This window comes from Arcobacter thermotolerans (assembly GCF_983172305.1).
Genome location: NZ_CFAFZJ010000003.1, coordinates 1 through 57,671, shown reverse-complemented (window position 1 = coordinate 57,671; position 57,671 = coordinate 1). Strand labels below are relative to the sequence as shown.

The window sequence follows — 57,671 nt, the reverse complement described above, 5'->3', positions numbered from 1 at the left end:
AGAGTCCTTCAATAATACAATCGGAAAAAGCACTTAAAGTTGCTTATGTTTATATTAGCCCCAAAAGTGATTTTTCTATACAACAATATAAAGATGATGCAAATAAACTTTTAAAAGATTTAAAACTTCCAGATGGTTACTATTTTGAGTGGTCAGGACAAAGTGAGTTTTTACAACAAGCAATGTCAAAATTAAGCTTTATTGTCCCAATAGTTTTAATGTTTATATTCATTTTAATTTATATGGCACTAAAGAATTTAAAATATACATTGATAATATTTTGTACACTTCCTTTTGCTTTAAGTGGTGGAGTATTTTATATAGAATATTTAGGATTTAATATCTCTATTGCTGTTATTGTTGGATTTATGGCACTTTTAGGAGTTGCTGCTGAAACTTCTATAGTTATGATGTTATATTTAGATGAAGCATATAAAAATATTAAAGAAAAAAGAGATTATGCACTAAAAGAGGCGATATATCATGGAGCTGTTTTAAGACTTCGACCAAAGCTGATGACACTTTTTGCAATACTTGGAGGACTTATCCCTATTATGTATATAAACTCTATTGGAAGTGAAGTTATGCAAAGAGTTGCTGCTCCTATGATTGGTGGGATGCTGAGTTCAACTATTTTAACTTTAATTATAATTCCTGCTATTTTTTATTTAGTAATATTAAAAAAAGATAAAATAATTGATTAATAATTGATTAATTATAGAAATATAGAATTAAACTGTTAATAAAAAATAAAGGAGATAGAATGAAAATATTATCAAAAGTTGCGAGTGCTATGATTTTATCAACAGGTTTACTAATGGCTTCTTCATATAGTGTAGATAATGCTCACTCAAATGTAGGATTTACAGTAAAACATATGATGGTTACAAATGTTCATGGTAAATTTACATCTTATGATGCAAAAGTTGAATTTGATGATGCTACTAAAACATTTAAAAAATTAGTTGCAAATATTGATACTAATTCAATTGATACAGGAATTGAAAAAAGAGATAATCACTTAAGAAGTGATGATTTTTTTGCTGTTGAAAAGTTTCCTAAAATGACATTTGAGATGACATCTTATAAAGCAGATGGTGATGATGGAAAAATGACAGGAAATTTAACTATTAGAGGAATTACAAAACCAGTAGTTTTAGAAGTTGAAGATATCTCTGTTTTAGGTGATAAAGTTGGTTTCGTTATTGAAGGAAAAATTAATCGTCAAGATTTCGATCTAAAATGGAACAAAGCTATAGAACTAGGTGGTGTAGCAGTTTCAGATGAAGTAAAAATAAAAGTTGATATTGAAGCTAAAAAACAATAAATAAATACAAAGTAGGATTAACCCTACTTTGTAATTTAATCTCTTGGATAGTTATCGATTATAAAATCTATATCCTTATCCCCTCTTCCACTAAGATTTACCAAAATTGATTTTCCGCTATTATCTTTTGCCCATTTCATAGCAAAAGAAACAGCATGAGAAGATTCAAGTGCTGGAATAATTCCTTCACATCTTGAAAGTGTATAAAATGCTTCAACAGCCTCTTCATCACTACAAAGTCCCACTTTAGTTCTTCCAATGCTATTTAAATATGCATGTTCAGGACCAACAGATGGATAATCTATCCCACTTGCTATTGAGTGAACAGGAGCAGGTTCTCCATTTTCATCAATTAACATAATAGAGTTAAATCCATGCATAACTCCCTCTTTTCCATAAGTTATACTTGAACTATGTTCACCTAATTTAGAGCCTTTTCCAGCTGGTTCAATAGCATATAAATCTACACTATCTTCAATAAAAGCACTAAATATTCCCATAGCATTACTTCCACCTCCAACACAAGCAGCTATTGCATCAGGGAGTTTTCCAGTCATCTCAAAAAATTGCTCTTTTGATTCAATACCAATAATACTTTGAAAATCTCTAACCATTTTTGGAAATGGATGAGGACCAACCACACTTCCTATTGCAAACATTTGAGTTTTTGTATCTTTTAAATAACTCTCAAAAGCACTATCAACTGCCTCTTTTAAAGTTTTTAATCCTTTTGTAACAGGTATTATTTTAGCACCTAAGATTTTCATTTTTACAACATTTGGATGCTCTTTTTTAATATCAACTTCACCCATATGTATTTCACACTCTAATCCAAAATAAGCAGCCGCAGTTGCTAACGCAACACCATGTTGCCCTGCTCCTGTTTCAGCTATAACTCTTTTTTTACCCAAATATTTTGCAAGTAAAACCTCTGCCATACAGTGATTTAGTTTATGAGCTCCTGTATGATTCAAATCCTCTCTTTTTAGATAGATTCTTGCACCCCCTACCAAATTTGATAAATTATTACAATATGTAATTGGAGTTGGTCTTCCTTGATAATATTTTCTAATTTTTTTTAGCTCATTTATAAATTCAAAATCATTTGATAATTTATTATAAGCTTCATTTATCTCATTAAATGGAAGTTCAAGTTGTGGTGGAATAAAAGATCCTCCAAATTTACCAAAATATCCATTTTCATCTGGGAAACTTTGCAAATAAGGCTTTTGTTTCTGCATTTAAGTACCTTTCAAATAAAATACAAAAATATTATCATATTTTAAATAATTTTAGGGGTACATATGAAGATAGTTTTTTTTGGTGTTGGCGCTGTTTGTAGTGTTATGGCAACTTTGTTGGATGAACTTTCTAATAAAAGTAAACAAAAAGATATAAATTTTGTATTTGTGGTAAGAAATATAAAAAAAGCTCAAGGTCATTTTTTCAAAAATAGTAATATTTTGAATAAATCAGATTTTTTGGAGATAAAACATTTTGAAGAAATTTTTGAATATAGTAAAAAATATGAAAAATATCTACAAAATAGTGATATTTTTATAAATAGTTCTACTCCATCTTTTAATCTACCTATTATGAATTTATCTTTGAAATACAATACAAATTATGCTGATTTGGCAAGTGATATTTATAAAGATGAGATATTATCGACACTTAAATTTGATCAACAAAATTTAGAAAATGAGTTTAAATATAAAAATTTATTTGCTTTAATAAATCTTGGGATTTCTCCTGGAATTACAAACTTTTTAATCGGTGAAAAAATACACTCTTTAAAAAACCTTCCTTATGAAGTTAAGATTAAAAAATTAGAGATTAACCTTTTAGAAGAGATTCAATCAAAAAAATTAATCTTTTCGTGGTCACCAAAAGTAGCTATTGATGAGCTTGCATTTCCTCCAGTTTTTTACAAAAAGAATAAACCAAAAACTATTGAACCATTTTCAAAATCAAAAGTATATAAATTCCCATATTTTAGAAATATTGTCGATATTTATCCAGTTTTTCAAGAGGAGTTAATATCACTAAAACAAAGTTTTCCTCAAATTGAAAATTTAAAACTCTTTGTTGGTGGAAGTGAAATTGAATTAATGAAAAATTTATACCAGCTAAATTTATTCTCAAATAAATATTGCTATGAAAACAGTGATTCAAAAATATCAATTAATACAATTATAAAAAATATAGTCCCAAAAATGAAAACTCCTGAAATTGTTGAAGATTATATAAAGAAAAAAACAATCAAATATGCTGAATTTTCAGCAGTTGCTGATATATATTTAGAAATTTTATATCCTCAAAATGATAAAAGAATAAGTACTATAGAATCAGTTGGTCTATCTTTTAACAAATATACTGAACTTGTAAAAACAGCATATTCAGGTTCAACTTATGTATCTTATCCAACAGGAGTTGCAGCTGGAATTTTAATTTACTACTCATTATTAAATAAAAAAAGGTTAAGCGGAGTAATTTTAAGTGAAAACCTTCCAGAACTTTTTGAACATACTGTAAATGATATTATAAAAAGAGAGTTAGGAAACTATAAAATAAATCTAATAAACCAAATTAAATAGTTCTAAAATATAAATAAGATAAAATTATGGTTTATATAAATATTATAAATAATTTTAAAAGAAGAGTTTTATGCAAAAAGATATTTTTAGACCATTTTTAAATGAAAATAGTGATAAACTTAATTTTCTTAGATATAACACAATAGGTAAAAACAAAGATAAATATTTTGATTTCACAGCCTCAGGTCTTGCTTTTAGACAAATTGAAAATAGAATCCACGAAGTTTTAGAAACTTATGCAAATACACACTCAAAAGAGAGTAGTAATGCAAAAATTACTACTAAATATTATGAGGATGCTAGACAAACTTTACAAAAAAGTTTAGAAATTGATGATAGTTTTGCTATTTTACCTTGTGGTTCTGGAGCAACTGGTGCTATAAAAAAACTACAAGAGATTTTAGGAGTTTATATTCCACCAAAAACAAAAGAGAGGCTAAAAGAAAAAGGTCTAAAAATGGATAAAAAGTCTATGCCTTTGGTAATTGTTGGACCCTATGAACATCACTCAAATGAGGTTAGTTTTAGAGAGAGTTTGGCACAAGTTAAAAGAGTGAAACTTAGAAAAGATGGTCTAATAGACCTTGAACACTTAGAAAATATATTAGAAAAAAATAAAAATCGTGAAATTATAGGCTCTTTTACAATAGCTTCAAATGTAAGTGGAATAATAACTTGCTACAAAAAAATATCAAATCTTTTGAGAAAATATAAGGCAACTGTCTGTTTTGATGCAGCTGCAAGTAGTTCGTACATGAATATTTCATCATCATATTATGATGCACTATTTTTATCTCCTCATAAACTTTTAGGAGGTGTTGGATCTTGTGGAATTTTGGTAGTTAAAAAATTTTTAGTAGATACATCTTTACCACCAAGTTTTGCAGGTGGTGGAACGGTAAAATATGTAAATAAAAGTTATCAAATATATGAAGAACAAATAGAAGTAAGAGAAGATGCTGGAACTCCAGCAATTACACAATTTATAAGAGCTGCTTTGGCATATAAATTAAGAAATGAAATAGGCTTTGAATTTATAGAAAGTAGAAAGAAAGAGTTATATTTATATCTATTAGAAGAGCTAAAGAGTATACAAAATTTACTTATTTATGGAAATAAAAAGAGCCATAATATTGGTATTGTATCTTTTAATATAAAAGATTTTAATCCTTACACATTGTGTGAAAAACTTTCAAATAGTGGTTTCCAAACTAGAGCTGGTTGTTCATGTGCTGGACCTTATGGACATGATTTACTGGGACTTAAAAAAGTATCTATGAAAAATCGACCAGGATGGCTTCGAGTTGGAGTTCACTATATTCAAACAAAAGATGAAATTAAAGCTTTGGTTGATGAGATTAAAAATAGTTTGATTTTATGACTATATTTTTAAATAAAAGTGATAGATACAAACTATTAATTATCTATTTAAAAACTATTAACTCTAAATATTTATAATTTCCTTATGAGTTTTATGATTTTCTTTTTAGTTTATTTTGTTGCATTTTTTCTTCAGACCTATACTATAAAAAAAAGATTTATAAATAAACTAAATTTTAGTCTTAAAACTAGGAAGTATCTTGGCTTTGCATTATATTTAACATTTTTTGGTGCTTTATTGTACCCAATGGCTAGATACTTTCCACTAGTGCCAAACTGGCTCTATTTTCTCCTTTCCCTACCAATTGGGGTGATTTTTTTAACATTTATAATAACAATTTTTCACGATATCACCTCAATTTTTTTCAAAAAAATTTTCAAAAAATCAAAAATATCATCACAAAGAAGAAATTTTTTCAAAAAAACTTTTGATATTGGTGCAACTTCACTAATTCTTGCAACAAATCTAAAAGCGATTGACAATGCAAGAGATATTGAACTTGAAGTTGTAGATGTAGAGATTAAAAATTTAAAAAAACCATATAAAATAATACAACTAAGTGATATCCATATTGGTGGATTAATAGATAAAAAATTTATAGAAGATTTAGTAAAAAAAGTAAATATTTTAAATGGTGACCTTGTTGTTATAACTGGTGACCTTGTGGATACTAAATTAGAATTTGCAAAACCAGCCTTAGATGAATTAAAAAATATAAATTCAAAATATGGAACATACTTTATAGTTGGAAATCACGAGTATTTTCACGGGGTTACTCCTATAATTGATTATATAAATAATCTTGGAATTAAAGTTTTAGAAAATGAATCTGTATATATTGGTGATGAAAATATTGGGTTTAATCTAGCTGGAGTTTATGATAACTTTGGTTTTAAATATGGGTCATATATTCCAGATATTAATAAAGCCTTGGAAAATTGTAAAAGCTCTCCAACAGTTCTTTTAGCTCATCAACCAAAATTTATTAACTCGATTTCCAATACATCAAATATTGATCTGATTTTATGTGGACACACTCATGGAGGACAGATTTTTCCATTTAATTTCTTAGTAAAACTTGATCAACCTTATGTAAAAGGTTTAAATATACACAATGAAACAACTCAAGTATATGTAAACAAGGGAACAGGATTTTGGGGACCACCAATGAGACTTGGTGCTAGTAGTGAGATAACTATTTTAAATCTAAAAGAGGCAAAAGCCTAAGCTTTTACCTCTTATTTAATCTCTATTGATTTTTTAGATACATCATCTTTAAGTTTAGGAATAACTATTTCTAAAACTCCATTATCACTTTTTGCTTCTATATTTTCAATATCTACATTATCTGGAAGTGTGAAACTTCTTGAAAATTTACCAAAATATGTCTCTATTTTATAGTAATCTTCTTGTTTTACCTCTTCTTTAGTTTTTCTTTCACCACTTATAGTTAAGATACCTTTGTTTAAATCAACTTTTATATCTTCTTTTTTTACACCTGGTAAATCGACATCAACATGATATGCAAACTCACCTTCTCTTGTATTTACAGTTGGTACAAAAGCTGTAACACCTTCATTATTTCCAACTTGTGTATATAAATTTTTCTCTATCTCTTTTAACTGTTTAAATGGGTCAAATTTTGTTAATAACATTGTGAACTCCTATTAAAATATTAAGCTTGATAGTACTTCTATCAAACTGCTGAAATTTTATCATAAATATTAGCACTTGTCAAGATAGAGTGCTAATTTAATCTACATCATACCACAACCACCCATCATTCCAGTTTTGAAAAATCTTGCAGTTACTGTATCCATACTTTTTATATGATTTATAAGCCAATTTATTACATCATATTCAATATAGTTTTTAAGTTTCAATATATCTTTGCTTTTCTCAAAATTATTCCAAACTGCTTTTATCTCCTCTATATTTGCATCATGTTCACCTTTATGAAATGGATATGCAAAAAAACCTCTTTTTACCATCTCCTCTTCTTCAGTTGCAAAATGGTTTACAGTATGTTCAATCCACTCTTTATATTTCATTTTTAGATTTTCAAAATTTTCTAAAGAACTATCTTGATTATAAAGTTCTATATTTTTATAAAGATCATTTATTAGATCAACATCCTCATAGTGAGTCTCATTCATAAAATCCATATCAACAATTGGTAAGTTATTTTTATCTATTAACATTTTAAATCCTAAAAAATTTTTGTGATAGTAACTATTTACATATTATTTTATGTTGATTATAGTCAATTATATTCCAGCTCCATCTTCAAAACTTCTTAATTTTCTTGTTCTAATTCCTACTATATCACCTTTTTTTATATTTTTATCACTAAATTCATAGTGTGCCAACTCAACTAAAACAACTCTTTTTTCATCATTTAAGTATGTAAGTTCAACTTTTACAAATGAACCAGCAAGTTGAATATATTTTACTTTTGCATGAATTATTGCTTCACTATCATTTATATCTACAATTTCTAACTCATGAGGACGAATAAGATACTTATTAGCTGTTATATCTTCTAAATTAGCTCCATCTTCAATCTCTCTTGCGTGAAATAGATTTACATTTCCTAAAAAGTTTATTACAAACTCATTTTTTGGATTATGAAATACATCTTCAGGAGTTCCTATTTGCTCAATTTTTCCTTTGTTTATTACAACAATTCTATTTGCAACTTCCAAAGCCTCTTCTTGGTCATGAGTTACCAAAATAGTTGTAATTCCAAGCTCCTCTTGAAGCTCTTTTAACCATCTTCTTAAATCAGTTCGCACCTTTGCATCAAGCGCACCAAAAGGTTCATCAAGTAATAATACTTTTGGTTCAACTGCCAAAGCTCTTGCCAAAGCGACTCTTTGTCTCTGACCACCTGAAAGTTGCCAAGGAAATCGTGAAGCAAATCCATCAAGTTGGATTAGTTTTAAAAGTTTTGTAACTTTCTCTTCTATCTCTTTGTTGCTAAGTCTTTGTTTTTTAGGTTTTACTCTAAGTCCAAAAGCTATATTTTCAAATACAGTCATATGTCTAAATAGAGCATAGTGTTGAAATACAAACCCTATATCTCTATCTTTAATATCTTTTTTAGCCACATCAATATTGTTAAATAATATCTCACCTTTATCTACGTTATCAACCGTTTCAAGTCCTGCAATCATTCTTAAAAGTGTTGTTTTCCCACTTCCTGATGGTCCTAAAAGTGCTAATAATTCACCTTCAACAATATCTAAATTGATATTTTCCAATGCTTTGAAATTTCCAAAATATTTTGTTAAATTTTTTACTTCTATTTTCATTTTTTATTTCCTACTTTATTCTTCATTATCTAATTTTTTAATTTTTCTCTGCACTTTCCACTCTAAAATATATTTTAAGACAAGAGTTAAAAGTGCCAATATTGCTAAAAGTGTTGAAACTGCAAAAGCTGCAACAAAGTTGTATTCGTTGTATAAAATCTCAACTTGAAGTGGCATTGTGTTTGTAACACCTTGAATATGTCCTGATACAACTGATACTGCTCCAAACTCTCCCATTGCTCTTGCATTACACAATATTACTCCATAAAGTAATCCCCATTTTATATTTGGTAAAGTAACTTTTAAAAATGTTTGAAATCCACTAGCGCCCAAAAGAAGTGCTGCTTGTTCTTCATCATTTCCCATCTCTTGCATTAAAGGAATTAGCTCACGTGCCACAAATGGAAATGTTACAAATATAGTTGCAAGTACAATTCCAGGAACTGCAAAAATTATTTGAATATCGTTTTCTATTAAATAGTGTCCAAACCATCCTTGTGCTCCAAAAAGTAAAACATATACAAACCCAGAAATAACAGGACTTACAGCAAAAGGCAAATCAATCAAAGTTATTAAAAAACTTTTACCAAAAAAAGAGTATTTTGCTATTGCCCAAGATGCACATATTCCAAAAATTACATTTAGTGGTACTGCAATGGCTGCAGTTATAAATGTAAGTTTTATTGCACTTAACACATACTCATCATTAAAACTTAAAAAATATGCTTCATAACCTTTTCTAAATGCTTCTACAAATATTGTAATCAAAGGAACTACAAGCATAATAAGCAAAAAAGCTACTGCTAAAAAAATTAATGAATATTTTACTAATCTTGATTCTGTTTGTGAACTTTGTGAATTACTTATAGTTTTCATATTGCCTCCATTCCTTTTCTTCTTGAACTCCATCTTTGTAAAATGTTAATTAAAAGCAACATCACAAAAGAGATTAAAAGCATCACAACTGCAATTGCTGTTGCACCTGCAAAATCATACTGTTCAAGCTTTGTAATAATCAAAAGTGTGCTAATCTCTGTTTTAAATGGCATATTCCCAGCTATAAAAACAACAGACCCATACTCACCTAAAGCTCTTGCAAATGAAAGTGCAAATCCAGTTAATACAGCTGGAAAAATTGTAGGAAGTATCACTTTATAAAAAGTTTGCCATCTGCTTGCTCCTAAACTTGCACTTGCTTCTTCTTGCTCAATTTGAATCTCCTCAAGAGCTGGTTGAACTGTTCTTACAACAAAAGGAAGCCCAATAAATATTAAAGCAATTGTAATCCCAATAGGTGTAAATACTATTTTAATTCCAAGTGGCTCTAGAATTTGCCCAAACCAACCAGAACTTGAATATAAAGTTGTAAGTGCAATACCTGAAACAGCTGTTGGAAGAGCAAAAGGTAAATCAACAATTGCATCAAAGACTCTTTTCCCAAAAAATGTATATCGCACCAAACACCAAGCAACAATAACTCCAAAAATTGTATTAATAAGCGCAGCTATTAGTGAAGTTACAAAAGTTAGTTTATAACTAGCTACCACTCTTGAATCTGTTGAGGCACTTATAAAAGCATCAAATCCCATACTAAAAGCTTCAGTAAAAAGTGCAATTAGTGGAATGATTACAATAATACTTAAATAAAATATCGTATATCCCATAGTCAAACCAAAACCTGGAATTGGTGAATTTGGTCTTTTTAATATTCCAAAATTTAATCTCATTTAAACCCTTTTTATATAACACACACTAAATTAGTGAATGTTAAAATTAAACAAAAAAATAGATGATTAAATTAATCATCTATAAAATTGGTGAATTATAACTATTTCTTTTTTATTTGTCAAGAATTATAGTCTTAACTCTTTAATATTTTTAGGCTCATCAAATAAATATCCCTGAAAATAATCAATCTCTAGCTCTTTACAAGTTTTAAAAATCTCTTTTGATGATATAAACTCAGCAACTGTTTTTATACCAACTTTTTTCGCAAAAAATACTATTGCTTCAACAACTGCTTTAGCAGAAAGAGATTTATTTATATCTTGAATAATAGAACCATCTAATTTTATAAAATCGGCTTGTAATTTAACCAAATATGAAAAATTTGAGTAACCAGTTCCAAAATCATCAATTGCAATTTTTACACCTAAATTTTTAACTATTTTTATAAAAGATACTAATTCTTCTATATTTTCAACACCTTCGCTCTCTGTTATTTCTATAGTTAAAAAGTAACCAACATCATGTTCACATATTTTTTGAATTAAAAAATCACAAATATCTTTTTCCAAAATATCACTAATCGATAAATTTATACTAAACTCTATATTTTTACCCTCAAAAAATTCAAATGATTTTTGAACTACTTTTTTTGTTATTTCACCATATAAGTTTATTTTTTTTGCTCTATCTATAAAAAAATAAGGAGATACTATCTCTCCTTTGGTATCTTTCATTCTTACTAATATTTCATATTTTTTATCATTTTGATTACTTATTGATTGTGCAAATATTTCAAATCTATCTTTTTTTATAGCTTGAATAATTTGTGCTTCCCAATATAAATCTTGCTCAATTGTTAAAGAGTTTGGATGACATACTTGATGTTGTTCACTATCAAAAATTACGAGATTGTGTTTTAAGACTCTTGTTTGTTTTAGCGCAAATTCTGCACAAAATAGAAGTTCTGGATAGTTTATAGCAACTCCAGCTCTTAAGGGAATATATACTTTATGCCCATCTAGTTCAATTGGTGAGTATCCAAAATGCCAAGTAGTTGCTTTTATAGTTTGAATAAATCTCTCTTTTGAAATATCTTCACTTGCAGTTGCAACAAAAATATCTCCACCTAAATAGTACATCTGACTATTTTCAAATCTCTCTTGAAGTCTTACAGAGATTATTTTTAATATCTTTTCTCCAAAATCATATCCATAGTAGTGATTTATATTTCCAAAACCACTTATATCAAATATTACAAGTTTATTAAAAAAGCCATTTTCTACATCTTTTAAAAAAGCTTTTCTATTGGGTAGTAAAATCTCATTATTTTTACTCTCTTTCTTTACCACATTTAGCTCCTTTTAAAATGAAAAGAGGTTTCTAATCTTGATTATCATTTATCCAAGATGTAATCCCACCTTTTAAACTATAAAGTTCTCCTTTATAACCAGCTTTTTTTAATTTTGAAATAGCCTCTTTACTTTTAAGTCCTATTGTACAAATCAATACAACTTTTTTTGTTTCATCTATCTCAGATACTCTATTTAACAAATCTTCAAATGGTATATTTTTTGAATTATAAATATTTCTAGCTTGAAAATCGGCGCTAATTCTAACATCAATTAACAAAATTTGCTCTTTGTTATGAATTAACTCTTTTAAATTTTCGCCACTTAACTCTTTAAACTCAATCTCTTGTAAACTATCTTTTAATCCACAAAACTCTTCATAATCTATAAGTTCTTTTATAGTTGCATTCTCTCCACAAACTTTACAATTCTCATCTTTTTTTATTTTATAATCTTTAAAATCCATTTTTAAAGCATTTAAAGTAAGTAATCTTCCCTTTAAGGTTTCCCCTATTTCTAAAACTGTTTTTATAGTTTCACTTGCTTGAATAGTCCCAATAATTCCAGGTAAAACTCCTAAAACTCCAGCTTCTGAGCAAGATGGAACAAGACCAGCTTTTGGTGGTTCAGGAAAAATACATCTATAGCAAGGACTATTTTTATCTGCATTAAAAACTGTTGATTGTCCTTCAAATCTAAAAATTGCTCCATAAACAAAAGGTTTATTTAAAAATACACAAGCATCATTTATCAAATATCTTGTTTGGAAATTATCTGTTCCATCTACTACGACATCAAAGTTTTTTATAATTTCTAAAGCATTTTTGCTTGTTAATTTATCATTATAAGCTATTACATCTATATTTGGATTTATTGAATTTATTCTACTTTTAGCTGAGTTTACTTTTGGATTTCCTATTTCATTTGTTGAGTGAATAATCTGTCTTTGCAAATTTGATTCATCAACTGTATCAAAATCAATTATTCCAATAGTTCCAATACCAGCTGCACTAAGATATAAAAGAACAGGAGAACCCAAAGCTCCTGTTCCAACAACTAAAACTTTTGAATTTTTTAATTTTAGTTGTCCTTTTAATCCAACTTCTGGAAGTATTAAATGCCTACTATATCTATTTATCTCTTCTTGTGAAAGTCTAGTTTGTTTTGAAATCTCTGACATAATTATCCTTTAAAATTCAACTGCAAGGATAACACAAGAGATATTTATATTATCTTTTATTTGATATACAAACTATGATGCTTGAAATAAAATTATCTTGTCATCTTCATAAACTTTTGTATCAAAATTATCTAATCTATTTATATTCTTTTCATTTAAATATATATTTACATAATTTTTTAACTTTCCATCATTTGTATATATATAACTTTCTAAATCTTTATGCTCTTTTAGTAAATTTCCTACAATATCTTTGATACTTTCACCTTGTAAAGCAATTTCAAATCTACCATTTGTATATGTTTTTAAATCTCTAGTTATATAAACTTTTGCCATTTTATAACTCCTTTTAAGAAATCTGATCTAATCTATTTATAGATTAAATCAAATGTTCCCCCATCATTAAAATGTGTTTTTTGTGCATTTTCCCAACTTCCAAATACATCATCTATTTTAAATAGTTCTAGTTTTGGGAAAATTTCTAATTTTTCTTTAGTAACTAAAGATGGAATACTAGGTCTATAGTAATGTTTTGCAGCTAACTCTTGACCATCTTTTGAATATAAATATTTTAAATACTCATTTGAAACATTTAATGTTCCTTTATGCTCAGCATTCTTATTTACAACAGTTACAGGAGGTTCAGCTAATATTGAAACAGAAGGAACAACTATTTCAAACTGATCACGTCCAAGTTCATTTATTGCTAAAAAGGCTTCATTTTCCCAAGCTAAAAGTACATCTCCAATTTTTCTTTGTACAAATGTGTTTGTAGCTCCTCTTGCACCTGAATCAAGAACTGGAACATGTTTTAAAAGTTTTGAAACATACTCTTTTGCTTTTTCATCAGCAACTTTATATTTTTGTGAGTTAAAATCAATTTTGTCTAAACTTCCTAACTCTTGTTTTAGTCCATAGGCATAAGCAGCAAGATAGTTCCATCTTGCACCTCCTGAAGTCTTTGGATTTGGAGTAATAACTTCAACACCATCTTTTATTAAATCATTCCAATCTTTAATTCCTTTTGGATTTCCTTTTCTAACTAAAAATACAATAGTTGAAGTATAAGGAGAAGAGTTATACTCTAATTTTTTTTGCCAATCATTTGGAAATAAATTTGCTTTTTGGCTAATCGCATCTATATCATAAGCCAATGCTAAAGTTACAACATCAGCTTTTAATCCATCAATTACTGCTCGTGCTTGTTTACCTGAACCTCCATGTGACTGTTTTATCGTCACTTTTTGTCCACTTTTTTCTTGCCAATATTTTGCAAAATTCTTATTATAATCTTCGTAAAACTCTCTTGTTGGATCATACGATACATTTAAAATCTCAATAGATTTTTTATCTGCTTCTGCTTTGTAATCATAATCTTTTGCAAAGCTTAATGTTGATATTAGCAATGATGCTAACGCTATGTTTTTTATATTTTTTATCATTTTATCTCTCTTTTAAATTTAATACACACTAAATGTATGATAATTAAAGATTTTAAAAAAATCTCACCTATTTTCTTTTTTCTGATTTATATATTATTTTACACATGTCGCACATCATTTTTTATCCTTTCAATAAAGGTGAATTTTATCTATCACCTACTAAACTGGTGAAATTATAATGATAAAAAAAATATTTGTCAAGAGATTTTTAAAATATTTTTATAATTTTATTAACAATAGCTATAAAATCGATATTTCATAGAATCTAATTTTATAAAAGTAGATTAAAATTTAAGAAATTTTAATCTACAAAAAAGAAAAATATTACAAAATCTATTTTTTAAATACCCAAACCACCAACAAACTCTTCTTTTAAAACATCTTCTTTTGTAACAGGAGCTTGAGCTAAACAAGAGGCAATAGTAGTTTTATCTAAAATTTGTGCTGTTAAATTTCTAATATTTAAAAAAACTCTTCTAAAATAACATTTCCCTTCTTGGCTACATGGCTCATAACTAGAGACTGAAACACAAGATATCATAGCAATCATACCTTCAAAATATCGTATAACCTCACCCATAGTTATCTCATCTGAATTTTTTGCCAAAACATAACCACCATATCTTCCTGGAATACTCTTTACCCATCCAGCTTTGTTCATTTCAAGCATAATATTTTCTAAAAATCTTCTTGGAACATCAATCTGCTCTGATAATTCTCGAATAGAGATTAAACTATCAGCTTCTGCTATTGCGAATAATGCTCTTAATGCATAATCTGTTTTTTTTGATACTTTCATATTTATCACCTACCTAATTGATAAATTATATTTGATTTTTATTTGTGTGTCAAGATATAAAAAAAGGGAAAGAGGTAAAACCTCTCTCCCTCTATTTAAATAAATTAAATTTATTTTATTATGAATTCTTTTCTTTTTTTGCTGTTCGTTTTCTAACTGTTGGATCAAGCTCTCTTTTTCTAATTCTAATAGAAATAGGAGTAACTTCAACAGCTTCGTCCTCTTCAATCCACTCTAAAGCGTTTTCTAAAGACATAGTTTTTGGTGGAACTAATCTAATAGCTTCATCAGCACCACTTGATCTTACATTTGATTGAGCTTTTCCTTTAATAGGATTAACATCTAAATCATTATCTTTTGAGTGTTGTCCAACAATCATTCCTGTATAAACTTTATCTTGAGGTTTTATAAACATAACTCCTCTATCTTGTAGGTTAAATATTGAGTATGCAAGTGCCTCTCCATTTTCCATAGATACAAGGGCTCCATATTTTCTGCTCTCAACCGATCCACTGTGTGGTCTAAACTCTAAGAATGAGTGATTCATAACACCCTCTCCTCTAGTTTCTGTTAAAAACTCTGTTCTAATACCAATTAATCCACGTGCTGGAATTTCAAACTCTAATCTTGTAAATCCAATACCCATTGGAACCATATTTGTCATTACAGCTTTTCTTTTCCCAAGTTTTTCAATAATTGCTCCACTAAACTCATCTGGAGTATCAATTACTAAATGTTCAAATGGCTCCATTTTGATACCATTTTCTTCTCTAATGATAACTTCTGGTCTTCCAATACAGAACTCAAAACCTTCTCTTCTCATATTTTCAGCCAAAATAGTAATTTGAAGTTCACCTCTTCCGTTTACTTTAAATTTACCTTCACCAATTTGCTCATAACTCATAGCAATATTAGTATTCATTTCAGCCTTTAATCTCTCATCTATTTTATTTGAAGTTACATATTTACCTTCAGTTCCAGCAAGTGGAGAGTCATTTACAGAAAAAGTTACACTTAAAGTTGGTTGCTCAATATGCATAGGGTCAAGTGGCATTGGATTTGTTGGATCACAAAGTGAATCTCCAACATCAATAGTTTCAAATCCAGCAACTGCAACAATATCACCAGCACCAGCTGTTTTGATATCGAATCTATCCATCCCTTTAAATCCAATAAGTTTAGTTACTCTTCCTTTTATTTTTTCACCATCAGCTTTAACTAAAAGTACAGTTTCACCTTGAGAGATAGTTCCATTAAAAATTCTAGCGATTCCTATTTTTCCAATAAAGTTATCATAATCAAGAGTAAATACTTGAAGTTGAAGACCATTTTCATCGCTTCCTTTTGGTTTTGGAACCTCTTTTAAAATAGTTTCATATAGTGGTTTAAAATCCATATTGTCATCTGTTGGATTATATCTTGCAAATCCACTTCTAGCAGCTGCATAAATTACGGGGAAATCTAATTGCTCCTCTGTTGCATCCATTTGTGCAAAAAGGTCAAACACTTCATCAACAACTCTATCTGGTTCAGCTGCTGGTTTATCAATTTTGTTTACAACAACTATTGGTCTGTGTCCTAAAGATAATGCTTTTTTAACAACAAACTTTGTTTGTGGCATAACACCCTCTTGTGCATCAACAAGAAGTAAAACAGAATCAACCATTTTTAAAACCCTCTCAACTTCTCCACCAAAATCGGCGTGTCCTGGAGTATCTATGATGTTAATTCTTACACCCTCATAATCAATTGCTGTATTTTTTGAAAGAATTGTAATACCTCTTTCCTTTTCAATTGCATTACTATCCATAACTCTTTCATCTACATTTTGGTGCGATGAAAATGTACCACTTTGTTTTAACAACTCATCAACTGTTGTTGTTTTCCCGTGGTCAACGTGAGCAATAACTGCTATATTTCTAATGTCTCTCATACTTCTTCTTTTTTTATAAAATTTTCGCGGATTGTAGCTAAAAAAAACTTAAAACCTTATAATAGCTTAAAATATGGTTAAGCAAAGAATAAATATTGAGTAAAAGTTTTTTTACCTTTTTATATTAAATTAATATTATTTTGTTAACATTCGCAAATTTTATAGGTTTGCGGTGCAAACAGACAACTTGAAACTCTTTTTTTACTTACTCAAGAATGTCAATCAAATATATTTTTTATTGTTAAAGGACTTTTATGGAGTTTTTACTAAATTTTAGAAAAACCCTTTCAAGATTTTGGTCACCAATTCCAGCAGTTATTGCACTTGGAGTTTTGAGTGCTTACTATTTTGGAATAACAGGAACTTACTGGGCTGTTACAGGTGAATTTACTAGATGGGGTGGTCACTTTTTACAACTATTTGGAGTTGATGTTTCAACTTGGGGATATTATAAACTTATGAGTATTGAAGGAAATATCTTTACGAGAGTTGATGGTGTTATGATTATTGGTATGTTTGCTGGATGTATAGCAGCTGCTTTTTGGGGAAATAATGTAAAGTTTAGATTACCTCTAAACAATATTAGAATTTATCAAGCCTTAATTGGTGGAATAATTGCGGGATTTGGAGCAAGACTTGGAATGGGTTGTAATTTAGCAAGTTTTTTTACAGGAATTCCTCAATTTAGTTTTCACGCTTGGGTATTTACAGCATTTATGATGGTTGGAGTTTACTTTGGAGTAAAAGTTGCTCTTAGTCCTTTTTTTCAATCAAAAATAAAGATGCAAAAAGTATCTTGTGCAAAACCACTTGAACACAATGAAGAGAAAGTTAAAAAATTCTTTACTCTTGGAACATTTGCATTTATAGCAATTATCCTTTGGGCTTTATATTTAATTTTTGTTACAAATAGTGTTAAACTTGGGATGGCAATGCTTTTTGGTGCTGCTTTTGGACTTATTATTGCAAAAGCGCAAATCTGTTTTACATCTGCATTTAGAGATATTTTTACAACTGGAAGAAGTGAGTTAGCTATTGCAATTATTATTGGTATGGCTGTTGCAACTTTAGGTGTATTTACATATTTAAATATGGGAGCTACTCCAAAGATTTTTTGGACTGGACCAAATGTTGTTATTGGTGGATTACTTTTTGGATTTGGAATTGTAATTGCTGGTGGTTGTGAATGTGGATGGATGTATAGAGCTGTTGAAGGACAAGTACATTTTTGGATTGTTGGAGTTGGAAATATTATTGGTGCAACTTTGCTTGCATTTGTTTGGGATGATATTTCTGAGCCACTTGCAACTTCTTGGCCAAAAATAAATCTGCTTGAAAGCTTTGGTCAATATGGAGGTCTCGTAGCAAACTATGGATTACTATTCTTATTCTTTATAGTAATTTTAGTTTTAGAGAAAAAATATTTAAGAAAATCAAGAAATAGATAAGGATAAGGATAAATTTATGGAAAACAAAGAGATAATTCCAGATTATAGAATAGATATGCAAGGTGAGCCTTGTCCATATCCAGCAATAAATACTCTTGAAGCAATGAAAGAGTTAAATGATGGTGAAATTTTAGAGATAATTAGTGATTGTCCACAAAGTATAAACAATATTCCAGTTGATGCAAAAAATCATGGATATAAAGTACTTTTAATAGATAGCGACGGTCCAACTATTAGATATATTCTTCAAAAATAAAAGTAGCATCTTGCTACTTTTAAATATTTACAATTTCTTGACATTTTATTATAGATTTATTAATTATTAAAGGCTAGTATTTCATAAATTATCACAAGGAATTTTTTCGTGTTAAGACTTTCTCAAAATAGACTAATAATAATTAGCTCTATATTTTTAACTCTATTTTATAATTATAAATTTTTCAAAGATCTTATTCTTACATATGGTTTTGTAGGTTCAAATATTCTGTTTTTTTCATCAATAACTATTGTTTTAACACTTTTAATTACAGTTTTATTAACTATTTTTAGCTCAAAATATACAACAAAACCTATTCTAATAACAATTTTTATAAGTTCTGCATTTACAGCATATTTTATGGATAGCTATAGTATTGTTATTGATTCAGAGATGATTAGAAATAGTTTGCAAACAAGCATGAAAGAGTCTCTTGATTTATTTAGTTTTAGATTAGTTCTTTATGTTGTTTTTTTAGCAATTATTCCCTCTAATATTGTATATACAACTAAAATAAATTATAAATCATTAAAAGGTGAAATAGTTTCAAAATTAAAAACTATAATATTGTCTTTAGTTATTATCTTTATAATAATTTTTAGTTTTTCTAAATTCTACACATCTTTTTTTAGAGAACATAAACCTCTAAGATACAATATAAATCCAATTTATTGGATATATAGCATTGGAAATTATGTTAATAAAACTTTAGATACAGCACCAAGCGAAATTAAAGATATTGGTTTAGATTCTAAAGTAGTTGAAGAAAAAAATGAACCCAAAGAGTTGATTATTTTAGTTATAGGAGAAACTGCAAGAGCAGATAGATTTTCATTAAATGGTTATTCTAAAGAGACAAATCCTCTATTAAAACAAGAAGAGCTTGTAAGCTTTACAAATATGAGTTCTTGTGGAACTTCAACAGCTCATTCAGTTCCTTGTATGTTCTCTATCTTTCCAAAAGATGATTATAGTTATAAAAAAGGTGCTTCTACAAAAAATGTTTTAGATGTTTTAAAAAATACTCAAGATGTTGCAATTTTATGGAGAGATAATAACTCTGATTCAAAAGGAGTAGCACTTAGAGTTGATTATGAAGATTTTCAAACTCCTAAAACAAATAGTATTTGCAATGAAGAGTGTAGAGATGAAGGAATGTTAGTTGGTCTTGAAGATTATATAGAAAAAAACAGAGGTAGAGATATATTAATAGTTCTTCACCAAATGGGAAATCATGGACCTGCATATTATAAAAGATACCCAAAAGAGTTTGAAAAATTTACACCTGTATGTAAAACAAACCAGCTAGAAAATTGTACACAAGAAGAGATAAGTAATGCATATGATAATGCAATTTTATATACTGATTATTTCTTATCAAAAGCTATAAATTTCTTAAAAAAATATTCAAAAACTCATGAGGCGGGATTATTATATCTATCTGATCATGGTGAGAGTTTAGGAGAAAATGGAATATATCTTCATGGTATGCCTTATGCAATAGCTCCAAAAGAGCAAACAAGAGTTGCATCTCTTATTTGGTTAGATGATGGAAAAATGGCTCATGAGTATAATAAAAGTCAAATCAAAGAAAATATAGATAAAGAGTACTCTCATGATAACTTATTTAGTACTATTTTGGGACTTTTTGAAGTAAAAACAGAAGTATATAAAAAAGAGTTAGATATATTAAATGAAGCTAGAAAAGAAGACTAAACAAATTATATTTACAGCTTTTTTACTTTGGGCTGTAATTTTAATATTTCAATTTACAGATTTTGATATAAGATTTCAATCTCTTTTTTATAATTTTGAAACAAAATCTTGGATTTTATCAAAAGATAATTATTTAGCAGATTTGATTTTTTATAGTGGATTTAAAAAAATATTTATAATATTTGCATCTATTATTTTACTTCTATCAGTTTTGTCTTTTTTTAAAAGAATTAAAATATTAGAAAAGTACAAAAAAGGTTTATTAATAGTCTGCTTAAGTACTATTTTAGTACCTTCTTTAGCTTCTTTAAAAAGTGTTACAAATGTTCCTTGTCCTGTAGATATTATAGAATTTGGCGGGGACTCAATTGATGTAAAAATTCTTGAATCATATCCAAAAGATTATATTCAAGAAAAAAAACAGAGATGTTGGCCAGCTGGTCATGCAACAATGGGTTTCTCTTTGATGTCTCTATATTTTTTATTTAAAAAACCTAGAAACCAAAAAATAGCTCTAGCTTTTGGTGTAACAGTAGGTGTATTAACTGGAGGATATAAAATATTAATTGGTGACCACTTTTTAAGTCACACATTAGTTACTATGATATTAGCTTGGTTAGTAATTTTAATTATTCATAAATTAATAATAAAGGAAAACTTTGAGAAATCAACCAAAATATAACTTTTTTAAAAATACATCTTATGCATTAAAAGGTTTAATTGACTTAATAAAAAATGAAACTTCATTTAAAATTGAGCTAATAGTAACAATTATTCTAATTCCTGTAATTATTTTTATTGATACAAATTTAACAAATAAAGCTATTTTATTTATAACTTTAATGGGAATGATTTTAGCTGAAGCAATAAATAGTGCAATAGAGAGAGTTGTAGATTTAGTAACTCTTGAACATAATCCTATGGCTGGTCGAGCAAAAGATGTAGGAAGTACTATTGTATTTATTAGTATCTCTATTTTTGTAATTACTTGGGTAATTATATTATTTGATATTTGTCAATAAATTGTCAAGTAAAAAAACATAATATCTTTAAACTATTCTTTTACAATTCTAAATATAAAAAATATTTAGGAGTAAATTATGAAAGCATTTTTAATAGCAACTTTGCTTGCAACTTTAAGTTTTAGTGCTACGGTTGATGATTTTTTAGAGTCCTTAAAACAAGAAGTTTTAAAAACAGATTCATCTTTTAAAGGTTTCGATTATAAAAGAGGGGAAGATATCTTTTTATCAAAACATGTTGGAAAGAAAGGTGAATTAATCTCTTGTGCATCTTGCCATGGTACAGATTTAAATAAATCAAATCAAAATTATTTTACAGGTAAAGAAATAGATGCTCTTTCACCAAAAGTAAATCCAAAAAGATTTACAGATAAAACAGAGATTGAAAAATGGTTAAAAAGAAACTTCAATGATGTTTATAATCGTGAAGGAACACCGCTTGAAAAAGGTGATGTAATAACTTACATCATAAATAAGTAATAAAGGAGCAAAAAGATGAAGAAATTAATTCTTTTAGGACTTACTAGCTCTTTCTTATTTGCTGGAGGAATTAGCATATCTGTTAAACCAGTTGATAATACAATTTACGAAAAAGAGTGTGGTAGTTGTCATTTTGCATATCCAGCAGGACTACTTCCTAGTAACTCTTGGAATAAAATGATGTCAAATTTAGATAACCACTTTGGTGATGATGCAACTGTAGATGAAAAAACTTTTCAAACTATTTCAAGTTATTTAAATGAGAATAGTGCTGAAAAAAGTATGCAATATAAAAGAAGTAGAAAAATAGTTGAGAATTTAAATGGGGTTATTCCACATTCTATTTCAAAAATGCCATATATGAAAAAGAAACATCAAGATATAAAAGAACATTTAATTACTCAAAAAGAGGTTAAAGGTTTATTTAACTGTACAGCTTGCCATCAAAATGCAAAAAAAGGTATATTTAGTGATGATGATGTAAAAATTCCAAACTATGGAAGATGGGAGAAAAATTAATATGAAAAAATCATATATTTGGTCACTACCAACAAGAGTTTTTCATCTCTTGTTTGCTTTGTTTATTCTAATTGCTTTTTTAACAGATGATGATAAACTTCTAAAATATCATGCAATTGCTGGTTACTCTATTTTGATTTTATTGGTTTTTAGAGTATATTGGGGATATTTTGGTCCAAAATACTCTTTATTTAGAGATTTTCCAGCAAATAAGAGTGAAGCTAAAGAGTTTTTTAAAAATATTTTTAATGATAAACAAAAATACATAGGTCACAATCCATTAGCATCTTATGTTATGATAGCTATGTTAATTGTTACTTTTATTGTAATTGTTACAGGTGTATTAGCTTATGGAATACAAGACGGAAAAGGAATAGCATCTTTTTTAAATGACACTTTTTTTAAAAATATGAAACTTTTTAAAGAGATTCATGAATTATTTGCAAATTTTCTTATCTTTTTAATTGTTGCTCACTTAACTGGAGTTGCCTTTGATAGAGTGTTTCATAAAAAACATGAAACTCTAAACTCAATAGCAACTGGATATAAAATGACTTCTGAAGATGAGAGTATAAAACTATCATTCTTTCAAAAACTATTTGCTATTTTTATGTTTGTAGCTTTTATAGCTTTTTTGATTTTTAATATTTATAAACCAGATAATAGTTTAGTTGCTTCAAAATTTAAGCCAATTGATTATAAAACACAAAATGTAGCTTTTGTAAACGAGTGTGGAAGTTGCCATACTCTTTATCCCACCAAATCTATTGCCTAAAAAATCTTGGGAATTAGTTATGAGTGATTTGGAAAATCATTTTGGTGATGATGCCAGTTTAGATGAAAAAACAAATCAAGATATTTTAACTTTTTTATTAAAAAATAGTGCAGAAACTTCAACTACTAAAGCTAGCTGGAATTTTCTAAACTCAATAGGAGATAAAGATATAATTGCTTTATCAAAAACATCTTATTGGGAAAGAAAACACAAAAAGATTCCAAAAGAAGTATTTAAAAATGAAAAAGTAAAAAGTGTTGCAAACTGTAAAGCTTGTCATAGTGATATTGAAAAAGGATTAATTGAAAATGAAAATATTAAAGATATTTCTGATTTTATGTAGTATATTTTTGTTTTTAAATGGTGACGATGATTACAAAAAATATAAGCACTCTTACAAGAATTTAGATTATTTAAATTTAGATGAGAAGCAAGTAAAAGCTATAAAAAATATTCTTTTAGAGCTAAAAGATGAGTATAAAGAGTTTTATGAATTTAAAGATGATATTGAAGATGATATTGAAGATTTAATAGAAGAGTCAAATTTTGATGAGAATTTATATATTCAAAAAAGTATGGAAATCAAAAAAAAGGCTACAATTTTAGAAGCTAAAAGAATAAAAAAGATATTAGAGATTTTAAATGAAAAGCAAAGAGATAAATTTGCAGATCATTTCAAGGAGTGGATAATTGAATAAAAAGGTTTTGTTAGTTGAAGATGATTTACAAATGCAATCTTTGATAGTTGATTATCTAAAAGATTATGGATTTATTGTTACTGCTTTTGATAATCCAAAAGATGTATTAGAAGATTTTAAACTAAACAGTGACTACTCTATTATAATTTTAGATTTGATGCTTCCATTTATGGATGGATTTGATCTGTTTAATAAGCTAAAAGAGATTAAGAATATCCCTATAATTATCTCAACTGCAAGAGGTGATATTGGAAACAAAATACATGGATTTGAGCTTGGAGCTGATGATTATCTTGCAAAACCTTATGAACCAAGAGAGTTGGTTTTAAGAATAGAGTCTATTTTAAAAAGAAACTCAACTAAATCTTTTAAAATTGGTGATTTTACAATAGATAAAGATAACAGAACTGTTTTAATAGATGATTATGCAATTGATTTTACGAAAATAGAGTTTGAAATTTTTATCTATTTAATTGAAAATAAAAATAAAATATCTTCAAGAGAGCAGATTTTAAATGCTACTTCTTTAGATTTTAATACAAAAAATAGAACTATTGATATGCATATTTCAAATATTAGAGCAAAAATTGGTGATGATTCAAAAAACCCTAAATATATAAAATCTGTTTGGGGAATTGGTTATAAGTTTGTAGGTTAGAATGTCAATTTTCAAAAAATTAACTATCCTTTTTATTATTAGTTTTATTCTAATGACTGTAATTGGATTGTGGATTGATAATATAAATTCAAAAAGAGTTGATAATTTTGCAAAAGAAAAATACCTAAAAGTTATTGACGATATTTTTAAAAATATAGAAAATAAAAATTATTTAGATTCTTTGATTTCAAAAAATAGTTTAGAAAAAGTAAATTTTTTAGATGAAAATAATTTAGAAACTATATATTCTCAAAATTCTGCATTTACAGATATATCTATTTTGAAATATAAATCATCAAATATCTACATTCTAAAAATAAAATATTTAGATGAGTCATATATTTTCAAAGCCTTAGATGAAGAGAGTTTAAGCGATAAAACTATTTTAAATGTACTAGTATTTTTAGATATTTTTGCTCTTTTAATGATGTTTTTATTTATAATTAAACTTCTAAGCCCACTAAAAACTATAACTAAAGAGTTAAAAGCTTTTGCAAATGGTAATTTATCAACAAGAATAGATATAAAATCCAACGATGAAATTGGAACTTTAGCGAAGAGTTTTAATAATATGGCAAGTTCTTTAGAAAACTCTATAAAAACAAGAGAGGAGTTACTTCGTGATATTGGACATGAGTTAAGAACTCCAATAGCAAAAGGAAAATTTGCTATTGAAAAAATAGATAATTTTTCACAAAAAGAGCTACTTAAAAAGATTTTTCAAGATTTAGAAAAACTTACAAATGAGCTAATTGAGCTTGAAAAACTAAATATTTCAAAATTAAATTTAACAATATTTAGTGCAGAAACTTTAGTTTTAGAATCTTTGGGAAAACTATATTTAGAAGATGAAAGTAAAGTAGATATAGAAATTTTTGAAGATTTTAAGATAGAAGGTGATTTATATTATTTATCAATTGCACTTAAAAATCTAATTGATAACGCTTTAAAATACGCTATTTCATTTCCAATAATCATAAAAGTAGATAAAAATCAAATCTCTATTTTAAATAGTGGTGAAAAACTATCAAAAGAGTTTGAGTATTATCTAAAACCTTTTACTCAAGAGCTTATTCAAAGAGATGGCTTTGGTTTAGGTTTAAGTATAGTAAAAAAAATTCTTGATAAACACAATTTTCAGCTACTTTACTCTTATGAAAATCACTATAATATTTTTAAAATTGTTTTATAATTTATTTGCAACAACTCTTAATCTTACATAATCAGCAAGCCAACCAAACTCTTCTGAGTAGATTTTATTTTTTAAAATCTTTTCAACCTCTTCTTTAAAAATCTCTTTTTGTTTTGTTGTTAAATCTTTAGTGATTCCATTTGCAAAAATATCCAACCAAACTTTTATATCTTCAATTTTTGTTGGTCTATCTATCAACTCTATTGATTGAACTTCAAAACCATTTTTTTCTAATATTTTTTTATATTCAATATCACTTATAAAGTTCCAAGGATTATTAAACTCTCCAAAATCTTTATGCGTTAAAAAAACTTTATCCATCGCTTCACATAAAAATTTTATATTTCCATAACCACCAAATTCAGCTACAAACTTTCCATCTTTTTTCAAAACTCTAGCTATTTCTTTTGCACTTTTATCTAAATCTTTAACCCAATGTAATACAGCATTTGAAAAAACTTTATCAAAACTCTCATTTTGAAATTTTAAATCCGTAACACTCATAACAAAAGTTTCTATACCTTTTTCTTTTGCTTTTAAAACCATCTCTTCACTTAAATCAATTCCAATTACATTTGCACCTTGATTTTGTATCTTTATTGCTAAAGTTCCCTCTCCACAACCTAAGTCCAAAATCTTTTCATCTTTTTTGACATCTAAAATATCAACTAAAGAAAAAGCCAAATTTGAAACAAAAGCTGCTTTTTGTGAATAATCATCTGCATTCCAACTATTTTTATTCATAATTAATTCCTTTTTGTTTTAAGAAATTTTATATTCTTTGAAAAATTAAAAGTATAAGAAAAGTTATATTTTATATCTGTAATCTTTTGGTGTTAAGTTATATCTTTTTTTAAACTCTAAAATAAACCAAGATACACTTGAATATCCACATGAAGTTGCAATTTGAGAGATTGTTTCATCTGTTGTTTTTAATAACAAAGTTGCTTTTTCCAATCTTTTTTCATTTATCCAAAGTTTTGGGGTTGTGTTAAATTCATCTTTAAAATATTTTCTAATTTTTGAAGGAGTTTGTCTTGTTAAACTGCAAATATCTTCAAAACTATTTACAAAATCAAGATTTGATTCTAAAATATATTTGATTCTATCTTTTGTAGTATTTATAATTTTATTAAAAAACGGTATCAAACTCTTTTCATCTTTTTGTAAAACTAAAAGAAATAACTCCTCTATTTTTAGTTTTAAAAGCTCTTTTGAAAAATCCTTTTCCAAATAGTTCTCAAAAGATTTTATAGCTATTTTTAACTCTTCAAAGTTTGAATAATCAAAATTAAAAAGTTCTATTTCAGACTTTTTATCACTCTTTATTTTATATTTTTTTATAAAATCCAATATAAACTTATCACTAAAAAACAAAACTATTGATTTGTATTTTAGATTTTCATTTACTCTTTTACTTAAAAAATAGTTGTTTTGATACAAAAAACAGATATTTGATGAGTTTATATCTAGTTTTTCTTCCTTTGTAGTTATGATTTTTTGACCAATCAAAGGAATCATAAGAGCGTGCATTGTATTTCTAATTGATAAAAAATCTTCTCGATATTTTGTAATATAATTTATACAATAAATCTCTTCTAAATCAACAATTCTACTATCATTTTTTTCTATAAAATAGTTTGGAACAACATAAGTCATAATAAATCTTTTTAAAACTTATCTTTAAAAGTTTCTCTAATTTTTAAAAACTCATCTAAATGTTCAAAGAAAATATCTACAAGCTTTGGATCAAAATGTTTTCCTCTCTCTTCTTTAAAAAGATTAAAAATTCTTTCATCATCCCAAGCTTTTTTATAAACTCTATGGCTTCCCAAAGCATCAAAAACATCAGCAAGTGCAGTTATTCTTCCATAAATGTGAATATTTTCTCCACTTAATCCTTTTGGATAACCTGTTCCATCCCATTTTTCATGGTGTTCATTTGCTACAATTGCAGCCATTTTTAATAAAGGTCTATTTGAATGTTTTAACATTTCATAACCTAAAGCTGCATGTGTATTCATAATTTCTCTCTCATTTTCATCAAAACGACCAGGTTTATTTAATATTGCATCAGGAATTGCAACTTTTCCTATATCATGCATCGGACTTGCTTGTTTTAGAAGTTCTGCCTCTTTTTCATCTAACCCATAATATAAAGCCAAAAGTTTTGAGTATTCTGCAACTCTTTTTACATGATTTCCTGTCTCTTTACTTCTACTTTCTCCAATTGCACCCATTGTAAAAACTACTTCTTTTTGAGTATTTTCTATCTCTTCATTTAACTTTGTTATTTCATTTAATCCATCTTTTACTTTTGCTTCAATTTCATCAACAGATAAACCTACATTTTTATAAACTTTGTATCCTAAAACTACTATTAAACAGATAATTAAAAGCAATAAAAAAAGTATACTAATATATGTAAAATTAATAAAATTTGATGTCAAATCAGCTATTTCTTTTTGGATTTCTGAACTATAAACTTTATTTTGATTAATAACATCTAAAATTTTATTTCTTAATATTAACTCTTTATCTTCAATATTTTTTAGCTCTACAACAATATTTCCAACTTTATTTACAACTTCTAAATACTCTAAAATAGTCTCATCTTTATAGTTATTTTTTAATAACTCTATTTTATGAAGCCATTTATCAAGAGTCTTTTTATCTCTATATTGATATAAAGCCTCTTTGCTATAATATTCAACATCGCTAAAAAGTTTAAATATTTCATAGCTTTTTAAAGAAGCTATTTTTAAATCTAACTCTTTTCTAATTTGATTTTCTAAAGGATATACAATATCAAAATCTTTTTTGAATTGTATTTTAATCTCTTGAAGTTTATAAATTTCAGTAAAAACATCTTCTATTTGTTTTTCATTTTCAAATAATAAATCTAATTTTGTTGAAATTATTTTATCTTTATGAATATCTGAAATAAAAAAATCAACAAAATCATTTTCATCTTTTATAGTAAAAAGTTTTTCAATATCTTCAAATTCTAATTCAAATTTTAAGAAATCCTCTTTTTTTTGTTTTAATTCTTCTATTGATTCTACATTTGTAGTATCTTTTAACAATTCATTCATCTTATCTTGCATAAATACTAAATCACTAATTGCTTGTTTAGTTTGATTATTTTCTTTTATTTGATATATTACAAGCGTATTTATTGCAGTTATTATAAATATTATTGTAGCCATTATTATAAAACTATACTTTACAATTTTCTTAATATTCATAAAATAACCACCTAGTTTTTATATTAGAAAAGAATTTTAACATTTTATTGCTCGATATTGTTTTAGATTTAATTTTGTATAATCTAAATTCAATTTTTTATAAAGGCAAAATAGTGATAAAAAAAATAAATGAAAAACAAAATATCTTAAATGATAATATTGGTTTTGTAGAGAATTGGGATTTTTCAAAAGCAAATTTAAATGAAGAGAATAGAATTTTAGCTATAACTCAAGTAGCTTCAATTTGTTATCAAAATCCAAAAGCACTTGGAAGTGAAAGTCTTTATAATAGACTTATGGCTGAAAGTATGGGATTACCAAGTTCTAGTTTTGAATTTGTACCAGTTTTACTAGATTATGAAAATCCAAAACATCAAGAGATTTTAAAATTAGAGTATTCAAATTGTAAAAAATTTGGTGAAATCTTAGATGACAGATATTTGCTTACAAATTATAGAGCATTAGTTTATGATTTTGAAAATGATAAAGATAACTTTAGTTTTGATATTCGAACAATTTTTAATACACAAGAAGAGTGCAAAATCATAAAAGAGTATTTCAAAGTGTTTTTATTTAAAGTAGATTTTCCTACAAGAAGCCAAATGGTGAGACATAGAATTTCTTGGCAAGAATTAAGCAGAAGATATGTAAGTGCTAAAAGAGTACCTTTTGAATTTTATGTTAGTGAAAAATTAAAAGAGAATCAAAAAGTTCAAGATTTAATCAAACAAAGTGAAGATTTATATTTTGAATTACTTGAAAATGGAGTTAAACCTCAAGAAGCTAGACGTGTAATTCCACAAATGGGTTACACTCAAATTTGGGGTGCATTTATGCCAAAACAGCTTGACAACTACTTTAAATTAAGACTTGACGAACACGCTCAATGGGAAATTAGACAAACTGCAATTGCAATGCAAGAGCTTTTAAGATGAGTGCTTTAGAGATTGCTGATATTATTGGAATTATATCTTTTGCTCTTAGTGGTTTTTTAATAGCAGTTCACTGTAAACTAGATATTCTAGGAGTTTTTATATCTGCGTTTTTAACTGCTTTTGGTGGTGGGATGACAAGAGATGTTTTAGCAGATAGAACTCCTTACGTTTTTACTTCAAACCTCCCTCTTAGTTTAGTAATTGCAACTGTTTTAATTGCCATGCTATTTAAACTTCATAAAATTACAAATCTTGAGGGTAAATGGGCTTTTGTAATCTCTGATGCAATTGGACTTTCATCATTCGCAATAACAGGTGCAATAATTGCAATTGAGAGCGATTTTAACTTCTTAAGTGCTGTAATGTTAGCATTTATAACTGCTGTTGGTGGAGGAACTATAAGAGATGTTTTAATAAATAGAATGCCTTTTATTTTAGTTTCAGAGTTTTATGCAACTGTCGCTTTAATTATAGGAAGTGTTGTTTATATTTTAGATGCATTTGAACTTAGAAATATATTCTCTTTGATTATTGTATTTATATTTGGAGTTGTTTTAAGAGTTCTTGCATACTATAAAAAGTGGCATTTACCAACTTTATCAAAAGAAAATTAATCTTCTGTTTACTTTTTAAAGCTAGAATCTTGAAAATTTTTAAAAGGAAAAATATGTTAAAAAAAATACTTTTAGCTTCTTTATTAGCTTTAGGATTAAATGCAGCTCCACTTGCTGTTGATAGTGTTGTTGATAACTTAAAAATTAAAGATCAAAATGAAGTTGAAAAAGTTATCGATACAAATGTAAAAACTATACTTTTTGCAAGTGATAAAAGTACAAGCGATATGTTAAGAGATTATCTTTTACCTCTAAGTGAAAAAGAGAATATTTTAGAAAAAAATAGTGCTGTTTATGTTGCTGATATTTCAGGAATGCCAAGTTTAATATCTAAATTTATAGCTTTACCTAAAATGAAAAAATACCCATTTTCAGTTTTATTATTAGATGATACAAACAAAGATAACTTTGTAAAAGAAGATGGAAAAATTATAGTTTATAGTTTAGAAAATGGAAAAGTTGTAAAAATAGATAAAATCTCTACAAAAGAAGAGTTAGCTAAATTTATTAAATAAATAAAAATCTCCATGATTAATATCTTGGAGATTTTCTCACTAAAATACAATGCAATAAATTTTATTAATTAAAAAAATAAACCTTTTAATAAGATAATCTATGATAATATTTTAATTATTTAAAAGGATATGCTTTGAAAATTTCTAACAAACTGTATTTAAGTTTTGGTTTAATCATTTTATTGATTGTTATATTGACTGTTTTAGGTATCAATAGAGTTTCAATTATAGATAATACCTTACAAAATGAAGTTGAACTTACATCTTCAAAACAAAGATTTGCAATAAACTTTAGAGGTAGTGTTCATGATAGAGCAATCTCTATTAGAGATGTTGTTTTATCTGAAAATTCAAATACAGATTTGTTTAAAAAATCGGTAGTTGATATAAAAAATCTTGAAGATTTTTATGCAAAATCAGCTGTACAACTAGATGATATATTTAAAAATAAGAACAATTTTTCACAAGAAGAGCTTGAAATTTTAAATAGAATTAAAGATGTTGAAAAGCAAACTCTTCCTTTGGTTAAAGAGATTGTAAATTTAAAATTAAATAATCAAAATGAAGAAGCTTTAAATATACTTCTAACAAATGCAAGTCCTCTATTTACAAATTGGTTAGCAGTTATTAATGAATTTATTGATTATCAAGAGACAAAAAACTTTACATATCTTTCAAAAGTAAGAGATATAGCAAGTGGATTCTCATATACAATGATTATATTTTTAATTATTGCAATGATTGTTTCTATATCTGTTGCATTATTTATTTCAAAACAGTTAGTTGATATTATAAATAAAACAAAAATAGGTTTAGAAAATTTCTTTAAATTTGTAAATAGAGAGAGTTCATCTATTTCATTATTAGATATAAAATCAAATGATGAGTTTGGAGAGATGGCAAAACTAATAAATCATAATATTGAGAAAACAAAAGAGATTATTCTTGAAGATAATGAGTTTAGAGCAACTCTTGCAAATTTTGTTAAAGAGTTAAAATCTGGAAATAATCTTGCTAAATTTAATTTAAATGTAAAATCTGATGTATTAAATGAGATAAAAAACTCTTTAATAGAACTTCAACACTACCTAGAACACACAATTGCAAGAGATGTCAATGTTTTACTTGATGTTTTACAAAAGTTTAAAAATAAAGATTACACAGCAAGATTCCCAAATCCTTATGCAACAGTAGCTGTAACAATAAATGAGCTTGGAGATGTAATTTGCGAAATCTTAGCAGAGAATAAATCAAATGGTTTAACTTTAGATGAGAGTTCAAGTATATTACTTAAAAATGTTGATAAATTAAATGTAAGTTCAAATGAAGCTGCGGCTTCTTTAGAAGAAACAGCTGCTGCACTTGAAGAGATTACTTCAAATATTAGAAACAATACTCAAAGCATAGCTCAAATGTCTCAATTATCAAATGATGTTACAAAATCAGCTAACCTAGGAGAGCAATTAGCTAATGAAACAACAAAAGCTATGGAAGATATTAATACTCAAGTAAATTTAGTAAATGAAGCAATTAGCGTAATTGACCAAATAGCATTCCAAACAAATATTCTAAGTCTTAATGCTGCTGTTGAAGCAGCAACTGCTGGTGAAGCTGGAAAAGGTTTTGCTGTTGTTGCACAAGAGGTTAGAAATCTTGCAAATAGAAGCGCAGAAGCTGCAAATGAGATAAAATCAATAGTTGAAAATGCTAAAAATAAAGCAAATGAAGGTAAAGATATTTCAAATAGTATGATTGAAGGGTATAAAAATTTAAATTCTAATATCTCTCAAACAATGAATCTAATTTCTGATATTCAAAATGCTAGTAAAGAGCAATTAAAAGGAATAGAGCAGATAAATGATGCTGTAAATAGTTTAGATCAACAAACTCAAAAAAATGCAACAATTGCAAATGAAACTCAAAATATAGCAATGCTAACAGATGGTATTGCAAAACTAATTGTTAAAAATGCAGATGAAAAAGAGTTTATTGGTAAAAATAGCGTTAAAGCTAAAGATTTAACCACTATTAAATCATAAGATTCTTTAAAAAGATAGTATAAATTCTATCTTTTTAAGATTCTAAAACCTTCTTAAATGCTTCTACAATAGCAATTTTTTCTAGCTCTTTTATTCTATTTTCCAAAGTTTCTGCCGTTTCATTTTCATCTAATAAAAGCTCTTTTATTAAAATTTTTTCACCCTCATCATAATTCTCATTTACATAGTGAATTGTAACACCTGATTTTTTCTCACCATTTTTTACAACAGCTTCATGAACAAAATGTCCATACATTCCAGCTCCTCCATAAATTGATGGTAAAATTGCTGGATGAGTATTTATAATTTTGTTTTCAAATGTTTTAAGCATATTATCTTCAATTTTTTTCATAAAACCTGATAAAAATATATAATCACATCCATACTCTTTTAAAATATTAGTTATTTTTAAATCCAGATTCTCATTTGGAAAAATTTTTGAATTTATAATAAAACTATCAATTTCATACTTTTTTGCCTTTTCCAAAACTCCTGCACTACTATTATTTGTAATTATTACAACAACTTTTGCATCTAAAATTTTATCTTCAATCGCTTTTTGAATTGTCTCAAAACCACTTCCATTATAAGATGCCAAAATTCCTATTTTTTTCATAAATTTCTATCCTTTTATTCTTTGAGAGTGTGTTAATGCAATTGCAATTGCATCTGTTATATCAAGAGGTTTTATCTCTTTTTTAATACCTAAAAGTCGCTTAACCATAAAAGATACTTGCTCTTTTGTAGCTTTTCCATTTCCTGTAACTGCTTGTTTTACTTGAAGAGGTGTATATTCCGAAAAATTTCCAAAATTTTGAAGTATTTTTAGACTAATTGCTCCTCTAAATTGAGCTAGTTTTATAACAGTTTTTGGATTAAAAGCATAAAACATATCTTCAATAGATACTTCATCAATTTTATGATTTTTAAATATTAAATCAATTCCTTCTGTCATCTCAACAATTTGCTCTTGCAAAACTGTAGTTTTTATCTTAATTAATCCTGCTTCTATTAATTTTAAATCTCTTCCAATTTTTTCAATAACTGCATATCCACAATTTTTAGTACCTGGATCAATTCCTAGTATTTTCACTCTTTTCACTCTTTTTTGTTTTTTATTTTCACATTTTTAAATATTCGATTGTATCGTATTTTAACTATGTTTTTATTTATAAAATTAAAAAATTATTCACTACTTATTCACATTGTGTACAAATAAATTATTTTGTCATTTTAAACTATTTTTTATAGTTTTTCCATTGAAGCTATTTTATAAAATATTTAGATATAATAATTGCTTAATTAAATTTGATTTTTTAGGTTATTATGACAAATAAAGAGTTTTTATCACTTATTCAAAAAGAGACAAGCAAAAATGACTTCGAAAGATATTTAAAACAACTTGTTTTAAAAAAATTATCTATTGAAGAGAATATTGCAATATTTGAAGTAGGAAATAAATATATAGCTTCATGGATAAAAAGTAAATATACAAATCTTATTCAAAACTGCTTTGAAAAAAATATTAATATTAAACCAGATATTGAAATTAGATTAATTGGTGAAAAAAAGACAAAAAAAGAGACACAAAATATTCAAATTCAAAATCATACTCCAGAAAGTACGATACTAAATCCTTCATATACTTTTGATTCATTTATAGTTGGTCCTTCAAATCAAATGGCTTATAATGCAGCTTTAGCAGTAGCTTCAAAACCAGGTGTTCAGTATAATCCACTTTTCATATATGGTGGAACTGGTTTGGGTAAAACTCATATTTTACAAGCTATTGGAAATCATGCTTTAGAAAATGATAAAACTGTAATATATGTAACAATTGAGCAGTTTATGAACGATTTTATATTTTCTATAAACAAAAAAAATATGGAACATTTTAGAGAAAAATATAGAAATTGTGATTTACTTTTAATAGATGATGTACAGTTTTTAAGTGGAAAAGAGAGTACTCAAGAGGAATTCTTCCATACTTTCAACGAATTACATAATGCAAAAAAACAAATTGTAATGACAAGTGATAGACTTCCATCTCAAATAGCTGGACTTGTTGATAGATTAAAATCAAGGTTTGAATGGGGACTTACAACAGATGTTCAAATTCCAAAACTAGAGACTAAAATTGCAATTATTGAAAAAAAATCAGAACTAAATGGGATAAATTTAAGTCGAGATATCGTCTCGTTTATTGCAACAACTCTTGATAGTTCAATTAGAGAGATTGAGGGTGTATTAATAAGAATAAATGCAAGTGCATCTTTACTTAATCTTGAAATAAATCTACAAATGGTTCAAAATCTTTTAAAAGATCAAATAAAAGAGAATAAAGAGAATATAAAACTTCCAGATATTATAAGCTTAGTTGCAAATGAGTTAAATATTAAACCAAGCGATATAAAATCTAAAAAAAGAACTTCTAGTGTAGCAAATGCAAGAAGAATAGTTATATATCTTGCTCGTGAATTAACTCACAATTCAATGCCTGATATTGCAAAGTTTTTAGAGATGAAAGACCATAGTTCAATCTCTCATAATGTTAAAAAAACAACTGAACTAATTGAAAAAGATGAAAATTTTAAATTAATAATTCAAAATTTAAAAAATAAATTAATAAACAAGGAGTAATAGTTAGATGTGTGAAAAGATGTGAATATATATTTGATTTTAATCACTATATAAAACATCGATATTTTAGTGCTTAAAACAGTATTTACATCTTTTCACATAGACTACTACTAATACTTGAAAATAAATAAAAAATAGGAGAAAGAAATGAAGCTAGTAATAAACAAATCTGTTTTTGAAAATGTTGTAAGTCAAATGCAACCATTTTTAGAAAAAAAAGATTCAAGTGCAATTACATCTCATTTATATTTAGAAATTGCAAATAGCAAAATGACTATAAAAGCTACTGATTATGAAATTGGTCTTGAAGTTATAATTGATACAATAAGTAATTTTGAAGATGGAAAAACAACAGTAAATGGAAATAATCTATTAGGATTTATTAAAAGATTAAAAAATGAAGATATTACTTTAGAAACTAGTTCAAATAACTTAATAATAAAACAAGGTAAATCAATATTCAAATTACCAAGTTATGATCCAAATGAATATCCAACTATAAATAGATATGAAAATTTAAAAGATTTAACTATATCTACAATTAATTTTATAAATTCAATTAAAAAAATATCTCCTGCAATAGATAACAACAATCCAAAGTTTGAATTAAATGGAGCATTATTAGATATAAAAAGTCAAAAAATAAATTTTTGTGCAACAGATACTAGAAGATTAGCAATGAATAGTTTAGAAAATATGTCAAATGAAGAAGTTCAATTAATTATCCCAAAAAAGGCTATTTTTGAAATTCAAAAACTATTTTTAGATAATGCAAAAATTTCATATGATAATACAAATTTAGTAATTTCAAATGAAAATACAACTTTCTTTACAAAACTTATAAATGGAAAATATCCAGATTATGAAAGAATTATTCCATCAAATCTTAAAAATAATCTATATATTCCAAAAAATATATTTATTGAATCTATAAAACTTATTACATCTTTAAATTCAAATATAAAAATTACATTTACAAAACAAGCTATTATTTTTGAATCTTTGGATACAGATAGTGTTGCAAATACACAAGTTGATATAGATTTAAATATCCCTAATGATTTTTATATAGCAGTAAATGCTAAATATATTTTAGATTTTTTAAGTATGACAACAAGTGATAAGATTAAAATAGGATTTAATGAATCAAATCTTCCATTTTATTTGGAAGATAATAAATTTATCACAATTGTAATGCCAATAGTTTTAGAAAAATAAAAGGAAAATAAAATGTCAGATTATGGTGCTAGTAATATTAAAGTTTTAAAAGGTCTTGAAGCTGTTAGAAAAAGACCAGGGATGTATATTGGTGATACAAATATAAATGGTCTTCATCACTTAGTTTATGAAGTTGTTGATAACTCAATAGATGAGGCAATGGCTGGATTTTGTAGAAATATAAAAGTAACTTTAACAAAAGATGGATGGGCTAGAATTGAAGATGATGGAAGAGGAATTCCAACTGCAATTCATCCAACTGAAGGAATAAGTGCTGCAACTGTTGCTTTAACAGTTCTACATGCTGGTGGAAAATTTGATAAAGATACATATAAAGTTTCAGGTGGACTTCACGGAGTTGGGGTTTCAGTTGTAAATGCTTTATCAAAACATCTTAAAATGACTATTTACAGAGAAGGGAAGATTCACTATCAAGAGTTCAAAGAGGGAATTCCTCAAGGAGCTTTAGAAGTTATAGGAGAAAGTCCTAGAAAAACTGGAACAACTATTGAATTTTTAGTAGATGATTCAATTTTTGAAGTTACAAAATATGAGTTTAATATTCTTAAAAAAAGATTTAAAGAAGTTGCTTATTTAAATCCAATTATATCTATAACTTTAGAAGATGAATTAGCAAAAATTAAAGAAGTTTACCATTTTGAAGGTGGTATTAAACAATTTGTTGCTGATTTAAATAAAGAGACAGCACTATGTGAAGTTATGCATTTTAGTGATAAAGTTGATGGTGTAGAAGTTGATATTGCTATGATGTACAACGATACATACATTGAAAAAACTCTATCTTTTGTAAATAATATTAGAACAATTGATGGTGGAACTCATGAAGCTGGTTTTAAAGCTGGACTTACAAGAAGTATCTCTAAATATTTAAGTGAAAATGCAGCTGCAAGAGAAAAAGATGCAAAAATAACTGGAGATGATGTAAGAGAAGGTCTTATTGCAGTTGTTTCTGTAAAAGTTCCAGAACCACAATTTGAAGGTCAAACAAAAGGAAAATTAGGAAGTTCTTATGTAAGACCAATTGCACAAAAACTTACAAGTGATAATTTAGATAAATATTTCGAAGAAAATCCAACACATGCAAGAGCAGTAATGGAAAAAGCTTTAATGGCTGCACGTGGTAGAGAAGCTGCTAAAAAAGCGAGAGAATTAACTAGAAAAAAAGACTCTATGAGTGTTGGAACACTTCCTGGAAAACTTGCTGATTGTCAAAGTAAAGATCCAACTATAAGAGAGTTATATCTAGTGGAAGGTGACTCTGCTGGAGGAAGTGCAAAACAAGGAAGAGATAGAGTTTATCAAGCAATTTTACCTTTAAAAGGAAAAATTCTGAATGTTGAAAAATCAAGACTTGATAAAATTTTAAAATCTGATGAGATTAGAAATATTATAACTGCACTAGGATGTGGAATTGGTGAAGATTTTAATGATGAAAAAGTAAGATACCATAAAATAATAGTTATGACGGATGCCGATGTTGATGGTAGCCATATTCAAACTTTACTTTTAACTTTCTTTTTTAGATTTTTAAGACCGATTGTTGAAAAAGGTTATTTATATATTGCTCAACCACCACTTTACAGATATAAAAAAGGTAAAAATGAGATTTATTTAAAAGATAATAATGCATTATCTGCTTATTTAATTGAAAATGGACTTGAAAATTTTGAATTTGAAGGTATGGGATATAATGATTTACTTGATCTGTTTAAACAAGTAGCAAGATATAGAGCTATGTTAGAACAATTAGCAAAAAGATACTCTTTGATTGAAGTTTTAAAATATCTAATTGAAAATAGTGATTTAGTAAATTTAGAGTTTGCTTCATTATATGAAAAAGTTAAACTCTTCTTAGAAGCACGAGGTTATAACATACTTTCAAAAACTATTACTGAAACAAAAATTCAACTTTTTGTTCAAACAAATGCAGGACTTGAAGAGTTAATAATTGATGAAGAGCTATTTGCATCACCTTATTTTAGTGAATCAACTTTTATATTTACTAAATTAAAAGAGAGAGATTTAACACTATTTGAAGGTAGAGATTTAATTGAACTTCTTGAAGAGATTGAAAGTTTAGCAAAAAAAGGTGCTTATATTCAAAGATATAAAGGTCTTGGAGAGATGAATCCTGAACAACTTTGGGAAACAACTATGACACCTGAAAATAGAAGACTTTTAAGAGTAAAAATAGAAGATGCAGAAGCTGCAAGTGATACATTTACTCTATTTATGGGTGATGAAGTAGAACCTAGAAGAAACTATATAGAATCTCACGCAAAAGATGTAGAACATCTTGATGTTTAAGCTAAAGGTTTTAAACCTTTAGCTATTGCTTTTGAAATTAAAAATCCGTGATTTAAACTACTTGAAATTGAACCTTCACTTGAAGAATTAACATCTCCAGCTATATATAAATTTTTACAACAACACTCAAAGTTTTCATCAAAAATTGGTTTTAAATTATCACTAAATTTTACACCACAATTTTTTAGAAAATCAGTAGGAGCTGTTCCTCCAATAGCATAAATTACTCTATTAAAATTTTCACTTTCACTATTTGAGAAGTTTACCTTTACAAATCCATTATCATCTTCTAAAGAGTTTATATCACAATTTAATTTTATAGTTAATTTTTTATTAGCTTCAAACTCTTTTAACGTATTTTCATTAATTTTATTTAATCTTGTAAAACTCTCTTTTCTATATGCTAAAGTTACAATATTATCATCCAAAGCTATAGAGTATGCATACTCAGCAGCACTATTTCCACCACCAACAACTAATATTTTCTCATTTTTTGAACAGCTATCAAGATTAAAATTTATATTTTTTTGAATCTCTGAAGCTATTTTATAGTTAGGTTTATTTGGTTTTCCCATCTTTCCAATAGCAATTACAACATTTTTTGCTTTATAAATATCTAACTTAGTGTGAACTTCAAAAATTCCATTATCAAGTTTTATAACTTTTTCTACTTCATTGTTATAAATAGTAGGTATATTGTATTTTTTTAAAAGGCTTTCAAAATAGTTTAATACATCTTCTTTTAATCCACCATCAAAAGGGATATTTCCAATAAGGTTAATAGTTTGATTACGCCAATATTTATCAACTCTTTTACCATCTTTATAAAAAGTTCTAATAGTATTAAAAAAATTATCACTTTTTTCAATTAATAGTATATTTTCAATATTTTCTATTTTTAACTCAATAGCACAACTCAGTCCTGAAACACCAGCTCCAACAATTACTGTATCAAATATTTTTGAACTCATTTTTTAACCTTTAAAAATATATTTAAATTTTATCCTTATTTTTGGGAATTAGCTTTATAAGAGATATTTGGATAGAATATTTTCAAAAAATTTTTAAAAAAAGGTTACTAATGGAAATAAAATATGGTGAAAAAGAGATTTTAGAGTTTGATATAAATAACGAAGAAAACTTTTGGCCAAACGAACATGATAAAAACTATATAATTGATATTGAGTTACCAGAATTTATGGCAAAATGTCCAAGAAGTGGTTACCCTGATTTTGCAACTATTAAGATTCAATATACACCAAATAAAAGAGTTATTGAGCTTAAGGCACTTAAAATTTATATAAACTCATTTATGAATAGATATATCTCTCATGAAAACTCTGCAAATGAGATTTTTGATACACTTTTTTCAAAACTAGAACCAAAATGGCTTAAAGTAGTTGCTGATTTTAAACCAAGAGGAAATGTTCATACAGTTATTGAAATAGATAGCTCAAAAATATAAAAAGAGAGTAACCTTGCAAAGATTGGTAACAACTTCAGAAGCTTCAGAGATTTTAGGAATCTCTTTGCAGGGTATTCACTACCGTATTAGAAGAAATCAACTAAAATCAGAGAAAAAAGATGGCAAACTATTTGTTTATATAGATGAAGAAACTATAAAAAATAGTTTAAAAAATGATAAACAAAATATTCAAGAAAATGTTTTTGAAAGAGTAATTAAATCAAAAGATGAACAGATAGAAATTTTGAAAAAATCTATAAAATGGATGAAAAATCAACATTTTATGGAGATAAAAAGACTTGAAAAAAATCAAAAAAGAATTATAGAAGTTTTTAATAGCGAGATAAAACTTTTACAAAGTGCTTTTAATGAAATGAGATCAATATATAAACCTCAAATTGAAAATCAAAAAAATGAGAAAAAAAGAGAGTTTATAAGCCTACAAGAGTTTTTTACTATTTTAAAAAGAGCTTCAAAGAGTGATTTGGAGATAAAAAATACTATTTTAAATTGTGTTAAAAATGGTGATAAAAGATTTATTTATAATAAAAATAGTAAAAAGCTTTTAATTTTAAATGATAGTTTCGAAGATTTACTTTGAAGAGATGCTAAAAGCACTCCTTCTTTATATTCCTAAATCTAATAAGCTTCTCTTATATTTTGTATCATTACTTTTATAATTTCATCTGCTTCCATTTTATTAGGTAGCTTGCATTTTTCTTTGTATGGTATTATCAGTTCTTTTAGTCCTGATAAGTTAAAATTTGCAATAATTGGATTACTATTAAATGGAGCAATTTTTAAAATAAGAGTTTTATTGTTTACTAATTCGTATAATTTTAATCTTAAATTTAGTGGATAATTTGATTCTAATTCATCAATTTCAGGATAAAAAATTGATTTAAAATCTTTTGAAACGGCGTAATATTTACCTTTAGCATCTAATAAGTTTGAGCCTAAACTTTGAACTTTTTTTTCAAAATCTGCATTTGATTTATTGAATATTTCTTCAGTTTTTTTGTCATAACTTATAACTCTTTCTAACATTTTAACTTTTTCTGTATGCAAAAAAGTATTCCAATTTATGATTATTTCAGGATAGTCTTCATTTACACATCTTACAATTAGTTTAATATTTTCTCCCAACATTTTATCTTTTGAATTATTTATAAATGCAATACCTTTATTTCCTGTAAAAGGATCTTTTTCTAAATCAAATTTTTTCCAGTTATTTGCTGATAATGTACTCATCAGTATAGTAATTAATATTAAATATTTTTTCATTTAAGCTCCTATTTTAAATATGTAGTCAATGTGTAGTAGTAAGTATCCCCATATCTTACTTTTGAGATAACTTGACCTTTATGTACAATAGTAAAGCCATATAAAATTTTACATTTCCCATCACGAATTAAATCTTCAGCAACATAAGCTCTGGAATTTCTATCCGTATCTGCAATTAGGTAAAGAGAACTTTCATTTTTGCAAGCAAATATATTAGCAAAACTAAAACTACCTAAGATAGACAATAAAAACATTTTTTTCATATAAACTCCTTTTTCTGATATTAACATATAAAATAACTATAAATAACTTTTTTAGTTTATTTTAAAAAATTATAATATCTTTTGTTTCTATTTTACTCTACATTTGTAACTTGATAAGATATTGTTACATAACTATACTTACGCTACGTTTGTAATGTAGGTAAATATGGATAAAGAGTTTAAAGATTTAAATAACGATGAATTATATAAACTCATTGGTAACAATGTTGCTAAATTTAGAAAGAGAGCAAACATGAGCCAATTAGAACTTTCTTTAGAGATGGGTAACAAATCTACTAGTTTAGTCGCTTCTGCAGAAATTTATAAAAATAATCGTAAATTCAATATTACTCAATTACATAAAATATCAAAAATTCTAAATATAGAATTTTGTGAATTCTTCAAAATCCAAAAGGATTAATTTCCAATAATTTTCCTATTTTTTATCTAATATAACCCAAAATAAATTTTTTTAATAAAAATTTAAATCAAAAAAAAATCACAGAAAGATTATAGGTTGTTTACAACTTTTTTGAATATTAAAAGCTTTTCTTATTACCTAAATAGTTACAGTAAATTTATTAAATATTTCATTTTATGAAGTGGTAATGCTAAGACTTTGATATTTGAAATTATAATTTTATCTCCATAAAGTAAAATCTAGTTTATTCTTATAAGGATTATCATAAATAGTTATTAAAGATATTTTCAATATTTATATCAAAGCAAATATCAATATTTTTAATATCTTTTAAAGTAAGAACTATACTTAACCAACTTATATATAATATCGGGAAATATCACTATATAAGGGCTTAGTATAGTTTCTAATTTTCAAGGTAGTCTAAAAATTAGATTACCTTACACTTCGTTATACGGTGTATTTCACTTCTTTTTTTTCTTGTATTTAACTCTAAAATCTAAATGAGGATATTTTTTGAGAATTCTATTTTTTATTCTTGAAACAGTAGTTAAAATACTCATCAATTCAAGTTCTAATTCATAAATATAATATGAAGAATAAAATTCTTTTAAATATTCCATCATAATCAATGGATTACTAAAATCCCCACCAAATTTTTTTGGATTAGATTTTATTTTATGAAATACCCAGTGGTATAATTGTTTTTTGAGATAATTATCCATTTTTCACCTCCTTTAGTTTTTCAATTTCTGATATTAAGGCATCGATACTATCAATATCTAAAAATTCAACCATATTTGAATTTTTTACTAATCTGCTATAAAATAAATCTATACAATTCTCATACAAAATTTCTAAGATTTCAAGCCTTGAAATTTGTTTTGGTTCAAAACCATAATCTTTTACGAAAAATTTTAAAGCTTGATGATTTACATTGTAATCTTTTGCTACTTTTTTGATTAAACTTTTCATTTTGACACCTCATCATTTAGGTTGAAAACTTTATTTATTTCATCTATTGAAAAAACAGTTACTTTATCACTAATTTTAATTGGAGTTATTTTTTTTAATTTTGACAATCTCCACACATTTGACTTGCAAATACCTAAGTATTCGGTAACCTCTTTGGCTCTGTAAAACTTTTTATTTTTAAGTTCTGTAAATATTTCTTTTGACATAATCGTCCTTTGTTGAATAATTTACAATTGCAATTGTGTTTGTATGTACATAATGGAATTATATTAAGTTAAAATTGGAAATTTAACGAAAGAAAAGAGTGTTTAATTCTTAGGAATTGAAGAATAATTCAATTCCTAATTTTTAAGACCTGTTATAAGTTCTTTATATTTTAGTTTGTCAATGTATTCTTTAGCAATATCTAAATATTTATTTATAGTTTTACTATCTACTGAATGTTCACCATGATAATGAGAAATATTGAATTGTATTTTAGATTTTTTTTCATTTTGTTTTATACCATCATAAATATAAAACATATCAGCTATGGTTAGTGTATTTATATTATTCGTTTTTTTATTAATATATAGAATTTCATTTGCTTTTTCTAAGTCCTCTTCTAATAACTCTGAATAACTTTTTATTCTTTCATTTGAATAAATATCATTTATTACATCTTTTAAAAATGCTTCAATATCTTTTTGTGGTAGATTTCGATTAATCTGAATATTATAATACTTCATTTTTGAAAAGACTCCTAATAATTCTGGTCTTTTATAGTTTGGTTTTATAATATTAGTCATTATATTGTGAGTATCATCTGTATGGTATGTTTGAGTTAAATTGTAAGAATTTTTAGTAATATATCTAAAAATAAAATCATCTTCTATATCTTCTATTTCAGTATCATTTTTATATTGAAAGAAGATTTGATTATATTCAGTTATATATTTTTCTTTATTTATTAATTTTTGTTTATATTCAGGGAAATCATTAATATCTTTCACTGTTTTTAATTCATAGTCAATTCTTTGTTTAATATATTGCTCTTCTTTACTTTTATATTGTTTTATTAAATCATCAAACCAAGGATAATCTAAAAATAAATTCAATACACTTATACATTTTTTGTCCATAAGTTGAATAGCATATATATTATAGTATCGTGAAGTTTTATCTCTAAAAATATCTGTAGATAAAATTGGTTTATAGTCACCGTTTGATAATAAATTTTCTAAATGTAAATTTAAAAAATTCTTAATTAATTCAATAACTTCTTTATTTCTAATTGTAAATTCATAAGCAACGCAAATATTTATTTCATGTTCATTAAAATTTTCTATATCTTTATAAATCTTATTTTCTCTTGGAAGTAATTTATTCATCTAATAACCCTTTTATATAATTACTCCACCACTCAACTAATGGTTTTATTTGTTCAAAGAATTCAGCTCTATGGTTATAAGCTAATTCCACTTTATTGCTATCGTGATGGTCTAAAAATCTTTTTTTTACATCATAATTTATGTTATGCTCATTTTGATGAGTATCTATCAAACTTCTATAAATTCCTCTAAAACCGTGCAATGTTTGTTTATTTTTATAACCCATTCTTTGAAGTGCAACATTTGGAGTATTTGAATTTAATACTTTATTGTTCACATATAAAAAAATATATTCTTGATGTGATGTATATTGATATTGATTTTTTAATATATTAACTACCTCATCAGATAATGGAACTTTAAAATCAGGTAGATTTTTATTTTTTACTTTCATAAGGTTTCTTGGAATAGTTAAACTCCTATTTTCAAAGTTTATATATTGCCATTTTTTAATTTTAGTATTTATTAGCCCACCCATAATATAGACTTTAGATAAGTTAGTGTTGTTATATAATGTTACTCAAAAGAGTTACTTTGTTTAAGAAACAACAATTATGTAAATATTTTGTTATTCTAACTTAAATTATTGTATCATAAAAAAATTATAAAGTGATTGTTTTTTAAGTCTTTGTTAAATCCAAATAGAGTATCGAAAGCACTCCTTCCCAGATACCCAATCACAACACTAAAAAAGGTGCCTTGCTATATTCCTATCCTGGGGCGTTGTCTTTAGAAATGCTTGAAAGGGTCTAAAAAGGAGCATTCAAAACACCTATGTGTTCTCAATGCTACTTTTAAAGATTGAGATTTTATCTAATGTAACTTTAATATATAATAAAAGAGAAAAATGACATATTTAATACTTTTTATTTCGGCTTTTGCATCTGCAACTTTGCTTCCACTTGGAAGTGAAGCTTTACTTATTTACAATATTAAAGAGGGTTTTAATATCTATGCTCTTTTATTAATTGCAACTTTTGGAAATGTTTTAGGCTCAATTTTGAACTACTATTTGGGTTTAAAAGGCGAAGAGTATCTAGTAGATAAAAAATTGGTTAAACAAAAATATATAGATAGTTCGAAAAGATATTTTGATAGATTTGGAGCTTTCTCTTTACTTTTTGCATGGTTACCAATAATTGGTGATCCAATCACTTTTATAGCTGGAGTTTTGAGATATGATTTTAGGAAATTTCTTGTTTTAGTAGTAATTTCTAAGTTCTCAAGATACCTTTTTATAGCTTTAATAGTTTAAATTTAATACTCAAAGGATTAAAAATGAAAATAGATATAGAGTCAATTGGTACAATATTTACAGAGTTTAAAGATCGTGAAAATATGCCTGTACAACCTTGTGGAGGCGATAAAAGTATAGGAAAAATTGTAATAAAAGATGAGTATAAACAAGGTTTAAAAGATTTGGATGGATTTAGTCATATCTATTTAATATACTATTTTCATAAATCAAAAGATTATAAACTAGAAGTTATCCCTTTTAATGATAAAACTAATTCAAAAAGGGGAGTTTTTTCAACTAGAACTCCGATTCATCCAAATAAGATAGGATTATCTTTGGTTAAGTTAGAGAGTGTTAAGGATAATATTATTGAGATTAGAGGGGTTGATATTTTAAATGAAACCCCTTTAATAGATATAAAACCATATATTCCAAATTTTGATTTTGTTGAGGGTGAGATTAAATCTGGATGGATGAACTCATCTTTAGATGAAGTAAAAAATAAAAAATCAGATAAGAGATTTTTATAAGAAGAGTCTATTTATAAACTCTTCTGCCAAGAGATAAATTATTTATTATTTTACTCTATATAATAGTATAAATGTTGCGAATGAAGATATTAATATACCAATAAATACAAATGTATTTATCTCTTCATGTATTGTAAAATATGATATTATAATTATTGTTGCTGGATTTAAATATACATAAGCCATAACTTTTTTTGGACCTAAAAATATTGTTCCTCTTTGATAAAGATAAGATGTAACAAGAGTTGCTAAAATACTTAAATATATAATATATAAAAAATCTTCAGTACCTATTTTTGTCCAATTTAATGGTATGTCGAAAATGATTAAAGATAAGCTCATCCAAATAACTCCACCAAATAAAGTCATGAATACTAATACTATCAATTCATCATCTTCTTTATGAAAATATTTCATACAAATTGAATATAAAGCCATAGAGAAAATAGCTAATAAAAATATAATATCTCCATTATTTAAAGATAAGGATATAAATAATTCTAAATTTCCTCTAAAAACTACCATAGATGTACCAATAATTCCAATAAAATACACCAAGTAGCTCATTAAACTAATTTTTTGATTAAAGACAAATATTGAAAAAACTGCTGTTATGAATGGTACTAATGTAAAAATAGTGCCTGTATTTAAAGCAGTTGTGTATTCTAAAGCTTTAAATAGACCTATAAAAAATAGTGAATAAAAAAAGCTTATGATCATAGCTCTATTGAATGTTGGAATAAGTTTTTTTCTATAATTTTGATTAAAAAATATAATTGGCACTAATACTAATGATGCAATTACAAATCTAAGTAAAGTTATTGAAATTGGATCTATAATTCCTGAAAGCTTTTGTGAAACTACAAATGAACCTCCTACTAAAAAAGTAGCTAATATAATAATTAGATGTGAATTTAATTCTTTTGACATAAAATCTCCTTTAAAATCTGAATAGTATTAGAATAAAAAAATTTATTCCTTTACATAAGTTGATTTTTTAAAACATTTTTATACCATTGGAAAAAAAGTTGATTAAAATGAATATAAATAGTGATGAAATTTTTGACTCTTTACATAAGACTATGAACTCTTATCATCCAATTTCAGATGAAGTTTGTCAAGAATTAAAAAATATCTCTAAAATTAGAACTATTAAAAAGAATGAATATGCTTTTAATATGTATGATAAAGTAAATAGCATAACTTATGTTTATAAAGGACTTTTTAGAACTTTTACTTTAAATGAGAAAGGTGAAGAATTTACAAAAAATTTCTTTTGGGAAACAAGATTTTATGGACCAATGCTTGCAATGCTTATGAACCTTCCAATAAGTTCTATAGTGGAAGCTTTGGAAGATTCTATCGTTATTGATATAGAACATGATAAATATAGAGAAATACTAAAAAAATATGATGATCTTAAAATGTGTCATATTTTGTACTTGGAAAAACATTGGATCTTGCAAAAAGATGATACAACATCATCACTTGTCTTGAATGATGCAAAAGAGAGATATGAAAAATTCAAAATAGAATTTAATCATATCTTACCAAGACTATCTCAATATCATATAGCATCATATTTAGGGATTTCTCCTACTCATTTAAGTAGAATAAAAAAGTAATATTTTACTTAAATTTTATTCCAAGAGATAAATGCCCAAGTTAAACTCTCTTTATCTTTTTTATTTTTATAAGTAGTATTAAAATATTCTCTTAATATTTTCTCCTCTTTTTTAGATATTTCTCCTAAACTCCATTTTAAGCTTTGAATAAATTCATCTTCATCTAAGGTATCAAATTTTGAAGATTTTGTCTCAATAAAATCAACCTTTGCATAAATTCCCATGCTATGAAGAGTATTTACTAAATAGATATAATCAGGTCGAGGAATAATATCTCTTTTTATTTGCTTTAAAATCTCTTTGTCTATAAAACTTCCACCTACTTTTGTTGTGATATAGACTCTTTTATTTGCTTTTTCATCTAATTTTTTTAAAGCTTTTTTTATATCTTTTACTTCCATAGACCTACTTGCAACTACAATATCAGCATTTGGAACATCTTCCCAAGAGTCATACCAAGATTTATGAATGCTTACTAAATTATCAATTTCTTTGTTTTTTGCATTTTGTTCGGCATAATTTAACATCTCTTTTGAATAATCAAGAGCATAAACAGTTTTTAATTTTTTTGCAAGAGCTAAACTAATAGTAGCAGGTCCACTTCCAACATCAAGCAAAGTTTCACAATCTCTTATATCAACTCTTTTTGTAAACTCTTTTGTGTATGGACTATTTAAAACATTTTGACTAAAATGCAAAGCCTTTTTATCCCAATCACTGCTACTTTTACTTTTAAAAGTAGAGTTCTTCATCTGTATTTTATATAGTTTTGAAAAGTTTAATTTATCTAAATTTGTTTTTATAAGTGGCATTTTTAATCCTTTAAATCTTTTTGATGGTTGGAGAAAATGCTTTTGTACTTACATTTACTTTTTCTCCAATTATTAAATTTTGAGCTTCTATATTTGAGATTACAACTTCTACAATTTGCTGACCAATAGCTACAATAGCGATATTTATAACATCAACTTTTATAATATCAAGAAGTTCTCCCTCAAGACTAAACTTTTGGCTTCCTTGAGTTTTAAGTAAAATATCCTTTGGTAAGCCATCATCTATAATTTTTCCATCTTTTAAAACTAAAACTCTAGATGCTAATTTATACATCTCACTTGGATCATGACTTACCATAATAGTTGTAGTTTTAAACTCTTTATGAAGTGTTAAAATCTCATCTTGAAGCTTTAATCTCATGTGGGGATCAAGAGCTGAAAGTGGTTCATCCATAAGAAGTATTTTTGGTCTTTTCATTAAAGCACGACAAAGACTGACACGCTGTTTTTGACCACCACTTAAAGAGTTTGGATATCTATTTTTAAGTTCATATAAATCTGTTAAGCTTAGAAGTTGTTTAGCTAAATCTTTATCTTTTTTTACATAAAGCAAATTATCAATTACACTTAAATTTGGAAATAGTGCATAATCTTGAAAAACAAATCCTATATCTCTTTTTTGAATAGGTTTTTTAATCTTTTCATTTAACCAAATTTCACCATCTACAATAATTTCTCCAAAAGCTTCTTCAAGACCAGCAAGAACTCTTAAAAGGGTAGTTTTTCCACTTCCACTAACTCCACTTAATGCTACAAATTCGCCATTTTGTAAAGATAGATTTATATCTAAATTCATAACTCCATTTGAACCGTGAAGCTCTTTATTTATATTTAAACTTATCATTTAGAAAAACCTATCTTTTTTTGGTTGCCATTGAAAATGTAAACGGCAAGTAAAGTTATGAAACTAAGAATAATCATAATTAAACTATAAATATGTGCATTCTTATAATCTAAAATCTCAACAAACTCATAAATTGCAATTGCTGCTACTCTTGTCTCATTTGGAATACTTCCACCAATCATCAAAACAACTCCAAACTCTCCAACAGTATGAGCAAAAGTTATTATTAGAGCTGTTAAAAGTGAAGGTTTTATATTTGGTAGAGCAATAAATAAAACTGTTTTAAATTTACCTTTCCCACTAATATAACTAGCCTCAAGCATATTTTTATTTAAGCTTTCAAAGCCACTTTGAAGAGGATTTACCATAAAAGGAAGACTATAAATACAACTAGCAATAATAATTCCATAAAAATTAAATACAAGTTTTATTCCAAAGTAATCATTGAAAAATTGACCAATTGGAGAATTATGTGATAATCCCCAAAGAAGATAAAATCCTAAAACAGTAGGGGGAACAACTAAAGGCATAGTACAAAGTGCTTCTAAAAATGGTTTAGCTTTTGACTTTGTTTGTGATAAATACCAGCTAAGTGGCAAACATAGCACAAACAAAATCAAAGTAGTAATAAATGCCAATTTAAATGAGAGCAAAAATGGTGCATAATCAACACTTAATAGATAATCAATCATGTAATATCCTTAAAATTGATAAATCACTAGCTTTTATTAAAATATTTACAATATTTCCCTCTTGTAAATCAAGTCTTTTTGAAGACTCTTTTGTGATTATACTTTCAAAAGTAGTATCTCCTATTTTTAAAGAGATACTACTTAATAACTCTCCATTTTCTATAGCAACTATTTTTGCAAGAGTTTGGTTTGATAAACTAATATCTTCTATATAGTTTTTTGAAATTATTACATTTGATGGTTTTACCAAAAGTTTTACCTTTGATTCCAATTTAACTTCCTTGTGTAGTTCTAAACTCATCATTTTTAAAGTTATATTATTAAAATCAAACTCTACAATATTTAAACTATCAATAGTTTTTATATCTTTTACTCTTGCAATCATAATAGACTCTTTATTTTACTAAATAACCAAAATCAATAAAGATTTTTTTTGCATTATCACTCAAAATAAAGTCATAAAATGCTTTTGCTTCTTTGTTATCTTTTGCTCTATTTAAAATAACAATTCCTTGATCAATTGGAGTGTAAAGTTTTGGATCTACACTTATCCAGTTAATATTCTCTTTGTATTGAGACATCTTTTCATCATATAAAGATGATTTTGCTATAAATCCAACATCAGCAGCAGTCATAGCATAAGTTACTGCTTGAGATATAGATTCAGCATACACAAATTTACTTTCAACTTTATCTAAAATATTTGCATTTTTAAGTGCTTCAATAGCAGCTGTTCCATAAGGAGCAGTTTTTGGGTTTGCAATAGCAATTTTTTCAATATCTTTATTAGCAAGCAAAGCAATACCTTTTGAGAAATCTAATGGTTTTGCACTTAACATTGCAACACTTCCTTGAGCATAAATAACTGGTTTTGTAGCAGTTAAGTTCTCTTTTTCTAAAGTTTCAGGAAATTTCATATCAGCACTTAGGAAAATATCAAATGGCGCTCCATTTTGAATTTGTGTAGTAAACTTTCCACTAGCCCCTAAAACAACTTCAACTTTTGTATCTGGATTTGTTTTATTAAACTGGGCAATTAACTCATTTATTGCATAAGAAACATTTGCTGCAACAGCTATATTTATAGTACCAGCAAATATGCTTGAACATAAAAATGTAAGTGCCAAAACAATTTTTTTCATAATTTTCTCCTTATTTTCCAATCATAATATCAGATGCTTTTATAATAACATCAACACTTGCTCCAACTTTTAAACCCATATTTTCTATAGAATTTATAGTCACAATAGCAACAATTTTGTCTTCATTTCCAATATTTACAACAACTTCAGCATTAACCGAACCAATATTTATCTCTTCAATATTTCCATTTAGGCTATTTCTAGCACTTAATTTCAAATTAGTTTGAGTTGATAACAAAACGTTGCTAGATTTAATAACAGCAACAACTTCATCATTTATAGCTAATCCTAAGTTCTCAACAGAGCTATTTGTTATAATAGAGACAATAGATTTTCCACTTTTTAGTTTCATTTGAATTTCAGCATTAACTGCGCCCAATGAAATTTTCTCAATTGTTCCAATTATTTGGTTTCTTGCACTTATTTGCATTGATAGCCTCCTTATAGTTTTTAGTGTTCCACTATTTAAATCAGTAATTCGGTTTAGATTTTCAATAAACTTTCTTTGCTCCTCTTTTAATAAACTATAAGTTGTTAAAAGATTTTCACCATATTGCGTAAGAGTAGTTCCACCACCACCAGCTCCACCTGTTTCTCTTGTAACTATTGGTGAAATCGATAGATTATTCATAGCTTCAACAGCTTCCCAAGCACTTTTGTAACTCATAGGAACAAGAGCTGCTGCTTTGTTTATTGAGCCTGTTTGTTTAATAGCTTTTAAAAGTTCAATTCTTTTTTCAAGTAAAAAAGGTTGATCTAAAAGCTCTAAACTCAAATTAGATGATATTGCCACATTTAGTCCTTATGTTATATTTTAAGATATATAACGAATGAGAATATTAGCTTTATATACCTTAAGAAATAATGATTAATTTTTTAAAAATTATTGTATTATGCCAAAATTAAATATTAAAAATATAACTTTTATATTTTAAAATAGGGAACAAATATGCAGGTACACGAGCTTTTATTACACATTCTTCCAGTAGTGATTTTTAGTTTTATAATAGGTTTGGAAGTAAGAGCCTATTTGACAAAATTTCATGAAAATGATGCTAGAGTTTTTTTTGGAACTACAAGAACTTATGCTTTTTTGGGAATTTTAGGATTTATTTTATATGAGATAGAGCCAAAGAATTTTTCACTTTTTATAGTTGGATTTTTGTCTATTACTTTTTTATACTCAATTTTATATAAAAAAATGCTAGATACAGATAAAAATAGCATACTTTTATATATAGTTTCAATAATTGTATATAGTTTTGGACCTCTTATAGGGATATTTCCTCTTTGGATAAGTGCTTTGATATTTGTATTGGTTATATTTTTGTTAAACTCAAAAAATAGAATTTTGACTTTCCATCCAAAAATAAACATCTATGAGTTAGAGACTTTTGGTAAAATTATTTTGCTTTCAGCAGTTGTTTTACCACTTCTTCCAACTGATAATAATATTCCATATTTAGGAATATCTTTATACAAAATCTGGCTTACGGTTGTTGTAATTTCTACAATCTCATATATAAGCTATTTGGTTCAAAAATATATTTTCCCATCAAAAGGTGTTTTATTGACTGGTATTTTGGGTGGTGCTTACTCTTCAACTGCTACAACAGTAGTATTATCAAAAAAAGCGCAAGCAGTACAAGATACAAATATGTTTACAGCTTCTATAATAAGTGCAACTTTTATGATGTATTTACGGCTTCTTATAATAGCTGCAATTTTTAATATTGAGGTGCTTAAAGTTATTGCTACACCTTATATAGTTTTTGGGCTTATTACTTTGATTATCTCTTTTGTTTATTATAAAAAAGCAACAAATGAAACTTCAAAAATTGAGACAGAAGATAGAAATCCTTTGGAGTTGGGAACTGCTTTTGTATTTGCGATTTTATTTATTGTTACTATGTTTATTACAAATTTTGTAGTAAATAATTATGGAACAACAGGATTAAATATCTTATCTTTTATTATAGGAATGACAGATATAGACCCTTTTATTTTGGCTTTATTGACTGGAAAATATAATATTGATGCAGTTGCGGTTGCAAGTGCGATGTTAATTGCTACTGGAAGTAACAATATATTAAAAGCACTCTATGCAGTTTGGTTTGGTAAGAAAAAAGCAGTTTCAAGTGCTTTTTGGTTAATTATTCTAGGATTTTTGACAATAGGTTTTGGTATATATATTTAATATTTTTACTTATTGTTACATTTTGTTTAAATTTTTAAATAAGTTTTTAAAATAAATGTAAATAAAATAAACTTTTGTTATAATCCACCATATTTTCGATTGATAATTGATGAGTATAAAACTTACAGCAGAAGTTTAACTAAAACACTATACTCATCACTTATTGATTAGATATCCATCTTCTTTAAATAATCACTAATCTTTGGAATATTATCTTTTCTACAAATCAAACAAGTTGGTATATTTGCTTCATCTTTTGGTAGGATAGTAATCTTTATATCTTTATCATATCCCATCTTTTTTACTATGCTTGTAGGAAGTAAAGTTTTTCCCATCCCAACTTTTATACATGAAAGAATAGTTTCCAAATTTCCAAAAGGAAGAGTTTTTTCAACATATATATTTTTCTCTTTGTAGTAGTTTTTTAAAAACTCATCATACACACAACCATCTTTAAAACTTAAAGCTACATTTGGACTATTTTCTTCTTGTGGTTCTAAAATAGCTATCTCCTCTTCAAACTTTTTTAAAATCATCAAACTATCATTTGTTGGCTCTCCACTAATAAATGCAATATCTACTTTGTAATCTAAAATTAGTTGCATAATATCTTTTGTAGTTCCAGTAAAAAGTTCTAATTGCATCTTTGGAAAATCTTCATGAAGTTTTAGTAAAAATGGAGAAATTCTCACAACTGCATTACAATCCGTAGAGCCTATTTTTAAAGAGCTTATTTGTTTATCTTCACATAAGCTTGCTATTGAACTCTCCATTTTATGTATTATTTCTAAAGCTTGTGGGTAAAATTTCTCTCCACTTGATGTTAAAATAACACCCTTTGGAACCCTATGAAAAAGTTCTAATCCTAAAACCTTTTCAAGCTGTTTTACTCTTGAAGTTACATTTGATTGAGCACATTTTAACTCATTTGCTGCTATTGAGATACTTTTGTTGTTTGCAACACTTACAAAAACTTTTAATAAATTTAAATCCATATCATTTTTCCTTATATCACCTATCATTATTGATTATTTGACACAAAATAACTATTCGTGATATTATGCCAAAAATTATAAGAGAGCTAGATTATGATAAAAAGATTGTTTAATCGAAATGATAATATTGCGATTTTAATCGCTGGGATTTTTTCAATAATTATTGGTCTAGGAGTTGCAAGATTTGCTTTTACAGGTCTTATTCCAGCTATGCTTGATAATTATTTGACTATCAAATTTGTTGGAATTTTAGCTTCACTAAATTTTGCTGGATATTTAAGTGGCTCTATTTTTTCAATTTTTGTAAAAGATATAAACTTCAAAGTATATTTATATAGATTTGGTATCTTTTTAGCTATTTCTACAACTTTTATTTTGGCATATAGTGACAACAACACACTTTGGATGCTAGGAAGAGTATTGGCTGGATTTGCAGGTGCTATGTGTTTGATTGTTGGAACATCTATTGTTATGCAAAAACTTACAATAAAAAGTAAAACAAAAGCTATGGGAATACATTTTAGTGGAATTGGTTTCTCTATTTTAACAACAGATTTATTAGCAAGATTTGTTTTAAGTTTGAACTATACATGGAGAGATAGTTGGGCTGTTTTAGCTGTTTTTGCAATCATTTTATCTTTGTATAGTGTATATATTTTATCATTTGATAAAGAGATAAAACAAAATGCGGTAAAAGTAAAGTTTGATATCTCTATATTTACTCCTTTTGTGATAGTTTTAATTATTGCATATTTTACAGAAGGTGTTGGATTTGTTGTACAAGCTACGTTTTTACCAGATATTATAAACAACCTTAAAGGTCTTGAAGGTTATGGAAGTCTTACTTGGACTTTGGTTGGGGTTGCTGGAATTCCGTCTTGTATTATTTGGATGCTTTTAGCTCATAGATTTGGAAGTTCAAATATTATTATAATAGCTCTTTTGCTTCAAGCAGTTGGGATTTTAATACCAGCTTTTAGCTCAAATATCTACTTAAATCTTTTAAGTGGAGTTTTGTATGGAGGCACTTTTATAGGACTTGTAGCACTTTTTATGAATCTTGGAGGTCAGCTATCACGTGGAAATCCTGTTGTTTTAATGGGAGCAATGACATCTTCATACGGAATAGGGCAGGTAATCGCACCACTTTATAGTGTATATTTTATTGAAAAATATGGAAACTATGATTATGCTTTATATTTAACAGCTTTTATTGTTTTGGGAGGAGCGGTTTTACTACTATTAGCCAAAAAATTTGAGCCAAAAGATATAGAGTAGAAACTCAAATAAACCTAAAATAACTCTTTATATAAAAAATAAGTAAAAAAATTTAAAAAATTATCAAAAAATCACCCCAATGGGTGATGTTTTTATTTTTTGATTTCGCTAAAATATTTGACTTTATTATTAATAGGAGATAATTATGGCAAATTTAGCACAAATACAATCAATTGCACAGGGGCAATTTTTTGTAAAAGATTCTCTGGGAAATTTAACTGAGTTAAAAGTAGGTGACACTGTATCTTTAAATGATACAATAGTTGCTGCAAGCTCAAATACAGATTTATCAAAAATAGAAATACTTTTTGATACAAATGAACTAATAACACTAAGTCAAGGTGAACAACTTTTAGATGCTACTTTACTAGCAAGTACTTTTGGGAATGAAGAGTTGGCATTTGATAAGCAAGAAGTAGATGAAACTCTAAATGCTTGGAATAATGCACAAGATGGTGATGCAACAGATATGGAGACAGCAGCAGGTGATGTAACAGAACAAGCAACAAATGCTGGTGATGAAAGAGCTGCTGATGGAGGAGCTTTAAGAAGTAAGTTTAACTCAAGAGATGGTTCTTCAACAAATGTTGAGAGTGATTTAAGAGATACTTCTTTTGGTGGAGGAAATACTGAAAATCCAGAAGAGCAAATTCCAACGGAGCTTTTGAATCCATTAGAAACAACAATTACAGATGAGGCAACACCATCAACTGAAGATACATTAACAGTAAAATTAGTAGCATGGGATGCAGTAAATAATGTAGCGCTTACATCTTCACAAATAGAAGAGGGTCAAACAGCATCTTATAAAATCATTGCTACAAAACCAGATGGAACAGAAGTAACAAACGGAACAGCAGATATTACATTTACAGATAAAACAACACAAGGTTCATCAGATTATACAGCTACAAGCAAAACAGGTGTAGCATTTGGAGAAGTGTTCAGTGCAGAAGCAGTAGATGATATGTTTAAAGAGGATCCAGAAACATTTGTTGTAACAATGTCAAATGTATCAGCTCCATCATATGAAAAAGTAGAAATAGGAAATACAGTTGTAGAAACAACAATTACAGATGAGGCAACACCATCAACTGAAGATACATTAACAGTAAAATTAGTAGCATGGGATGCAGTAAATAATGTAGCGCTTACATCTTCACAAATAG

Annotated in this window: 66 protein-coding genes and 1 other RNA gene (1 of these 67 running past the window's edge); 33 read left to right on the top strand and 34 right to left on the bottom strand. The window is 26.7% G+C overall.

The window, feature by feature from the left end; genetic code table 11:
- Window positions 1-704 carry the final stretch of an efflux RND transporter permease subunit gene (locus AC5LG6_RS03285; RefSeq protein WP_498585692.1) on the top strand. Its footprint begins 2,383 nt before the window's first position, so 704 of the gene's 3,087 nt are visible here — the last part of the coding sequence; its start codon lies beyond the left edge, outside the window; it ends in the stop codon at window positions 702-704.
- 59 nt (window positions 705-763) lie between these two features.
- Complete coding sequence (locus tag AC5LG6_RS03280; RefSeq protein ID WP_498585691.1) at window positions 764-1,327, top strand: YceI family protein; 564 nt, start codon at window positions 764-766, stop codon at window positions 1,325-1,327.
- A 35-nt stretch (window positions 1,328-1,362) separates the two neighbouring features.
- Here AC5LG6_RS03280 and trpB read toward each other — a convergent pair whose 3' ends face one another.
- Entirely contained in the window at window positions 1,363-2,568 is a 1,206-nt protein-coding gene (gene trpB / locus AC5LG6_RS03275) for a tryptophan synthase subunit beta (protein WP_498585690.1), read from the bottom strand.
- 63 nt (window positions 2,569-2,631) lie between these two features.
- Between trpB and AC5LG6_RS03270 the strand changes: the two genes are divergently transcribed.
- The 3 genes from AC5LG6_RS03270 (at window position 2,632) to AC5LG6_RS03260 (ending at window position 6,532) form a co-directional block, all read left to right on the top strand.
- Window positions 2,632-3,924: a saccharopine dehydrogenase C-terminal domain-containing protein gene (locus AC5LG6_RS03270; RefSeq protein WP_498585689.1), complete on the top strand. Its 1,293-nt coding sequence runs from the start codon at window positions 2,632-2,634 to the stop codon at window positions 3,922-3,924.
- A 70-nt stretch (window positions 3,925-3,994) separates the two neighbouring features.
- Entirely contained in the window at window positions 3,995-5,305 is a 1,311-nt protein-coding gene (locus tag AC5LG6_RS03265) for an aminotransferase class V-fold PLP-dependent enzyme (RefSeq protein WP_434246171.1), read from the top strand.
- Between the two features lie 309 nt (window positions 5,306-5,614).
- Entirely contained in the window at window positions 5,615-6,532 is a 918-nt protein-coding gene (locus AC5LG6_RS03260) for a metallophosphoesterase (RefSeq protein ID WP_498585688.1), read from the top strand.
- A gap of 11 nt (window positions 6,533-6,543) precedes the next feature.
- Here AC5LG6_RS03260 and AC5LG6_RS03255 read toward each other — a convergent pair whose 3' ends face one another.
- The 11 genes from AC5LG6_RS03255 to typA form a co-directional block, all read right to left on the bottom strand.
- Window positions 6,544-6,960, bottom strand: coding sequence for an Hsp20/alpha crystallin family protein (locus tag AC5LG6_RS03255; protein ID WP_066156012.1), 417 nt, complete (start codon window positions 6,958-6,960; stop codon window positions 6,544-6,546).
- A 102-nt stretch (window positions 6,961-7,062) separates the two neighbouring features.
- Window positions 7,063-7,506: a hemerythrin family protein gene (locus AC5LG6_RS03250; RefSeq protein ID WP_066359677.1), complete on the bottom strand. Its 444-nt coding sequence runs from the start codon at window positions 7,504-7,506 to the stop codon at window positions 7,063-7,065.
- A gap of 66 nt (window positions 7,507-7,572) precedes the next feature.
- The gene (locus tag AC5LG6_RS03245; RefSeq protein WP_186984678.1) at window positions 7,573-8,619 is read right to left on the bottom strand and encodes a sulfate/molybdate ABC transporter ATP-binding protein; all 1,047 of its coding nucleotides are present in this window, start codon (window positions 8,617-8,619) and stop codon (window positions 7,573-7,575) included.
- Window positions 8,620-8,634: 15 nt separating this feature from the next.
- Window positions 8,635-9,495: a sulfate ABC transporter permease subunit CysW gene (cysW, locus tag AC5LG6_RS03240; protein WP_498585687.1), complete on the bottom strand. Its 861-nt coding sequence runs from the start codon at window positions 9,493-9,495 to the stop codon at window positions 8,635-8,637.
- The gene (gene cysT / locus AC5LG6_RS03235; RefSeq protein WP_498585686.1) at window positions 9,492-10,346 is read right to left on the bottom strand and encodes a sulfate ABC transporter permease subunit CysT; all 855 of its coding nucleotides are present in this window, start codon (window positions 10,344-10,346) and stop codon (window positions 9,492-9,494) included. The genes cysW and cysT overlap by 4 nt, the downstream gene beginning before the upstream one ends.
- A 126-nt stretch (window positions 10,347-10,472) precedes the next feature.
- Window positions 10,473-11,696, bottom strand: coding sequence for an EAL domain-containing protein (locus AC5LG6_RS03230; RefSeq protein WP_434270036.1), 1,224 nt, complete (start codon window positions 11,694-11,696; stop codon window positions 10,473-10,475).
- A 31-nt stretch (window positions 11,697-11,727) separates the two neighbouring features.
- Window positions 11,728-12,876, bottom strand: a complete 1,149-nt coding sequence (gene moeB, locus AC5LG6_RS03225; RefSeq protein ID WP_148570617.1) for a molybdopterin-synthase adenylyltransferase MoeB — start codon at window positions 12,874-12,876, stop codon at window positions 11,728-11,730.
- 72 nt (window positions 12,877-12,948) lie between these two features.
- Window positions 12,949-13,212, bottom strand: coding sequence for a MoaD/ThiS family protein (locus AC5LG6_RS03220; protein ID WP_498585685.1), 264 nt, complete (start codon window positions 13,210-13,212; stop codon window positions 12,949-12,951).
- Between the two features lie 32 nt (window positions 13,213-13,244).
- Window positions 13,245-14,318, bottom strand: a complete 1,074-nt coding sequence (locus AC5LG6_RS03215; protein WP_498585684.1) for a sulfate ABC transporter substrate-binding protein — start codon at window positions 14,316-14,318, stop codon at window positions 13,245-13,247.
- 340 nt (window positions 14,319-14,658) lie between these two features.
- A complete protein-coding gene (locus AC5LG6_RS03210; protein WP_498585683.1) occupies window positions 14,659-15,117 on the bottom strand; it encodes an RrF2 family transcriptional regulator in 459 nt (152 codons plus the stop codon).
- Between the two features lie 118 nt (window positions 15,118-15,235).
- Complete coding sequence (typA, locus tag AC5LG6_RS03205) at window positions 15,236-17,050, bottom strand: translational GTPase TypA (protein ID WP_434261141.1); 1,815 nt, start codon at window positions 17,048-17,050, stop codon at window positions 15,236-15,238.
- Window positions 17,051-17,304: 254 nt separating this feature from the next.
- On the opposite strand from typA, the gene yedE reads away from it, so the two are divergent.
- The 12 genes from yedE to AC5LG6_RS03145 all read left to right on the top strand — a co-directional run bounded on the left by yedE (window position 17,305) and on the right by AC5LG6_RS03145 (window position 25,814).
- Window positions 17,305-18,498: a selenium metabolism membrane protein YedE/FdhT gene (gene yedE / locus AC5LG6_RS03200; RefSeq protein WP_498585682.1), complete on the top strand. Its 1,194-nt coding sequence runs from the start codon at window positions 17,305-17,307 to the stop codon at window positions 18,496-18,498.
- Between the two features lie 16 nt (window positions 18,499-18,514).
- The gene (gene yedF, locus AC5LG6_RS03195) at window positions 18,515-18,754 is read left to right on the top strand and encodes a sulfurtransferase-like selenium metabolism protein YedF (RefSeq protein ID WP_066155978.1); all 240 of its coding nucleotides are present in this window, start codon (window positions 18,515-18,517) and stop codon (window positions 18,752-18,754) included.
- A gap of 108 nt (window positions 18,755-18,862) precedes the next feature.
- A complete protein-coding gene (locus AC5LG6_RS03190) occupies window positions 18,863-20,470 on the top strand; it encodes a phosphoethanolamine transferase (protein ID WP_498585681.1) in 1,608 nt (535 codons plus the stop codon).
- Window positions 20,448-21,152, top strand: a complete 705-nt coding sequence (locus tag AC5LG6_RS03185) for a phosphatase PAP2 family protein (protein WP_260924577.1) — start codon at window positions 20,448-20,450, stop codon at window positions 21,150-21,152. Before AC5LG6_RS03190 ends, AC5LG6_RS03185 begins: the two co-directional genes overlap by 23 nt.
- On the top strand, window positions 21,130-21,492 hold the full coding sequence (locus AC5LG6_RS03180; RefSeq protein WP_066403191.1) for a diacylglycerol kinase: 363 nt from the start codon (window positions 21,130-21,132) through the stop codon (window positions 21,490-21,492). Before AC5LG6_RS03185 ends, AC5LG6_RS03180 begins: the two co-directional genes overlap by 23 nt.
- 78 nt (window positions 21,493-21,570) lie before the next feature.
- On the top strand, window positions 21,571-21,972 hold the full coding sequence (locus AC5LG6_RS03175; protein WP_187471799.1) for a DUF1924 domain-containing protein: 402 nt from the start codon (window positions 21,571-21,573) through the stop codon (window positions 21,970-21,972).
- 15 nt (window positions 21,973-21,987) lie between these two features.
- Window positions 21,988-22,491, top strand: coding sequence for a diheme cytochrome c (locus tag AC5LG6_RS03170; protein WP_498585680.1), 504 nt, complete (start codon window positions 21,988-21,990; stop codon window positions 22,489-22,491).
- A gap of 1 nt (window position 22,492) precedes the next feature.
- Window positions 22,493-23,266: a cytochrome b/b6 domain-containing protein gene (locus AC5LG6_RS03165; protein ID WP_498585679.1), complete on the top strand. Its 774-nt coding sequence runs from the start codon at window positions 22,493-22,495 to the stop codon at window positions 23,264-23,266.
- 19 nt (window positions 23,267-23,285) lie between these two features.
- Window positions 23,286-23,609, top strand: coding sequence for a cytochrome C (locus AC5LG6_RS03160; protein WP_498585678.1), 324 nt, complete (start codon window positions 23,286-23,288; stop codon window positions 23,607-23,609).
- Window positions 23,575-23,964, top strand: a complete 390-nt coding sequence (locus tag AC5LG6_RS03155; protein WP_066219223.1) for a hypothetical protein — start codon at window positions 23,575-23,577, stop codon at window positions 23,962-23,964. Before AC5LG6_RS03160 ends, AC5LG6_RS03155 begins: the two co-directional genes overlap by 35 nt.
- Window positions 23,957-24,622, top strand: coding sequence for a response regulator transcription factor (locus AC5LG6_RS03150; protein ID WP_066219221.1), 666 nt, complete (start codon window positions 23,957-23,959; stop codon window positions 24,620-24,622). Before AC5LG6_RS03155 ends, AC5LG6_RS03150 begins: the two co-directional genes overlap by 8 nt.
- A gap of 1 nt (window position 24,623) precedes the next feature.
- A complete protein-coding gene (locus tag AC5LG6_RS03145) occupies window positions 24,624-25,814 on the top strand; it encodes an ArsS family sensor histidine kinase (protein ID WP_498585677.1) in 1,191 nt (396 codons plus the stop codon).
- Here AC5LG6_RS03145 and AC5LG6_RS03140 read toward each other — a convergent pair.
- The 3 genes from AC5LG6_RS03140 to AC5LG6_RS03130 all read right to left on the bottom strand — a co-directional run bounded on the left by AC5LG6_RS03140 (window position 25,809) and on the right by AC5LG6_RS03130 (window position 29,062).
- Entirely contained in the window at window positions 25,809-26,558 is a 750-nt protein-coding gene (locus AC5LG6_RS03140; protein WP_260880567.1) for a class I SAM-dependent methyltransferase, read from the bottom strand. The two genes, AC5LG6_RS03145 and AC5LG6_RS03140, sit on opposite strands and share 6 nt — an antisense overlap.
- A gap of 63 nt (window positions 26,559-26,621) precedes the next feature.
- Window positions 26,622-27,473, bottom strand: a complete 852-nt coding sequence (locus AC5LG6_RS03135) for a helix-turn-helix transcriptional regulator (RefSeq protein ID WP_260880568.1) — start codon at window positions 27,471-27,473, stop codon at window positions 26,622-26,624.
- 11 nt (window positions 27,474-27,484) lie between these two features.
- Window positions 27,485-29,062, bottom strand: coding sequence for an HD-GYP domain-containing protein (locus AC5LG6_RS03130; RefSeq protein ID WP_260893849.1), 1,578 nt, complete (start codon window positions 29,060-29,062; stop codon window positions 27,485-27,487).
- A gap of 113 nt (window positions 29,063-29,175) precedes the next feature.
- Between AC5LG6_RS03130 and AC5LG6_RS03125 the strand changes: the two genes are divergently transcribed.
- From AC5LG6_RS03125 to AC5LG6_RS03110, 4 genes are all read left to right on the top strand, one after another.
- Window positions 29,176-29,997, top strand: coding sequence for an FAD-dependent thymidylate synthase (locus AC5LG6_RS03125; protein ID WP_498585676.1), 822 nt, complete (start codon window positions 29,176-29,178; stop codon window positions 29,995-29,997).
- A complete protein-coding gene (locus tag AC5LG6_RS03120) occupies window positions 29,994-30,611 on the top strand; it encodes a trimeric intracellular cation channel family protein (RefSeq protein ID WP_066219208.1) in 618 nt (205 codons plus the stop codon). The genes AC5LG6_RS03125 and AC5LG6_RS03120 overlap by 4 nt, the downstream gene beginning before the upstream one ends.
- A gap of 53 nt (window positions 30,612-30,664) precedes the next feature.
- Window positions 30,665-31,126: a hypothetical protein gene (locus AC5LG6_RS03115; RefSeq protein WP_066219205.1), complete on the top strand. Its 462-nt coding sequence runs from the start codon at window positions 30,665-30,667 to the stop codon at window positions 31,124-31,126.
- A 134-nt stretch (window positions 31,127-31,260) separates the two neighbouring features.
- On the top strand, window positions 31,261-33,165 hold the full coding sequence (locus AC5LG6_RS03110; RefSeq protein WP_498585675.1) for a methyl-accepting chemotaxis protein: 1,905 nt from the start codon (window positions 31,261-31,263) through the stop codon (window positions 33,163-33,165).
- 34 nt (window positions 33,166-33,199) lie between these two features.
- On the opposite strand, the gene purN is transcribed toward AC5LG6_RS03110, so the two are convergent.
- Window positions 33,200-33,781, bottom strand: coding sequence for a phosphoribosylglycinamide formyltransferase (purN, locus tag AC5LG6_RS03105; RefSeq protein WP_498585674.1), 582 nt, complete (start codon window positions 33,779-33,781; stop codon window positions 33,200-33,202).
- Between the two features lie 6 nt (window positions 33,782-33,787).
- Window positions 33,788-34,258, bottom strand: coding sequence for a crossover junction endodeoxyribonuclease RuvC (gene ruvC / locus AC5LG6_RS03100; RefSeq protein ID WP_066160586.1), 471 nt, complete (start codon window positions 34,256-34,258; stop codon window positions 33,788-33,790).
- Between the two features lie 233 nt (window positions 34,259-34,491).
- On the opposite strand from ruvC, the gene dnaA reads away from it, so the two are divergent.
- The 3 genes from dnaA to gyrB all read left to right on the top strand — a co-directional run bounded on the left by dnaA (window position 34,492) and on the right by gyrB (window position 39,351).
- Complete coding sequence (gene dnaA / locus AC5LG6_RS03095; protein WP_066155927.1) at window positions 34,492-35,805, top strand: chromosomal replication initiator protein DnaA; 1,314 nt, start codon at window positions 34,492-34,494, stop codon at window positions 35,803-35,805.
- A gap of 147 nt (window positions 35,806-35,952) precedes the next feature.
- Entirely contained in the window at window positions 35,953-37,023 is a 1,071-nt protein-coding gene (gene dnaN, locus AC5LG6_RS03090) for a DNA polymerase III subunit beta (protein WP_066165585.1), read from the top strand.
- 12 nt (window positions 37,024-37,035) lie between these two features.
- A complete protein-coding gene (gyrB, locus tag AC5LG6_RS03085; RefSeq protein ID WP_498585673.1) occupies window positions 37,036-39,351 on the top strand; it encodes a DNA topoisomerase (ATP-hydrolyzing) subunit B in 2,316 nt (771 codons plus the stop codon).
- Here the strand turns inward: gyrB and AC5LG6_RS03080 are convergent.
- Window positions 39,348-40,322: an NAD(P)-binding domain-containing protein gene (locus tag AC5LG6_RS03080; RefSeq protein WP_498585672.1), complete on the bottom strand. Its 975-nt coding sequence runs from the start codon at window positions 40,320-40,322 to the stop codon at window positions 39,348-39,350. The two genes, gyrB and AC5LG6_RS03080, sit on opposite strands and share 4 nt — an antisense overlap.
- A 116-nt stretch (window positions 40,323-40,438) precedes the next feature.
- Between AC5LG6_RS03080 and queF the strand changes: the two genes are divergently transcribed.
- Window positions 40,439-40,816, top strand: coding sequence for a preQ(1) synthase (queF, locus tag AC5LG6_RS03075; protein WP_066156133.1), 378 nt, complete (start codon window positions 40,439-40,441; stop codon window positions 40,814-40,816).
- A 13-nt stretch (window positions 40,817-40,829) separates the two neighbouring features.
- Window positions 40,830-41,417: a DNA-binding protein gene (locus AC5LG6_RS03070; RefSeq protein WP_498585671.1), complete on the top strand. Its 588-nt coding sequence runs from the start codon at window positions 40,830-40,832 to the stop codon at window positions 41,415-41,417.
- 38 nt (window positions 41,418-41,455) lie between these two features.
- Here AC5LG6_RS03070 and AC5LG6_RS03065 read toward each other — a convergent pair whose 3' ends face one another.
- Window positions 41,456-42,100 carry a hypothetical protein gene (locus tag AC5LG6_RS03065; RefSeq protein ID WP_260921504.1) on the bottom strand — a complete coding sequence of 215 codons (645 nt, stop codon included), beginning with the start codon at window positions 42,098-42,100 and terminating at the stop codon, window positions 41,456-41,458.
- An 8-nt stretch (window positions 42,101-42,108) separates the two neighbouring features.
- Window positions 42,109-42,354 (bottom strand): hypothetical protein, encoded by a 246-nt coding sequence (locus AC5LG6_RS03060; RefSeq protein ID WP_498585670.1) that lies wholly within the window; start codon window positions 42,352-42,354, stop codon window positions 42,109-42,111.
- Window positions 42,355-42,529: 175 nt separating this feature from the next.
- Between AC5LG6_RS03060 and AC5LG6_RS03055 the strand changes: the two genes are divergently transcribed.
- Window positions 42,530-42,784 (top strand): helix-turn-helix transcriptional regulator, encoded by a 255-nt coding sequence (locus tag AC5LG6_RS03055; RefSeq protein WP_260921500.1) that lies wholly within the window; start codon window positions 42,530-42,532, stop codon window positions 42,782-42,784.
- Window positions 42,785-43,248: 464 nt separating this feature from the next.
- Here AC5LG6_RS03055 and AC5LG6_RS03050 read toward each other — a convergent pair whose 3' ends face one another.
- From AC5LG6_RS03050 to ffs, 6 genes are all read right to left on the bottom strand, one after another.
- Window positions 43,249-43,509 carry a hypothetical protein gene (locus tag AC5LG6_RS03050; protein ID WP_498585669.1) on the bottom strand — a complete coding sequence of 87 codons (261 nt, stop codon included), beginning with the start codon at window positions 43,507-43,509 and terminating at the stop codon, window positions 43,249-43,251.
- Window positions 43,502-43,759 (bottom strand): hypothetical protein, encoded by a 258-nt coding sequence (locus AC5LG6_RS03045; protein ID WP_498585668.1) that lies wholly within the window; start codon window positions 43,757-43,759, stop codon window positions 43,502-43,504. Before AC5LG6_RS03045 ends, AC5LG6_RS03050 begins: the two co-directional genes overlap by 8 nt.
- Complete coding sequence (locus AC5LG6_RS03040; RefSeq protein WP_498585667.1) at window positions 43,756-43,965, bottom strand: helix-turn-helix transcriptional regulator; 210 nt, start codon at window positions 43,963-43,965, stop codon at window positions 43,756-43,758. The genes AC5LG6_RS03045 and AC5LG6_RS03040 overlap by 4 nt, the downstream gene beginning before the upstream one ends.
- A gap of 135 nt (window positions 43,966-44,100) precedes the next feature.
- On the bottom strand, window positions 44,101-45,129 hold the full coding sequence (locus AC5LG6_RS03035; protein WP_498585666.1) for a hypothetical protein: 1,029 nt from the start codon (window positions 45,127-45,129) through the stop codon (window positions 44,101-44,103).
- On the bottom strand, window positions 45,122-45,607 hold the full coding sequence (locus AC5LG6_RS03030; RefSeq protein WP_498585665.1) for a tyrosine-type recombinase/integrase: 486 nt from the start codon (window positions 45,605-45,607) through the stop codon (window positions 45,122-45,124). The genes AC5LG6_RS03035 and AC5LG6_RS03030 overlap by 8 nt, the downstream gene beginning before the upstream one ends.
- Window positions 45,608-45,788: 181 nt before the next feature.
- Window positions 45,789-45,885: signal recognition particle sRNA small type (gene ffs / locus AC5LG6_RS03025), an RNA gene on the bottom strand.
- A gap of 91 nt (window positions 45,886-45,976) precedes the next feature.
- Here ffs and AC5LG6_RS03020 point away from each other — a divergent pair.
- Together AC5LG6_RS03020 and tsaA are read left to right on the top strand one after the other, a co-directional pair.
- On the top strand, window positions 45,977-46,384 hold the full coding sequence (locus AC5LG6_RS03020) for a YqaA family protein (protein WP_066160602.1): 408 nt from the start codon (window positions 45,977-45,979) through the stop codon (window positions 46,382-46,384).
- Window positions 46,385-46,407: 23 nt separating this feature from the next.
- On the top strand, window positions 46,408-46,896 hold the full coding sequence (gene tsaA, locus AC5LG6_RS03015; RefSeq protein ID WP_081560398.1) for a tRNA (N6-threonylcarbamoyladenosine(37)-N6)-methyltransferase TrmO: 489 nt from the start codon (window positions 46,408-46,410) through the stop codon (window positions 46,894-46,896).
- A 45-nt stretch (window positions 46,897-46,941) separates the two neighbouring features.
- Here tsaA and AC5LG6_RS03010 read toward each other — a convergent pair whose 3' ends face one another.
- On the bottom strand, window positions 46,942-47,826 hold the full coding sequence (locus AC5LG6_RS03010) for a DMT family transporter (protein ID WP_498585664.1): 885 nt from the start codon (window positions 47,824-47,826) through the stop codon (window positions 46,942-46,944).
- Window positions 47,827-47,933: 107 nt separating this feature from the next.
- On the opposite strand from AC5LG6_RS03010, the gene AC5LG6_RS03005 reads away from it, so the two are divergent.
- Window positions 47,934-48,521 (top strand): Crp/Fnr family transcriptional regulator, encoded by a 588-nt coding sequence (locus AC5LG6_RS03005; RefSeq protein ID WP_109066587.1) that lies wholly within the window; start codon window positions 47,934-47,936, stop codon window positions 48,519-48,521.
- Window positions 48,522-48,529: 8 nt separating this feature from the next.
- On the opposite strand, the gene AC5LG6_RS03000 is transcribed toward AC5LG6_RS03005, so the two are convergent.
- The 6 genes from AC5LG6_RS03000 to AC5LG6_RS02975 are packed head-to-tail and all read right to left on the bottom strand — an operon-like array spanning window position 48,530 to window position 52,825.
- Window positions 48,530-49,333, bottom strand: coding sequence for a class I SAM-dependent methyltransferase (locus AC5LG6_RS03000; protein ID WP_498585663.1), 804 nt, complete (start codon window positions 49,331-49,333; stop codon window positions 48,530-48,532).
- A gap of 10 nt (window positions 49,334-49,343) precedes the next feature.
- Entirely contained in the window at window positions 49,344-50,198 is an 855-nt protein-coding gene (locus tag AC5LG6_RS02995; protein WP_498585662.1) for an ABC transporter ATP-binding protein, read from the bottom strand.
- Window positions 50,195-50,890 (bottom strand): molybdate ABC transporter permease subunit, encoded by a 696-nt coding sequence (modB, locus tag AC5LG6_RS02990; protein ID WP_260891393.1) that lies wholly within the window; start codon window positions 50,888-50,890, stop codon window positions 50,195-50,197. The genes AC5LG6_RS02995 and modB overlap by 4 nt, the downstream gene beginning before the upstream one ends.
- Window positions 50,883-51,275 carry a TOBE domain-containing protein gene (locus AC5LG6_RS02985; RefSeq protein ID WP_141046136.1) on the bottom strand — a complete coding sequence of 131 codons (393 nt, stop codon included), beginning with the start codon at window positions 51,273-51,275 and terminating at the stop codon, window positions 50,883-50,885. Before AC5LG6_RS02985 ends, modB begins: the two co-directional genes overlap by 8 nt.
- Before the next feature lie 10 nt (window positions 51,276-51,285).
- On the bottom strand, window positions 51,286-52,032 hold the full coding sequence (gene modA / locus AC5LG6_RS02980; RefSeq protein WP_186984701.1) for a molybdate ABC transporter substrate-binding protein: 747 nt from the start codon (window positions 52,030-52,032) through the stop codon (window positions 51,286-51,288).
- 10 nt (window positions 52,033-52,042) lie between these two features.
- Entirely contained in the window at window positions 52,043-52,825 is a 783-nt protein-coding gene (locus AC5LG6_RS02975) for a TOBE domain-containing protein (RefSeq protein WP_498585661.1), read from the bottom strand.
- Between the two features lie 156 nt (window positions 52,826-52,981).
- Between AC5LG6_RS02975 and AC5LG6_RS02970 the strand changes: the two genes are divergently transcribed.
- The gene (locus AC5LG6_RS02970) at window positions 52,982-54,229 is read left to right on the top strand and encodes an MgtC/SapB family protein (RefSeq protein WP_260892296.1); all 1,248 of its coding nucleotides are present in this window, start codon (window positions 52,982-52,984) and stop codon (window positions 54,227-54,229) included.
- A 167-nt stretch (window positions 54,230-54,396) separates the two neighbouring features.
- Here AC5LG6_RS02970 and AC5LG6_RS02965 read toward each other — a convergent pair whose 3' ends face one another.
- Entirely contained in the window at window positions 54,397-55,224 is an 828-nt protein-coding gene (locus AC5LG6_RS02965; RefSeq protein ID WP_066219161.1) for a LysR family transcriptional regulator, read from the bottom strand.
- Between the two features lie 96 nt (window positions 55,225-55,320).
- Between AC5LG6_RS02965 and AC5LG6_RS02960 the strand changes: the two genes are divergently transcribed.
- Both AC5LG6_RS02960 and AC5LG6_RS02955 read left to right on the top strand, forming a co-directional pair.
- Window positions 55,321-56,502, top strand: coding sequence for a YbfB/YjiJ family MFS transporter (locus AC5LG6_RS02960; RefSeq protein WP_498585778.1), 1,182 nt, complete (start codon window positions 55,321-55,323; stop codon window positions 56,500-56,502).
- A gap of 145 nt (window positions 56,503-56,647) precedes the next feature.
- On the top strand, window positions 56,648-57,671 hold a 1,024-nt coding region (locus tag AC5LG6_RS02955), incomplete at its 3' end, for a hypothetical protein (protein ID WP_498585660.1).

Excerpts from the sequence above, each read along its gene's own strand:
- AC5LG6_RS03280 (WP_498585691.1), top strand. The coding sequence starts at position 764 with ATGAAAATATTATCAAAAGTTGCGAGTGCTATGATTTTATCAACAGGT.
- trpB (WP_498585690.1), bottom strand. The coding sequence starts at position 2,568 with ATGCAGAAACAAAAGCCTTATTTGCAAAGTTTCCCAGATGAAAATGGA.
- AC5LG6_RS03270 (WP_498585689.1), top strand. The coding sequence starts at position 2,632 with ATGAAGATAGTTTTTTTTGGTGTTGGCGCTGTTTGTAGTGTTATGGCA.
- AC5LG6_RS03265 (WP_434246171.1), top strand. The coding sequence starts at position 3,995 with ATGCAAAAAGATATTTTTAGACCATTTTTAAATGAAAATAGTGATAAA.
- AC5LG6_RS03255 (WP_066156012.1), bottom strand. The coding sequence starts at position 6,960 with ATGTTATTAACAAAATTTGACCCATTTAAACAGTTAAAAGAGATAGAG.
- AC5LG6_RS03250 (WP_066359677.1), bottom strand. The coding sequence starts at position 7,506 with ATGTTAATAGATAAAAATAACTTACCAATTGTTGATATGGATTTTATG.
- AC5LG6_RS03245 (WP_186984678.1), bottom strand. The coding sequence starts at position 8,619 with ATGAAAATAGAAGTAAAAAATTTAACAAAATATTTTGGAAATTTCAAA.
- cysW (WP_498585687.1), bottom strand. The coding sequence starts at position 9,495 with ATGAAAACTATAAGTAATTCACAAAGTTCACAAACAGAATCAAGATTA.
- cysT (WP_498585686.1), bottom strand. The coding sequence starts at position 10,346 with ATGAGATTAAATTTTGGAATATTAAAAAGACCAAATTCACCAATTCCA.
- moeB (WP_148570617.1), bottom strand. The coding sequence starts at position 12,876 with ATGTCAGAGATTTCAAAACAAACTAGACTTTCACAAGAAGAGATAAAT.
- AC5LG6_RS03220 (WP_498585685.1), bottom strand. The coding sequence starts at position 13,212 with ATGGCAAAAGTTTATATAACTAGAGATTTAAAAACATATACAAATGGT.
- AC5LG6_RS03215 (WP_498585684.1), bottom strand. The coding sequence starts at position 14,318 with ATGATAAAAAATATAAAAAACATAGCGTTAGCATCATTGCTAATATCA.
- AC5LG6_RS03210 (WP_498585683.1), bottom strand. The coding sequence starts at position 15,117 with ATGAAAGTATCAAAAAAAACAGATTATGCATTAAGAGCATTATTCGCA.
- typA (WP_434261141.1), bottom strand. The coding sequence starts at position 17,050 with ATGAGAGACATTAGAAATATAGCAGTTATTGCTCACGTTGACCACGGG.
- yedE (WP_498585682.1), top strand. The coding sequence starts at position 17,305 with ATGGAGTTTTTACTAAATTTTAGAAAAACCCTTTCAAGATTTTGGTCA.
- yedF (WP_066155978.1), top strand. The coding sequence starts at position 18,515 with ATGGAAAACAAAGAGATAATTCCAGATTATAGAATAGATATGCAAGGT.
- AC5LG6_RS03185 (WP_260924577.1), top strand. The coding sequence starts at position 20,448 with ATGAAGCTAGAAAAGAAGACTAAACAAATTATATTTACAGCTTTTTTA.
- AC5LG6_RS03175 (WP_187471799.1), top strand. The coding sequence starts at position 21,571 with ATGAAAGCATTTTTAATAGCAACTTTGCTTGCAACTTTAAGTTTTAGT.
- AC5LG6_RS03170 (WP_498585680.1), top strand. The coding sequence starts at position 21,988 with ATGAAGAAATTAATTCTTTTAGGACTTACTAGCTCTTTCTTATTTGCT.
- AC5LG6_RS03165 (WP_498585679.1), top strand. The coding sequence starts at position 22,493 with ATGAAAAAATCATATATTTGGTCACTACCAACAAGAGTTTTTCATCTC.
- AC5LG6_RS03160 (WP_498585678.1), top strand. The coding sequence starts at position 23,286 with ATGAGTGATTTGGAAAATCATTTTGGTGATGATGCCAGTTTAGATGAA.
- AC5LG6_RS03155 (WP_066219223.1), top strand. The coding sequence starts at position 23,575 with ATGAAAATATTAAAGATATTTCTGATTTTATGTAGTATATTTTTGTTT.
- AC5LG6_RS03145 (WP_498585677.1), top strand. The coding sequence starts at position 24,624 with ATGTCAATTTTCAAAAAATTAACTATCCTTTTTATTATTAGTTTTATT.
- AC5LG6_RS03140 (WP_260880567.1), bottom strand. The coding sequence starts at position 26,558 with ATGAATAAAAATAGTTGGAATGCAGATGATTATTCACAAAAAGCAGCT.
- AC5LG6_RS03135 (WP_260880568.1), bottom strand. The coding sequence starts at position 27,473 with ATGACTTATGTTGTTCCAAACTATTTTATAGAAAAAAATGATAGTAGA.
- AC5LG6_RS03130 (WP_260893849.1), bottom strand. The coding sequence starts at position 29,062 with ATGAATATTAAGAAAATTGTAAAGTATAGTTTTATAATAATGGCTACA.
- AC5LG6_RS03120 (WP_066219208.1), top strand. The coding sequence starts at position 29,994 with ATGAGTGCTTTAGAGATTGCTGATATTATTGGAATTATATCTTTTGCT.
- AC5LG6_RS03115 (WP_066219205.1), top strand. The coding sequence starts at position 30,665 with ATGTTAAAAAAAATACTTTTAGCTTCTTTATTAGCTTTAGGATTAAAT.
- purN (WP_498585674.1), bottom strand. The coding sequence starts at position 33,781 with ATGAAAAAAATAGGAATTTTGGCATCTTATAATGGAAGTGGTTTTGAG.
- dnaA (WP_066155927.1), top strand. The coding sequence starts at position 34,492 with ATGACAAATAAAGAGTTTTTATCACTTATTCAAAAAGAGACAAGCAAA.
- dnaN (WP_066165585.1), top strand. The coding sequence starts at position 35,953 with ATGAAGCTAGTAATAAACAAATCTGTTTTTGAAAATGTTGTAAGTCAA.
- gyrB (WP_498585673.1), top strand. The coding sequence starts at position 37,036 with ATGTCAGATTATGGTGCTAGTAATATTAAAGTTTTAAAAGGTCTTGAA.
- AC5LG6_RS03080 (WP_498585672.1), bottom strand. The coding sequence starts at position 40,322 with ATGAGTTCAAAAATATTTGATACAGTAATTGTTGGAGCTGGTGTTTCA.
- AC5LG6_RS03065 (WP_260921504.1), bottom strand. The coding sequence starts at position 42,100 with ATGAAAAAATATTTAATATTAATTACTATACTGATGAGTACATTATCA.
- AC5LG6_RS03060 (WP_498585670.1), bottom strand. The coding sequence starts at position 42,354 with ATGTTTTTATTGTCTATCTTAGGTAGTTTTAGTTTTGCTAATATATTT.
- AC5LG6_RS03055 (WP_260921500.1), top strand. The coding sequence starts at position 42,530 with ATGGATAAAGAGTTTAAAGATTTAAATAACGATGAATTATATAAACTC.
- AC5LG6_RS03050 (WP_498585669.1), bottom strand. The coding sequence starts at position 43,509 with ATGGATAATTATCTCAAAAAACAATTATACCACTGGGTATTTCATAAA.
- AC5LG6_RS03045 (WP_498585668.1), bottom strand. The coding sequence starts at position 43,759 with ATGAAAAGTTTAATCAAAAAAGTAGCAAAAGATTACAATGTAAATCAT.
- AC5LG6_RS03040 (WP_498585667.1), bottom strand. The coding sequence starts at position 43,965 with ATGTCAAAAGAAATATTTACAGAACTTAAAAATAAAAAGTTTTACAGA.
- AC5LG6_RS03035 (WP_498585666.1), bottom strand. The coding sequence starts at position 45,129 with ATGAATAAATTACTTCCAAGAGAAAATAAGATTTATAAAGATATAGAA.
- AC5LG6_RS03030 (WP_498585665.1), bottom strand. The coding sequence starts at position 45,607 with ATGGGTGGGCTAATAAATACTAAAATTAAAAAATGGCAATATATAAAC.
- AC5LG6_RS03020 (WP_066160602.1), top strand. The coding sequence starts at position 45,977 with ATGACATATTTAATACTTTTTATTTCGGCTTTTGCATCTGCAACTTTG.
- tsaA (WP_081560398.1), top strand. The coding sequence starts at position 46,408 with ATGAAAATAGATATAGAGTCAATTGGTACAATATTTACAGAGTTTAAA.
- AC5LG6_RS03010 (WP_498585664.1), bottom strand. The coding sequence starts at position 47,826 with ATGTCAAAAGAATTAAATTCACATCTAATTATTATATTAGCTACTTTT.
- AC5LG6_RS03005 (WP_109066587.1), top strand. The coding sequence starts at position 47,934 with ATGAATATAAATAGTGATGAAATTTTTGACTCTTTACATAAGACTATG.
- AC5LG6_RS03000 (WP_498585663.1), bottom strand. The coding sequence starts at position 49,333 with ATGCCACTTATAAAAACAAATTTAGATAAATTAAACTTTTCAAAACTA.
- AC5LG6_RS02995 (WP_498585662.1), bottom strand. The coding sequence starts at position 50,198 with ATGATAAGTTTAAATATAAATAAAGAGCTTCACGGTTCAAATGGAGTT.
- modB (WP_260891393.1), bottom strand. The coding sequence starts at position 50,890 with ATGATTGATTATCTATTAAGTGTTGATTATGCACCATTTTTGCTCTCA.
- AC5LG6_RS02985 (WP_141046136.1), bottom strand. The coding sequence starts at position 51,275 with ATGATTGCAAGAGTAAAAGATATAAAAACTATTGATAGTTTAAATATT.
- modA (WP_186984701.1), bottom strand. The coding sequence starts at position 52,032 with ATGAAAAAAATTGTTTTGGCACTTACATTTTTATGTTCAAGCATATTT.
- AC5LG6_RS02970 (WP_260892296.1), top strand. The coding sequence starts at position 52,982 with ATGCAGGTACACGAGCTTTTATTACACATTCTTCCAGTAGTGATTTTT.
- AC5LG6_RS02965 (WP_066219161.1), bottom strand. The coding sequence starts at position 55,224 with ATGGATTTAAATTTATTAAAAGTTTTTGTAAGTGTTGCAAACAACAAA.